The organism is Trinickia sp. (assembly GCF_035492435.1).
In the GTDB taxonomy this organism is placed as follows: Bacteria; Pseudomonadota; Gammaproteobacteria; order Burkholderiales; family Burkholderiaceae; genus Trinickia.
This window is the reverse complement of record NZ_DATJJF010000009.1, coordinates 1-41,127: the sequence shown is the minus strand read 5'-3', so window position 1 is coordinate 41,127 and position 41,127 is coordinate 1. Positions and strand designations below refer to the sequence as shown.

General features: G+C 61.4%; 39 protein-coding genes, 1 tRNA gene and 1 pseudogene. 11 read left to right on the top strand and 30 right to left on the bottom strand.

All coding sequences use genetic code 11. The annotated features are described in order from the left end of the window. Positions 1-586: 586 nt before the first annotated feature. The 4 genes from VL598_RS00505 to VL598_RS00490 all read left to right on the top strand — a co-directional run bounded on the left by VL598_RS00505 (position 587) and on the right by VL598_RS00490 (position 4,412). On the top strand, positions 587-1,792 hold the full coding sequence (locus VL598_RS00505; protein WP_325324738.1) for a DUF2863 family protein: 1,206 nt from the start codon (positions 587-589) through the stop codon (positions 1,790-1,792). A 203-nt stretch (positions 1,793-1,995) separates the two neighbouring features. Beyond that, positions 1,996-2,856 (top strand): response regulator transcription factor, encoded by an 861-nt coding sequence (locus VL598_RS00500; protein ID WP_325324737.1) that lies wholly within the window; start codon positions 1,996-1,998, stop codon positions 2,854-2,856. 82 nt (positions 2,857-2,938) lie between these two features. Beyond that, positions 2,939-3,622 (top strand): energy-coupling factor ABC transporter permease, encoded by a 684-nt coding sequence (locus VL598_RS00495; protein ID WP_325324741.1) that lies wholly within the window; start codon positions 2,939-2,941, stop codon positions 3,620-3,622. Positions 3,623-3,830: 208 nt separating this feature from the next. Then, a complete protein-coding gene (locus tag VL598_RS00490; protein ID WP_325324736.1) occupies positions 3,831-4,412 on the top strand; it encodes a BspC domain-containing protein in 582 nt (193 codons plus the stop codon). Positions 4,413-4,596: 184 nt separating this feature from the next. Here the strand turns inward: VL598_RS00490 and VL598_RS00485 are convergent, their stop codons facing one another. Both VL598_RS00485 and yaaA read right to left on the bottom strand, forming a co-directional pair. After that, positions 4,597-5,784 carry a M14 family metallopeptidase gene (locus tag VL598_RS00485; protein WP_325324735.1) on the bottom strand — a complete coding sequence of 396 codons (1,188 nt, stop codon included), beginning with the start codon at positions 5,782-5,784 and terminating at the stop codon, positions 4,597-4,599. A 186-nt stretch (positions 5,785-5,970) separates the two neighbouring features. Beyond that, positions 5,971-6,753: a peroxide stress protein YaaA gene (yaaA, locus tag VL598_RS00480; protein WP_325324734.1), complete on the bottom strand. Its 783-nt coding sequence runs from the start codon at positions 6,751-6,753 to the stop codon at positions 5,971-5,973. 57 nt (positions 6,754-6,810) lie between these two features. Between yaaA and VL598_RS00475 the strand changes: the two genes are divergently transcribed. The 6 genes from VL598_RS00475 to VL598_RS00450 all read left to right on the top strand — a co-directional run bounded on the left by VL598_RS00475 (position 6,811) and on the right by VL598_RS00450 (position 12,682). Beyond that, positions 6,811-7,311 carry a putative toxin-antitoxin system toxin component, PIN family gene (locus tag VL598_RS00475; protein ID WP_325324733.1) on the top strand — a complete coding sequence of 167 codons (501 nt, stop codon included), beginning with the start codon at positions 6,811-6,813 and terminating at the stop codon, positions 7,309-7,311. A 26-nt stretch (positions 7,312-7,337) separates the two neighbouring features. Then, positions 7,338-8,528 carry a pyridoxal phosphate-dependent aminotransferase gene (locus VL598_RS00470; RefSeq protein WP_325324732.1) on the top strand — a complete coding sequence of 397 codons (1,191 nt, stop codon included), beginning with the start codon at positions 7,338-7,340 and terminating at the stop codon, positions 8,526-8,528. A gap of 2 nt (positions 8,529-8,530) precedes the next feature. Then, on the top strand, positions 8,531-9,319 hold the full coding sequence (locus VL598_RS00465) for an oxepin-CoA hydrolase, alternative type (protein WP_325324731.1): 789 nt from the start codon (positions 8,531-8,533) through the stop codon (positions 9,317-9,319). A 73-nt stretch (positions 9,320-9,392) separates the two neighbouring features. Beyond that, complete coding sequence (locus VL598_RS00460) at positions 9,393-10,508, top strand: phosphotransferase (protein WP_325324730.1); 1,116 nt, start codon at positions 9,393-9,395, stop codon at positions 10,506-10,508. Positions 10,509-10,598: 90 nt separating this feature from the next. Beyond that, positions 10,599-11,834, top strand: a complete 1,236-nt coding sequence (locus tag VL598_RS00455) for an acyl-CoA dehydrogenase family protein (RefSeq protein ID WP_325324729.1) — start codon at positions 10,599-10,601, stop codon at positions 11,832-11,834. Positions 11,835-11,989: 155 nt separating this feature from the next. Continuing rightward, positions 11,990-12,682 carry a glutathione binding-like protein gene (locus tag VL598_RS00450; RefSeq protein ID WP_325324728.1) on the top strand — a complete coding sequence of 231 codons (693 nt, stop codon included), beginning with the start codon at positions 11,990-11,992 and terminating at the stop codon, positions 12,680-12,682. A gap of 110 nt (positions 12,683-12,792) precedes the next feature. Here the strand turns inward: VL598_RS00450 and VL598_RS00445 are convergent, their stop codons facing one another. The 24 genes from VL598_RS00445 to rpsO form a co-directional block, all read right to left on the bottom strand. Then, positions 12,793-13,356: a MaoC family dehydratase gene (locus VL598_RS00445; protein WP_325324740.1), complete on the bottom strand. Its 564-nt coding sequence runs from the start codon at positions 13,354-13,356 to the stop codon at positions 12,793-12,795. 193 nt (positions 13,357-13,549) lie between these two features. Beyond that, entirely contained in the window at positions 13,550-14,035 is a 486-nt protein-coding gene (locus VL598_RS00440) for a DUF1178 family protein (protein WP_325324727.1), read from the bottom strand. Positions 14,036-14,179: 144 nt separating this feature from the next. Then, positions 14,180-14,770, bottom strand: coding sequence for an NUDIX hydrolase (locus VL598_RS00435; protein ID WP_325324726.1), 591 nt, complete (start codon positions 14,768-14,770; stop codon positions 14,180-14,182). A 39-nt stretch (positions 14,771-14,809) separates the two neighbouring features. After that, the gene (locus VL598_RS00430) at positions 14,810-15,106 is read right to left on the bottom strand and encodes a DUF2818 family protein (protein WP_325324725.1); all 297 of its coding nucleotides are present in this window, start codon (positions 15,104-15,106) and stop codon (positions 14,810-14,812) included. After that, complete coding sequence (gene nuoN, locus VL598_RS00425) at positions 15,106-16,584, bottom strand: NADH-quinone oxidoreductase subunit NuoN (protein WP_325324724.1); 1,479 nt, start codon at positions 16,582-16,584, stop codon at positions 15,106-15,108. Before nuoN ends, VL598_RS00430 begins: the two co-directional genes overlap by 1 nt. A 24-nt stretch (positions 16,585-16,608) precedes the next feature. Further along, a complete protein-coding gene (locus tag VL598_RS00420; RefSeq protein ID WP_325324723.1) occupies positions 16,609-18,102 on the bottom strand; it encodes an NADH-quinone oxidoreductase subunit M in 1,494 nt (497 codons plus the stop codon). 18 nt (positions 18,103-18,120) lie between these two features. Then, the gene (gene nuoL / locus VL598_RS00415; protein ID WP_325324722.1) at positions 18,121-20,151 is read right to left on the bottom strand and encodes an NADH-quinone oxidoreductase subunit L; all 2,031 of its coding nucleotides are present in this window, start codon (positions 20,149-20,151) and stop codon (positions 18,121-18,123) included. 18 nt (positions 20,152-20,169) lie between these two features. Further along, entirely contained in the window at positions 20,170-20,475 is a 306-nt protein-coding gene (gene nuoK / locus VL598_RS00410; protein ID WP_325324721.1) for an NADH-quinone oxidoreductase subunit NuoK, read from the bottom strand. A gap of 17 nt (positions 20,476-20,492) precedes the next feature. Next, a complete protein-coding gene (locus VL598_RS00405) occupies positions 20,493-21,185 on the bottom strand; it encodes an NADH-quinone oxidoreductase subunit J (RefSeq protein WP_325324720.1) in 693 nt (230 codons plus the stop codon). A gap of 112 nt (positions 21,186-21,297) precedes the next feature. After that, positions 21,298-21,786, bottom strand: coding sequence for an NADH-quinone oxidoreductase subunit NuoI (gene nuoI / locus VL598_RS00400; protein ID WP_325324719.1), 489 nt, complete (start codon positions 21,784-21,786; stop codon positions 21,298-21,300). Positions 21,787-21,799: 13 nt separating this feature from the next. Next, positions 21,800-22,864, bottom strand: coding sequence for an NADH-quinone oxidoreductase subunit NuoH (gene nuoH / locus VL598_RS00395; protein WP_325324718.1), 1,065 nt, complete (start codon positions 22,862-22,864; stop codon positions 21,800-21,802). Then, on the bottom strand, positions 22,865-25,204 hold the full coding sequence (nuoG, locus tag VL598_RS00390) for an NADH-quinone oxidoreductase subunit NuoG (protein WP_325324717.1): 2,340 nt from the start codon (positions 25,202-25,204) through the stop codon (positions 22,865-22,867). Positions 25,205-25,338: 134 nt separating this feature from the next. Continuing rightward, positions 25,339-26,667 (bottom strand): NADH-quinone oxidoreductase subunit NuoF, encoded by a 1,329-nt coding sequence (nuoF, locus tag VL598_RS00385; protein ID WP_325324716.1) that lies wholly within the window; start codon positions 26,665-26,667, stop codon positions 25,339-25,341. Beyond that, complete coding sequence (gene nuoE / locus VL598_RS00380; RefSeq protein WP_325324715.1) at positions 26,664-27,149, bottom strand: NADH-quinone oxidoreductase subunit NuoE; 486 nt, start codon at positions 27,147-27,149, stop codon at positions 26,664-26,666. Before nuoE ends, nuoF begins: the two co-directional genes overlap by 4 nt. A 138-nt stretch (positions 27,150-27,287) precedes the next feature. Further along, the gene (locus VL598_RS00375; RefSeq protein ID WP_325324714.1) at positions 27,288-28,541 is read right to left on the bottom strand and encodes an NADH-quinone oxidoreductase subunit D; all 1,254 of its coding nucleotides are present in this window, start codon (positions 28,539-28,541) and stop codon (positions 27,288-27,290) included. Positions 28,542-28,550: 9 nt separating this feature from the next. Next, positions 28,551-29,153, bottom strand: a complete 603-nt coding sequence (locus VL598_RS00370; protein WP_325324713.1) for an NADH-quinone oxidoreductase subunit C — start codon at positions 29,151-29,153, stop codon at positions 28,551-28,553. A gap of 22 nt (positions 29,154-29,175) precedes the next feature. Then, the gene (locus VL598_RS00365) at positions 29,176-29,655 is read right to left on the bottom strand and encodes a NuoB/complex I 20 kDa subunit family protein (protein WP_027819582.1); all 480 of its coding nucleotides are present in this window, start codon (positions 29,653-29,655) and stop codon (positions 29,176-29,178) included. A 60-nt stretch (positions 29,656-29,715) separates the two neighbouring features. Then, on the bottom strand, positions 29,716-30,075 hold the full coding sequence (locus VL598_RS00360) for an NADH-quinone oxidoreductase subunit A (protein ID WP_325324712.1): 360 nt from the start codon (positions 30,073-30,075) through the stop codon (positions 29,716-29,718). A gap of 202 nt (positions 30,076-30,277) precedes the next feature. Next, positions 30,278-30,362: transfer RNA gene (locus VL598_RS00355), tRNA-Leu, on the bottom strand. A 116-nt stretch (positions 30,363-30,478) separates the two neighbouring features. Then, the gene (gene secG / locus VL598_RS00350; protein ID WP_325324711.1) at positions 30,479-30,868 is read right to left on the bottom strand and encodes a preprotein translocase subunit SecG; all 390 of its coding nucleotides are present in this window, start codon (positions 30,866-30,868) and stop codon (positions 30,479-30,481) included. A gap of 76 nt (positions 30,869-30,944) precedes the next feature. Then, positions 30,945-31,721 (bottom strand): triose-phosphate isomerase, encoded by a 777-nt coding sequence (gene tpiA / locus VL598_RS00345; protein ID WP_325324710.1) that lies wholly within the window; start codon positions 31,719-31,721, stop codon positions 30,945-30,947. Positions 31,722-32,069: 348 nt separating this feature from the next. After that, the gene (locus tag VL598_RS00340) at positions 32,070-33,086 is read right to left on the bottom strand and encodes an NAD(P)H-quinone oxidoreductase (protein ID WP_325324709.1); all 1,017 of its coding nucleotides are present in this window, start codon (positions 33,084-33,086) and stop codon (positions 32,070-32,072) included. Positions 33,087-33,192: 106 nt separating this feature from the next. Further along, positions 33,193-35,343 carry a polyribonucleotide nucleotidyltransferase gene (gene pnp, locus VL598_RS00335; protein WP_325324708.1) on the bottom strand — a complete coding sequence of 717 codons (2,151 nt, stop codon included), beginning with the start codon at positions 35,341-35,343 and terminating at the stop codon, positions 33,193-33,195. 384 nt (positions 35,344-35,727) lie between these two features. After that, on the bottom strand, positions 35,728-35,997 hold the full coding sequence (gene rpsO / locus VL598_RS00330) for a 30S ribosomal protein S15 (protein WP_325324707.1): 270 nt from the start codon (positions 35,995-35,997) through the stop codon (positions 35,728-35,730). 386 nt (positions 35,998-36,383) lie between these two features. On the opposite strand from rpsO, the gene VL598_RS00325 reads away from it, so the two are divergent. Continuing rightward, on the top strand, positions 36,384-36,890 hold the full coding sequence (locus VL598_RS00325; protein ID WP_414718634.1) for a hypothetical protein: 507 nt from the start codon (positions 36,384-36,386) through the stop codon (positions 36,888-36,890). A 188-nt stretch (positions 36,891-37,078) separates the two neighbouring features. Here VL598_RS00325 and VL598_RS00320 read toward each other — a convergent pair whose 3' ends face one another. From VL598_RS00320 to VL598_RS00305, 4 genes and pseudogenes are all read right to left on the bottom strand, one after another. After that, entirely contained in the window at positions 37,079-38,620 is a 1,542-nt protein-coding gene (locus tag VL598_RS00320; RefSeq protein WP_325324706.1) for a 2-isopropylmalate synthase, read from the bottom strand. Between the two features lie 451 nt (positions 38,621-39,071). After that, a complete protein-coding gene (gene pssA, locus VL598_RS00315; RefSeq protein WP_325324705.1) occupies positions 39,072-39,965 on the bottom strand; it encodes a CDP-diacylglycerol--serine O-phosphatidyltransferase in 894 nt (297 codons plus the stop codon). A gap of 21 nt (positions 39,966-39,986) precedes the next feature. Next, a complete protein-coding gene (locus VL598_RS00310) occupies positions 39,987-40,625 on the bottom strand; it encodes a phosphatidylserine decarboxylase (RefSeq protein ID WP_325324704.1) in 639 nt (212 codons plus the stop codon). 238 nt (positions 40,626-40,863) lie between these two features. Then, positions 40,864-41,127: pseudogene (locus VL598_RS00305) on the bottom strand (ketol-acid reductoisomerase); the annotation flags it as partial.

Genomic DNA, 41,127 nt, shown 5'->3' with positions numbered 1-41,127 from the left:
TGTAAATTTTTAAAGATCGCGTCGCTCAACTGTCGCACACCGAACCGACTACCGTTCGGCGCTGCGCCGTCTTGCGTTGCTGCGTCAGCAGCAGAGAAACGAGATTATGCAGACTGTTTCGTCAGGCGTCAAGCGTTTTTTTCATCACCGCTTGCCTCGCCGTCGACTGTCACATGCTCGCTACTGCTTAATTTCGCATGCCGCCTACGGCCCGCCACCTACTTCCTGCGTCCCGCTTCTCCCCGCGCCGCCGTTGCCGGGAAGCGCGAAGGAGCGTGATTCTAGGCGCCTTCGTTCCACGCTGCAAGCGGAAATTGAAGAAAAAATTCGCCCACCGAACCAGTCACAAGCGCCAGTCACTGCCCGCGTCAGCCAAAACCCATCGGTAACACCGCACAACCGAGCGGGACCATGTAATGCCTGTCGAGTGATTACGGACGGGACTCCCTCGTTCGACGACATCCGCATAATGCCGTACGGGACAGCGCCTCTCCCCTGGCCCTTGCAATCAGGCGCTCACGGGGCGGCTTTAGGCCCCAGAAAAGACTAAAATGCAAGGTTCACGAATTCACTCTTCCTACTCCCTATGCGCTCGCGAATCGCCAAACGTCTTCCCCCCGATGCCGATAAGCTCGTCGGCTTGTCGCTCGCGCTTTTCGCCTCGGGCAGCCGCATCGAAGACCGCTTCTGGGAAGCGAAGCTCGACGCGTTGCTTGCAAAGGTCGTCCGCAACGGCAACCAAACGACGCTCGACGCCGCACTCGATCACTTGCAGCAGAACCACCCCGATGCCTACGGTGCGCTCGCCGATATGGCCGAGACGCATAGTGAATCGTTCGTCATCGAGCACGATGGTGTGGCCTATGAAGCGCTGCTGATCGCGGCTCCCGTGCTGGCGTGGACGCGTTACGTCATCCCCTCGGGTCCGCTCAAAACGGATTCGGTCGACGCCCTTCGCGCCCATCTGCAGGCACACGTGCTGGCTGGCGGCACCCGTGTCGCGCTTGCACCATTCCTCTACAGCATCGATCAATTGCCGCGCCACCATGTAGAAACCTATCGCGTGGCCCAGCAGTTGATCCAAGCGGCCATCAACGGCACGCCGGCCAAGGTGAATTTGGGTGACTTGCCCGAGACGTCGCCTATTCTTGCCGATCCGCGCTTTCTGCTCGCCGTCGTCGCCGCGCCGGTCGGCGCATCGCTCTTTCGCTGGCAGGAAGAAGAAAACGGGGCGCGTATCGAACGTGGACAATGCTTGGAACAATGGGCGTCGCAAGGCGGTGCGAACCTCGCTGTGGTGCTGCCGGGGTGTGAATTCGAATGCCTGTTGCCCGATGCCTATTACTCGGCTTGCCGCGACGCCGACGAACGTGTGCGCCCGCATACCGTACGCACGGCCATCCGCTACCTATACGACACCATCGGCGCAACGCCACAAGACTTACGAGCCGTCGTGGCGGGCTTCGGCGAGCGCCGTATCGACGAGTACCGGATCGGTTTTACGCGCCGCGGCAGCAACGATGTCATTTATGGCGTCGTGTGGCCGCTGTACGGCCGTGAAAACGGCGAACTGTCGATCGACGAGGAAGGCGGCGAGACCGCAGGACCGGTCGAGGAGATCAGCGCGCTGCTGAAGGAAGCCGGCGTGACCGACATTCGTCGACATGCCGGCCGCTTCGAGCCGGAGTACTGCGATGATTGCGGCGTACCGCTCTACGCCGACCCGCTGGGCGAAATCGTTCATGCCGAGATGCCCGAAGACGCCGAGCCCGCTCAACCACACTTCCACTAACGACGGCCCTCGCCGCTCTCTACCCTCTTCCTCATTACCTCGCGCCGCCCTCCCGGGGGCGGTACGCCGCGTCCTATGCCATCCGGCTAGCCGTCCAACTGTAAGCAATTTGTCATCATTGCACCGACGGCGCGCAAGGCGGCCGGCCGCCAATCGGTGCGCCGCTGCGACGCCGCGTATTGGACGGACTATGGAGGCAAGACATGCGGTTTGCAGTTCTCGGTTCGGAAGCAGAACGGCGCGACGGTCTCAAAGCACTGTTGCGACAAATCAATCGTCACGCGCGTTTTTGTGAAGCAAGGGATTGGGTGCAAGCATGCCGCGCACTGCGGCGAATGCCCGTCGAGTTGCTGGTCGTCGATTGGCATGATGAGATGCGCGTCTCCGATGTGCGCGCACTCGTTGCCGAGCAGCGTGCGTTGCGCCTCGCGGTGTTCGTCGACGACGCATCGCCATGCCGCGTTCGCCAATTGATGGACGAGGGCGTACACGGCGTAATCCCGCGCAGCACCAACCCGAAGCTCATTTCGCGTCTACTCGAACTTGTGCTGGCGGGCGGCTATTACGCCCCGCACGGCGCGCTGCTGCGCGACGGCGCCGCGGCGTCCCGCGTTACACCACCGCCCGCGCCGGTCCTTTGCGAGCTGCCGCCACCTTCGGCGCGCCGTTCACGTTTCGCGCCGACTCTCTCGCCGCGGCAAGAGCAGATCATGCGCTGCGTTCATATGGGCAGTACCAACAAAATGATTGCGCGCACCCTCGGCATTAGCGAAGGCACGGTCAAAATTCATCTTGCAAGCATCTTCCAGCAACTTGGCGCGCCGAACCGGGCCGCTGCCGTCGCCATCTACAACGGATGGCTCACGCAGCACCTCGAGGTACTGCGCACCGAGGACGAACGCTCACCGAAGCCGGTCATCGGTGAAGCTGGGCCGGTCCCGTTGCGCCGGGGCGGATCCTACACCTACCCTTTGCCGGGCGAAGAAGAACCGAACGACCTACCGATGGCAGCAGAGCCTGACGCTCCATTCCATCAGACGATACCGGATACCGGGTCGCGGTAAGCCGCTGGGCAGTGTTCGCCGCACCGGCAAGTGAGTCGCGCGAGGCTCCACGTTTCTCGTCCCAACGAGTAATATGGGCGGCATGGGCTTCCTCTATACGCCGCTTTCGCTATGGGTCGCCGCCGGCACCTGGGTCGTCGCGGCGGGGCTTCTCGCGCTCGCCCTGGCGTGCAAGCCATTTCGGCGCTTGCAGGACGCTACGCTCCAGCACGTCTGGCTCGCGCTCATCGTCGCGATTGCGGTGCTGTGGGCAAGCAACGCATGGCTCGAGGATGGCCCCGTCATGCATCTGCTCGGCGCGACGCTTTTTGTGACGCTCTTCGATTGGGCACTCGCGCTGATTGCCATGGCTGTCGTCTCCGGCATCGCAGCGGTCATCTTCGATGCCGCTTGGCAAGGCATTGCGCTGACGTTCCTCGTCTACGGCGCAATGCCCGTGGGGGTCTCGGCGCTGGTGCAGCGGGCGTCACACGCCTGGCTGCCGCGCAACTGGCTCGTTTTCATCGGCGTACAGGGCGTGCTTTCGCCGATCGTCGCCGTCGTGCTGGCGTGCGTCAGCGCGGCGGCCCTCCAAATGGGACTCGCGGGGGTCGCGCTCAGGTCGCCCGAGGTCGTCCCGGATAGCTACGCATGGTGCGTGCTCCTGCTTGCTGTCGGCGAGGCTTGGTTCACGGGCATGTCGACGGCGCTCATTGCTGTCTATAAGCCAGCGTGGGTGACAACCAACGACGTTCGCGGCTATCGCCTCGGCGGACCGCGTACGTGACGCGGGTCATACTGAAGCCAGCCTGGACGGCTGTTGACCGCACCACGCACGCGTTACCCTCCCTGTCCGCCCAACGCGGCCATTGCGCAATCCCGAAAACGCACCGCAGACGGCAGTAATATTCACGCAATCATTGAACTCCGCCCGAGAGTGGGGCATCTTACGTCCCTGATGTCTCAAGTCCCCTTGTCGCAAACTTCTCAACTGGATGGATAGCTCCAACACCTCAAGCCGCCTGCGGCCGCTCGTCCGCTGGCTGTCAGCGGCGCTCGCTGGCCTGCCGCTCGCCTTCGCCGCCCCCGCTCACGCGGATCTCGTTGATCAACGCAACGAAATGATCGCGAAGTTCATCAACGACATGCATGCAGATCCGCTCGTCGCGGATTGCGCGGCGCACGCAAGTTTCGTCGCGAGCACCTCAAACGCCATTGACCACGTCGAGTTTTCGCCGGAATCGTTCGACGGCTCCCATGCGGCGATCACCGCGTGGAATGAGCCCTTCGACAACAATAAGCAGCGGATCAAGGTCGACAACGTCGTCACCGTCGCAGGAGAGGGCATTTCGCGTGACAACAACCACGCCCCTTACGATCTCAACTTTCGCTGCGGCTACGTCGGCCAACAGATGCTCGCGTTCAGTTGGAACGACCCCGTACCGGCCGCCAAGCCTCGCATGGCACAGTCGACCAAGAAAACCAAAGCCAAGGGCAAACATGGTGCCAAGCACACCACGAAGAAAACGACGAAGCGTGCTCAGCCTGGCAAACGGCACAACACGGCCGCGTCATAAGTGACACGCTAAACGAAGAGACGGCAAAGTGCGGCGGCGTCAGCCGCCGCCTTGGCAACGTTCGTCGCGTCGCTCTCGCGGCGTCGCGCCCTTGCCGGGCTTCGTGACGTCGCCGCTGTGTGCGTACTCAACCACCGAATCGGATCAACGTCACCGCCAGCAAGCCATCAAGCGCGACGACCGCTCATCCACCGAATGTCTCGAGATGGTGGAGCACCGCGCCAAGCATTGCAGCGCCGAGGGCTGCGCTGCGTTCGCCGTTCCAGCCCACCCGCTCGTCCGGCAAGTTCGCGTTGTCCTTGAACGGCATCTCAAGGGTTAGCGACAAACAGCCAAACGTGTGGCCGATGTACTTCGAGGCGAGCTTGAGCGCATCCTCTTGGTATTTGCTCGACGCGTAGCCATGCTCGCTCTGGAAGTCCGGGCTCGCTCGCTTGAACGCGTCGACGAAGGCGTCCTGCTCGGCTGCCTGATGCGCGGTAAAGCCCGGCAGCATCTCACAGCCGGCGACGAACACGTACGGCAGCGCTTCGTCGCCGTGAATATCAAAAAACAAGTCACATCCGATCGAGTGGATCGCATCGCGAACGGCATAGACCTCGGGGCTGCGCTGCGGGTCCGGCTCCAGCCATTCGCGATTGAGGTTCGCGCCCGCCGCGTTGGTGCGCAAGTTCCCGTGCACGCTACCATCGGGATTCATGTTCGGGACGATGTAGAAAACGGCATGCTCGTAGAGCTTGCGCGAAACGGGGTCGCCCGCCCAATCTCCCCACCCGGCCAGGCGCTTGACCAGCCCTTCGACAAACCACTCGGCCATCGTCTCGCCAGGATGCTGACGGGCGATGATCCATACACGCTTTTTCGGGAGTGGGTCGACCGCTTTGGCCCCTCCGGCTGCATGATCCGAATCATCAGTGCCCAGTGCGAGCAGCGAGACGGGGCGCCCCTCGACCGTTCGCCCGAGCTCGACCAATGTCGCATGCGGCATCTGCTGAACAGCGCCGACAAAGGCGGCGTGGCGCTCCTCACTGTAGGGCTCGAAGTACGCGTAATAGACCTGATCGAACTCCGGCGTATGATCGATCGTCAAAACGCGGCCATCGTACGAGGTAGGTACACGGAACCAGTGCACTCGGTCGTAGCTGGCTACCGCGCGGTAGCCCTGCCAGCCTTGCGCATAGGTGCAGTCGGCCGCATTCTCGAAGGCCATCACGCAGCGCTCGTCGCGCGCGCCCGACAACCGGAAGTAGAACCATTGGGCGAAATCCGCGTGGCTGTCGCGACGAATGCGCAGGCGAATGTCGCCCGCCACATCGCACGACACCACTTCGATAGCGCCGCCGTCGAAATTGCTGGTGATAGAAAGCGTCATGATCTTGCTTGGCCTTGGTGGGGCTCGCGACGAACGAGGGGCTCGGCGCCAGCCTGTTTAAGATGCCATCGATTTGAAAAGTCCAACTCGTCTGCCGCCTTCGGTTCGAAAGCGATCAGTCACGTCTGCGTCCAGAGCAATGTGGCCTACGCCCTCGACGTGGCCGTTGTCGCCCCCGCCATCGGCTCAGTCGCCCATTCGGCGGCGAAAAACGTACGTTGCATCGTTCGAGGCTGCCTCGTCAAACGCATAGCCTTCGACGGCGAATTCTTTCAGCTGCTCGGGGCGCTCGAGCCGATGCTCGACCATAAAGCGGGCCATCAAGCCACGCGCACGCTTGGCGTGAAAACTGATGATCTTGTAGCGGCCGCCCTTCCAGTCCTCGAACACCGGTGTGATGACGGGCGCTTCCAGCCGTTGCCGCTTCACCGACTTGAAATACTCCTCGGACGCGCAATTGACCAGCACCCGCGAACCGTCAGTTTTTTCGCGCAGCTGTGCGTTCAGCGCGTGGGTAATGCGCTCGCCCCAGAATGCGTAGAGATCTTTGCCGCGTGCATTCGACAGGCGCGTCCCCATTTCCAGCCGGTAAGGCTGCAGTAAGTCGAGCGGCCGCAAGACGCCATACAGCCCCGACAACACCCGGACGTGTTGTTGCGCGAAGGTTAGGTCGGGGGCTGAGAGCGACTTCGCGTCAAATCCTTCGTAGACGTCGCCGTTGAACGCAAGCACCGCCTGTTTTGCGTTGTGCGGGCTGAAATCGCGCGACCAGTCGGCGTAGCGCTGGAAATTGAGCCGCGCCAGCGCATCTGAGATACCCATCAACGTTCCTATCTCCTGCGGCGACAGGCGCCGCAGATCTTCGATGAGCGTAGCAGCCTCATCGACAAACTCGGGAATCGTGTGATGCTCGACGTGCGGCGCAGTCTCGTAGTCGAGCGACTTCGCCGGAGACAAAACAATTATCATGGAGGCTTGCCGGCACGCCGTGCCGGCTGGTGAACGCGAAAAGACCGATTGTAGCGAATGCCTAGTCTCCCTGGCCCCGATACGGCGCCTGATGCGCCACGCGTCGTGCTCGATTCGAACGTATGGATCGACATCCTTGTCTTTAACGACATGGCGACACGCCCGATACACGACGCCTTGCGCCGCCGTGCGCTCCATGCCGTCATCGACGCACGGTGCCTCGCCGAACTCTCATACGTGCTCGACTATCCGCAATTCATGCGGCGTGCTGTCGACAAGGCCGCCGCACTTACCCACGTTGCTCAGCTTTCGACCATGACCGAGCACGCCGCGCCGCTCGTCGAAACGGCCTTGCTGCCGCGTTGTAAGGATCGCGACGACCAGAAGTTTCTCGAGCTAGCGCACGCCGCTCAGGTCGACTGGCTCGTCTCGAAAGATCGTGCGCTCTTGAAGCTCGCGAAGCGCACTGCCCGCGACTTCGGCTTCCGCATTGCACAGCCGGCACCGTTTGCGGCCGCTTGTCAGTTGCATGAGTCGTTGCGCGAATCAACCGCATGAATCCGCCGCCTTTTTGACGCCCTCCTATGAACGCACCCGACGAGCCAGCGAAACACACCCCGGACACGGCCTCTGCACCGTTGGCATCCCGTCTGCCCAATGTCGGCACGACCATTTTCACGGTAATGAGCGCGCTCGCCACCGAGCATGGCGCGGTCAACCTGGGCCAAGGGTTCCCGGACTTCGATTGCGATGCGCGCATCGTCGATGCCGTTACCGAGGCGATGCGCAACGGTCATAACCAGTACCCGCCGATGGCCGGTGCGGCGCCTTTGCGGCAGGCCATTGCGCGCAAAATCGAGGCGATGCACGGCCACCGCTACGACGCCGAAAGCGAAATTACCGTCACCGCCGGAGCGACGCAGGCGTTGCTCACTGCGATCCTCGCTACGGTGCATCCCGGCGACGAGGTCGTCGTGATCGAGCCGACCTACGATAGTTATCTGCCCTCGATCGAGCTTGCTGGCGGCAAGCCCGTTTTCGTCACGCTCGAGGCGCCCGACTACCGGATTCCGTTCGACAAGCTCGCCGCCGCGATCACGCCTCGCACGCGGCTTCTCATGATCAATACTCCGCACAATCCGACGGGCACCGTCTGGCACGCCGAAGACATGCGCCGTCTCGAGGAGATCGTGCGAAACACGAATGTGCTCATCGTCTCGGACGAAGTGTACGAGCACATGGTGTATGAAGGCGCACCGCACGAAAGCGTCGCGCGGTACCCGGAGCTCGCTGCGCGCAGCTTCGTCGTCTCGAGCTTCGGCAAGACGTTTCATGTAACGGGCTGGAAGATCGGCTATGTGGCGGCACCGGCCCCCCTCACCGCAGAATTCCGCAAGGTGCATCAGTTCAATGTGTTTACCGTGAACACACCGATGCAGATGGGGCTTGCCACGTTCCTGCGTGATCCGGCGCCCTACCTGGAGTTGCCCGCTTTTTATCAGCGCAAGCGCGATTTCTTTCGCGCGGGCTTGGCCGGCACCCGGTTCAGGCTGCTGCCCTGCGAAGGTACCTATTTTCAATGCGTCGACTACTCCGCAATCAGCGATTTGCCCGAAGTGGAGTTTTCGCAGTGGCTCGCGCGCGAAGTCGGCGTTGCGGCCATACCGGTCTCGGCGTTCTATCACGAGCCCCATGAATCGGGGGTCGTGCGCTTTTGCTTCGCGAAGCGCGAAGCAACCCTTGCGGCGGCGCTGGAGCGGCTCAGCCGCCTCTGAACATGAGTGCCGAACTGCTCGCGGATCGGCCCACAGAGAGCGAATCGACGCTCGTTCTCACCTTGTCCAATCCGGGCGCGCGCAACGCACTGCATCCGGACATGTACACAGCCGGCATCGTTGCGCTCGACAACGCTGAGCGCGACACGTCGATCCGGGCCGTCGTACTGACGGGTGCTGACGAATTCTTCTGCGCGGGGGGCAACCTCAATCGGCTTCTCGAGAACCGTGCGAAGGATCCATCGGTGCAAGCACACAGCATCGAACTGCTCGGTCAATGGATCCTCGCGCTGCGCACATCGACCAAGCCCGTCATTGCCGCAGTAGAAGGCGCGGCGGCCGGCGCCGGCTTCTCCCTCGCGCTCGCGTGCGACCTGATCGTCGCCGCCGAGGATGCGAAATTCGTCATGTCTTACGCCCGCGTCGGCCTCACGCCTGACGGTGGCGGCTCTTGGTTCCTTGCGCAATCGCTGCCGCGGCAGCTCGTCACCGAACTGTTGCTCGAGGCGAAGCCCATTTCGGCGGCCCGCCTTCATGCGCTTGGCGTCGTCAACCGGCTCGTTAAGCCCGGCCACGTGCGCGATGCGGCGATTGCATGGGCCGACGAGCTAGGCCGCGGCTCGCCGAACGCCATTGCGCGTATCAAGTCGCTCGTATCCGCAACCGGCGAGCAACCGCTTGCCGCCCATCTCGATAGCGAGCGCGATCATTTCGTCGCCTCGTTGCAGCATCGCGACGGGCTTGAAGGCATCACAGCGTTTTTGGAGAAGCGTCAGCCGCGCTATCGATAGCGAAAACCCTCAATGCGCGTACCGACGCAGGTTTTGCATCATGTGTGATCGGCCAGATCCGACCGGAGGAGACATGAAAACTGGCTCGCCCGCAGGACCCGCAAATCAGCAGGACGACGATACGGCGTCCATCGGCACAGGCACCGTCCCCGCCCCCCAGCGCTTCGATATCGAAGCGCTCTCGGCTTGGCTCGGTAAGCACATCGACGGTTTCGCCGGCCCTCTTGCTGTCGAGCAGTTCAAAGGCGGCCAGTCGAACCCGACTTTCAAGCTCGTCACGCCAGCGCGACACTACGTCATGCGTACAAAGCCGGGGCCCGCGGCACAGCTTCTACCCTCTGCGCATGCGATCGAGCGCGAGTACCGCGTGATGCGCGCACTTGCCGGCACGGACGTACCCGTGCCCGTCACGCTCGCGCTTTGCGAGGACGAAGCGGTGGTGGGCCGCGCGTTCTATGTCATGGAGCATGTTGACGGACGCGTGCTTTGGGACCCGGCGCTCCCCGGGATGAGCCGCGACGAGCGCGCAGCGATCTACGATGAGATGAACCGCGTAGTCGCAGCGCTACATGTGCTCGACGTGAAACGAGTCGGCCTGTCCGATTACGGCAAACCCGGCGACTATATCGCGCGACAGATCGCCCGCTGGAGCAAGCAGTACGAAGCATCGGAAACCGAGCCGATCGACGCGATGCGTCGGCTCATCGAATGGTTGCCCCGGCATAAGCCTGAGCCGGCACGCGACGAAGACGCGCGCGCGGCAATCGTCCACGGTGACTACCGGCTCGACAACCTGATTTTCCATCGAAGCGAGCCGCGTGTGCTGGCCGTGCTGGACTGGGAGCTCTCCACACTCGGCGATCCGATCGTCGACTTCGCCTACCATGCGATGGCATGGCATGTCGAACCGCAGCAGTTCCGCGGCATCGCAGGGCTCGATTGGACCGCACTCGGCATCCCCGACGAGGTGAGCTACGTCGCCCGCTACTGCGAGCGAACCAAACGGTCCATTTCAGGCGACTGGAACTTTTATCTCGCCTTCAACATGTTCCGGATTGCCGCGATTTTGCAGGGCATCATGAAGCGTGCGGCGGTGGGTACGGCTGCGAGCGCACAAGCCCTCGATGCGGGCCGGCAAGCGCGTCCTATGGCTGAGCTCGCCTGGGCGTATGCGCAGAAGGTTCGTTGATCAGTTCAGATTGCACGGCAAACCTCGTCCTTCTGGTGCCTATTGCCTTCCGGCCATGAAGGATGTCAACCGACAGACAAGAGGCATACGATGAACTTCGACTACTCCCCCAAGGTGGAGGCGCTGCGAGCGCGGCTCTTCGCATTCTTCGACGAACATATCTATCCGAACGAGCGCGCATACCACGAAGAAATCGCCCGCAATCGCGGCAACGGCAACGCCTGGGTGCCGACGCAGTTGATCGAGGCGTTGAAGGCACGCGCGCGCGCTGCCGGCCTTTGGAATCTCTTTTTGCCCGATTCGACGCGCGGGGCCGGTTTGACGAATCTCGAATACGCGCCGCTCGCGGAAATCATGGGGCGTGTACCGTGGGCACCCGAAGTCTTCAATTGCAACGCGCCCGACACGGGGAACATAGAAACGATCGAGCGGTACGGCACCGAGGCCCACAAGCGCGCTTGGCTCGAGCCGTTGCTGGCGGGAGAAATCCGCTCGGCCTTTCTGATGACGGAGCCGGATGTCGCCTCTTCCGACGCGACGAACATCCGCACGCGCATCGAGCGCGACGGTGAAGAGTGTGTGATCAACGGTCGCAAATGGTGGTCTTCGGGCGCCGGCGACCCGCGCTGCAAGGTCTTGATCGTCATGGGCAAGACTGATCCCGATGCGCCCAAACACGCACAGCAATCCATGATCCTCGTGCCGGCGGACACACCCGGCATCACCGTGCATCGGCCGCTTACGGTGTTCGGCTATGACGATGCACCGCACGGCCATATGGAGATCACGCTAGAAAACGTGCGCGTGCCGGCTGCCAACATCCTGCTCGGCTTCGGTCGCGGCTTCGAGATTGCGCAAGGCCGGCTCGGCCCCGGACGCATCCATCATTGCATGCGTCTTGTTGGGCTCGCCGAGCGCGCGCTCGAGCTGATGTGCCGGCGCACGAGCGAGCGCGTGGCCTTCGGCAAACCCATCGCTGCGCAAACCGTAACCCAGGAGCGTATTGCCGAATCGCGTTGCGCGATCGAGCAAGCGCGGCTCTTGACACTCAAAGCGGCCTACATGATGGACACCGTTGGCAACAAGGCGGCACGGGGCGAAATCGCTATGATCAAGGTGGTTGCACCAAATATGGCATGCCAGGTCATCGACTGGGCGATTCAGGCACACGGCGGCGGCGGCGTCAGCGACGACTTTCCGCTGGCATACGCGTACACCTTGGCGCGCACGATGCGCTTTGCGGACGGCCCCGACGAGGTCCACCGAAACGCCATCGCCAAGCTCGAGCTAGAGCGATACGCCTCACGCGTGTCGACGCATGGCTAAACCGAGTTATCTGCGCTTGACCGCCGTTACAGTGCGGTGATGACAGCGCCCGCGGCGTATCGCGGCACGGTCTGCGCAGCCCTGAGCTTCACGTTAAATATGCCCTGCAAGCACTGCCTGCAGCGGCACCACCTTCGTCAAGGAGAAAAGCAGTCATGATCGACGCATACAGCTGGGCAACGCCAAACGGCCACAAAATCCACATCATGCTCGAGGAAACCGGCCTCGAATATCGGATCCATCCGATCGATATCGGCGGCGGCGATCAGTTTAAACCCGATTTTCTCGCCGTCAGTCCAAATAACAAGATCCCGGCGATTGTCGATTCCGATGGCCCCGGCGGCAAGCCGATGTCGTTGTTTGAATCGGGGGCAATTCTGATCTATTTGGCGGAGAAGACAGGCAAGTTCTTACCGGCCGAGCCGGCTGCGCGCTATGCAACGCTGCAATGGCTCATGTTTCAGATGGGCGGCGTCGGGCCGATGCTCGGGCAGACACATCACTTTCGCATCTACGCGCCCGAGAAAATCGAGTATGCGATCAACCGCTATACGAACGAGGCAAAACGTCTGTACGGCGTGATGGATAAGCAACTCGAGAAGGCCCAACACTTGGCCGGCGACGATTACACGATCGCCGACATTGCGACGTTCCCTTGGACCCGCTCGTGGCAAAACCAAGGCATTGAGTTGGCCGCGTATCCCAACGTCAAGCGTTGGCACGAGGCGATCGCGGCTCGACCTGCCGTCGTGCGGGGTGTCGAAGTGCTCGCCTCGGTTCACAAGCCGATCACGGACGCTAAAGCCAGGGAGGTGCTTTTCGGGGCCACACAGTACGCTAAACATTAAGCTGCACGCCCCGTTACCGCGCGCCGTTGGCCGGCCCGAACATCGGGTCTCACCGCCGCCAAGCACGCAAAGCCGCACGTTTCTGCGGTTTTGAACGGGTGCCCTGCGGGTTACGCCCCGATGCCGGGGGGAATGGCTGGTGCGGTCGTGGTCGTCTGTGCAGCGCCCCGCAGGCCGAACAGGACCTTCGAGCGCACTGTCACCACCGTATCTCCGGTCTGGTTGATGCCTTCCCAGAGAAACGACACGATGCCGCGATCCGGGCGGCTGGTTGACGCGCGCTTGTCGACAATCGTATTGAAGAGATGAATCGTATCGCCGGGGCGCACGGGCTTGATCCAACGAATGTCGTCAATCCCGGGCGAACCGATCGACGTCGACTCCACGAGCAGGCCGCGCACGCAGATACCCATCATGACCGAGCAGGTGTGCCAACCACTCGCAATTAACCCGCCGAAGGGCGACGAGGCGGCGGCAGATTCATCGATGTGAAACGGCTGCGGATCGAAGCGCTCGGCGAACTCGACGATCTCTTCAGCGGTAAAGGTGTGTTCGCCAATGTCTTCCCGAGCGCCGACTACGAAGTCCTCGAAGCTCATCCCCATCGCAAGCCTCCTGTTCCGGTCAAGCCCCGGTTTAAGTCGTGCTTCGCACGATGCGCTCCCGGCATGGATCCCGGGGCTTCACGCGCATCCGGGTGAAGGCTACCGGTCATCGATGACGATCAAACGTTGTACGCCATCTGACCATCCGGCGACGAACGGCTGCGCAAAAAACCCCACCAGACCGACACTGCTTGCAGCCGCCGCAACCGTATCACTGCGGCGGCGTGGCGAGGACGTCACGCCTGCCCTTGAGGCCCAACGCTTACTGCAGCGATTCCTTGGAAGGCAAAGCACCGGGCAGTGCCATGACGTCGATCCCCTCTTCGACGAGCGAGCGTGCATCCTCGGGCGTCGCGACACCGCGAATATTGCGCGCCGGCGCCTCATCGTAATGGATGCGGCGAGCCTCCTCGGCAAAGCGATCGCCGACGTTTTCCGTTTTGTCGATGAGCTCACGCAGTGCGCGCATCGCCTGCGCCTCCAATTCACGTAGGCGCGGGGCGGCGGCCTCGGCACCGCCTTCAACCGTGCCCTCGCCGGCACGCCTACGCTGCGCCTCGCGTTCGGCGGAGCTCGTAGCGCCCGATAGGTTCAGACGCGGTGCGGACGGCACACGGCTCACCTCAGTCGCGGCACAAATCGGACATCCAACCAACTTGCGCGACAACTGCGATTCGAAGTCATCTACGGAGGCGAACCAGCCTTCGAATCGATGACCGTGTCGGCATTGCAAATCGAGGACTTTCATACTTAATCAGGCAGGAACTGCGGCTAAGTGTAGCGCGAAATCGTTTTCGGCCAACGGTAACGGGAAGCCGGCGATTCTAGCGCGCTTGCGGCCGTCGCGCGAGGCGCCCCGCGTAATCCCGCGTTAGACCCTGCAAGCCCTGGCCTACTCAGCTTCGACCGGCGTCCACTCGCCAGACAATACCTTTTCTAGCCACATCGTTCCGATGATGGTCTTCACATCCGTGATCGCACCCGTGCGAATCCACTCGATGACTTGCGACACTTCGGTGACAAACGTTTCCAGAAATTCGCCGTCGTCGAGATTGCGCTCGCCGGGTGTGAGCCCGCGCGCGAGATAGAGGTCGATGAACTCAGTGGAATACGAGATGATCGGATGAATGCGCGTGAGAAATTGATACTCGCGCGCGGTATAGCCCGTTTCCTCCTGCAGCTCGCGCTTTGCGCAAGCGAGTCCGCCTTCGTTCGCATCGAGCTTGCCGGCCGGATACTCGATCATGACGCGGCCAATCGGATAGCGGTACTGGCGTTCGAGCAGCACCCTGCCGTCGTCAAAGAGCGGAATGACCATGACCGCTCCCGGGTGCTGGACGTACTCGCGCGTCGCGTGCTTGCCGTCCGGCAGCCGCACGATATCGCGCTTGACGTGCAGAAACGAACCCTCGTGCAGGGTCTCACCTGAAAGCCGCGTCTCTGTCAGCGACGCATCGTGATCATAGTCGGGCAAGTCTGCCATACGCAGTCTCCGGTTGATTGTCTCGGTGCCGCTTGTCAGTCAGCGGCGTTTGACGAGATATTGAAACGTGAAGCCGGGAAACGCGAAAACGACGAAGAGACAAAACGTAATCGCGTAAAACTGCCAGCCTTGCTCAAAACGGTTGCCGGCACGCGCCTCCAGCATGAAGCCGAGGAGGCCGACACCGGCATACAGCAGGATCAGCTCACCGATACGAATCCAAGCGTTTTTCCTCGCTGCGCCAAACGGCACGACGGCGAAAAGACGCTGATTCAGGAACGGCACATTGGCGCCGAATACGGCCACCAGAACAACAAACCACCCAGCTGCCGACATCACAGCATCCCGGGCAGAGAGTGGCTGATGGCGTTCAGGCAGAGCGTCATCAACGGGCCAGGCATGACGCCCAGCACGAGCACGGCAATGCCGTTGGCAGCCAGCAGCCAGCGGTTGGCGAGTGGACTTTCGATGGGGGTGTTATCGAGCGGAGAATCGAAATACATCAGTTTGACGATACGCAGATAGTAAAACGCACCGAAGAGCGAGGTAATGACGGCCAGCACGACAAGCCAAGTCAACCCTGCATTCAGCGATGCTTCGAGCACGGCCAGTTTCGCATAGAAACCGACGGTCGGTGGAATGCCGGCTAGCGAGAACATCATCGCCATCATCACAAACGCGAATACCGGACTGCGCTTGTTCAAGCCTTTGAAGTCATCGAGCGATTCCGCTTCGAAGTCGCGCCGTGCGAGCAGCATGACGACACCGAACGAGCCGACTGTCGTCAACAAGTAGACAACGCTGTAGAACATCGCCGAACCGTAGGCATTGGCCATGCTGTCCGCCTTGCCGTCGATGACGCCCGCCAGCATGCCAAGCAGCACGAAGCCCATGTTCGAAATGGCCGAATAGGCAAGCAGCCGCTTGACGTTGCGCTGCGCGATGCCGGTGATGTTGCCGACAATGAGCGAGAGCGCGGCGAGAATGACGAGCATTTGCTGCCAGTCAACGGCGAGCGGCAAAAGGCCCATGACGAGAAAACGCAATCCCCACGCGAATGCGGCCACCTTCGGGCCACCGCCCACGAGCAGGGTCATGGCCGTCGGTGCGCCGTGATAGACGTCGGGGACCCACATGTGAAACGGCACGGCTCCCATCTTGAACGCGATGCCGGCCACGATGAAGATGACACCGAAGAGCAACACGGCATCGTTGATGCGCCCCGAGGCGACGGCTTTGAGCACTTCGGTGAGATCGAGCGAGCCGGTTGCGCCATAGATCATCGAAATGCCGTAGAGCAGGAAGCCCGAAGCGAGCGCACCGAGCACGTAGTACTTCATCGCCGCTTCGTTCGATTGCGACGCGTCGCGGCGCATTGCAATCGCCACATAAAGCGAGAGCGACATCAGCTCGAGCCCGAGGTACAGCGTGAGGAAGTTGCTACCCGAGATCATGACGAGCTGGCCAAGCAACGCAAACATGCCGAGCAACACGTAGTCGCCCCGGAAAAGGCCACGATCCTCCAGATACTTGCGCGAGTAGATCATCGTGACGGCGTACCCGAGCGACACGGCCGCCTTCATTGCACTCGCCAGGCCATCGACGACGTACATGTGCGAGAAGAAATAATGCGGAAGCGGATCGAAGGTGAGCGTCGCGAACCAGATGCCCGCGACAATCGACGACAGCACGCCGATCAGGTACGTGGTACGGCGTCCGGCGTCGCCGACAAACGTTTCGTTGAGCCACGCGACGACGGTGGCCACCATCAGAAGCGCATCGGGCAACAGGACAGTCATAGAGGCGTTTTGCATGGTCTTTTCATTTCTCCGCCCGCACTACTGCGGCAGCGGTGGCAGCTTCGACTGAGCGACGTGGGAAAGCAGGTCTTGCACGGATACGTGCATGACATCGGTAAAAGGCTTCGGATAGAGGCCCATGAACAGCGTCAATGCCGCTAGCACCCCGAGCACAAGAAACTCGCGGCCGTTGACGTCCGCAAGCGATTTGACGTGATCGTTGGCGATTGCGCCGAAGTAGACGCGCTTATACATCCAGAGTGTGTAGGCTGCGCCGAGAATCAGCGTGACTGCCGCGCCGGATGCGACCCAGAAATTGTGCTGGACCGCCGCGAGGATCACCATAAACTCGCCGACGAAGCCCGACGTACCCGGCAGGCCGCAATTGGCCATAGCGAAGAGCATGGCCAGCGCCGCGAATTTCGGCATGACGTTGACGACGCCACCGTAATCGGAGATTTGACGCGAGTGCATCCGATCGTAAAGCACGCCGATGCAAAGGAACATCGCGCCGGACACAAAGCCGTGCGAAATCATTTGCACGATCGCCCCTTCGGTGGCGAGCTGATTGAAGATGAAGAAGCCGAGCGTAACGAACCCCATGTGGGCGATCGACGAGTAGGCGACGAGCTTCTTCATATCGGCCTGTGCCATCGCAACGAAGCCGATGTAAATGACGGCGATCAGCGATAGCGCGATGACATACGGCGCGAGCGCATGACTTGCGTCGGGCGCGATCGGCAGCGAGAAGCGCAGGAAACCGTATGCCCCAAGTTTCAGCATGATGGCGGCAAGCACGACCGAGCCGCCTGTCGGCGCTTCCACGTGGGCATCAGGCAGCCACGTATGAACCGGCCACATCGGCACCTTCACCGCAAACGCAAGAAAGAACGCAACAAAAAGCAGCACTTGCGGCGTCATGGCGAGCGGCGCCTTTTGCCAAGTCGCGAGATCGAACGTCCCCGTTTTGTCGTAGAGGTAAATCAGCGCAACCAGCATGAGGAGCGACCCGGCGAGCGTATAGAGAAAGAACTTGAACGCCGCATAGATTCGATTCGGACCGCCCCAGATGCCGATGATGAGATACATCGGAATCAGCGTGGCCTCGAAGAAGACGAAGAACAGCAAGGCATCGGCCGCCGAAAACACCCCGACCATGATCCCCGACAAAATCAGGAATGCGGCCATGTATTGCGACACGTACTCGGTGATCACTTGCCAGCCGGCAATGACGACGATCACCGTCACGAGCGCCGTCAGTACGACGAACCACATCGAAATGCCGTCGACACCCAGGTGATAGCTGATACGGTAACGCTCAATCCAGGTGGCCTGCTCGACGAACTGAAGCGCGGAACTCGACGGGTCAAAGCCGCTTACAAGCGGCAGTGTCACGATGAGGCCGAGCACTGAGCCGATCAATGCCAGCCAGCGCGCTGGCGCCGGGTTCTTGTCGGAACCGACGGCGAGCACCCCTAGGCCAAAGACGATCGGCAACCAAATCGCAACGCTAAGTACCGGAAAAGAATCCATTCAGCATCTCCCCCATTTTTATTTGCCGCCCAAAGTGACAAACAGCGTAAGGAGCCCCAGCATGCCAATGATCATGGCAAAGGCATAGTGGTAGATATAACCGGACTGCAGAAACCGGACGACGCCAGCGAACCAGCCGATAAAGCGCGCACTGCCGTTGACGATGCCGTCGATGACCACGACGTCGCCTTCCTTCCAGAGCCCGCGGCCAATGGCTAGCGCTCCCCGGGCGAAGACGATGTCGTTGATCTTGTCCATGTAGTACTTGTTGTCGAGCAACGTGTAGATCGGCCCGAACGCGCGGCGGATCACCGCCGGCAGCTCCGGGCGCTTGAGATAGAGGAACCACGCTGTCGCAAAGCCGGCGAGCGCAAGCCATACCGGCAAGGTCGTCAGCGAATGAACGGCCATCGGAACCCAGCCATGGAACTCCTCGGCCATTTCACGCAGCGCAGGATGCTGCGCGGACATGTAGATGACCTGATCGAACGCGACGCCGTGCTGATAGAAGTTGCCGAAAAGCATCGGGCCGATCGCGATGGCACCGCTGATGACCGACGGAATGGCGAGCAGCACGAGCGGCACCCAGACAACCCACGGGGATTCGTGCGGCTCATGCGATTCGTGAGCGTGCTCCGTGTGCCCCGCCGCCTCGACGCCATGCCCGTTATAGTCCTTTGGATGGCGGAAACGCTCCTCACCGTGAAAGACCATGAAGTACATGCGGAACGAGTAAAGCGCAGTCACGAACACGCTGGCCACGACGGCGAAGTAAGCGAAGCCCGCACCCGGCAGATGCGAGAGGCCGACCGCCTCGATGATCGAATCTTTCGAGTAGAAGCCCGAGAAAAACGGCGTGCCGACCAGCGCCAGCGTGCCGACCAGCGACGTGATCCACGTGATCGGCATGTACTTGCGAAGACCGCCCATGTTGCGCATGTCTTGGTCGTGATGCATGCCGATGATGACGGAACCCGCGCCGAGGAACAGCAACGCCTTGAAGAATGCGTGCGTCATCAGGTGGAAGACGGCGGCCGAATAAGCCGACGCGCCAAGGGCGACCGTCATGTAACCGAGTTGCGACAGTGTCGAGTAAGCGACGACGCGCTTGATGTCGCTTTGGACAATACCGAGCAGGCCCATGAACAGCGCCGTGATGGCGCCGATGACCATGATGAACGAAAGCGCCGTGTCGGAAAGCTCGAAAAGCGGCGACATGCGCGTGACCATGAAGATGCCGGCCGTCACCATCGTCGCCGCGTGGATCAGCGCCGAGATCGGTGTCGGGCCTTCCATCGAATCCGGCAGCCAGACGTGCAGCGGGAACTGCGCCGACTTGCCCATGGCGCCAATGAAGAGGCAAATGCAGGCGACCGTCAAAAGGCCCCAATCCGTGCCCGGGAAGGTCAGCGCAGCGAGTTCGTTGCGCCTCGCGAAGACTTCGCCATAGTTCATGCTGCCAGCGTAGGCAAGCAGCAGGCCGATACCAAGCAGGAAGCCGAAGTCGCCTACGCGGTTCACGAGGAACGCCTTCAGGTTCGCATAGATCGCACTTTCACGCGTGAAGTAGAAGCCGATCAGCAAATACGACACGAGGCCCACCGCTTCCCAGCCGAAGAAGAGCTGCAGGAAGTTGTTGCTCATCACGAGCATCAACATCGAGAACGTGAAAAGCGAGATGTAGGAGAAGAAGCGCTCGTAGCCCTCTTCGTCGGCCATGTAGCCAATCGTATAGATGTGAACCATCAGCGACACGAAGGTCACGACACACATCATCATGGCCGTCAGCGTATCGACGAGGAAGCCGACCTCGAACTTGAGCGAGCCGACCCGCATCCACTCGTACACCGTGCCGTTGAAGCTTGCGCCGTTCATCACGTCGGCAAAGACGATCGCCGAAAGGATGAACGAGATGAAGACGCCAAGGATCGTAACCCGGTGGCTCCCCTTGCGCCCCACTACCTTGCCGCCCAGCCCCGCAATTAGCGAGCCGGCGAGCGGCGCGAGCGCGACGCCCAGCAGGAGGTTTTCATTGAGTGTCGTGGTCATTGCCGCAGTGCCCCCAAGTTAGCCTTTGAGCTGGTCGAGATCCTCGACGTTGATCGTGTCGAGGGTACGGAAGAGCGTCACGAGGATCGCAAGGCCGATCGCCGCTTCGGCCGACGCCACGGTCAGCACGAAGAACACGAAGATCTGCCCGTGCACATCGCCCCAATAATGAGAAAACGCGACGAAGTTCGTGTTCACCGCGAGCAGCATCAGCTCGATCGCCATCAGGATGATGATGACGTTGCGCCGGTTCAGAAAAATGCCGACGACACCGATCGCAAAGACGATCGCGCCGAGCACGAGGTAATGAGCCAAGGTCAACATGATTTTCTCCCCGATGCTCAGCTGTGGTTGCCGACCGTGCCGGCACCGACGTTCGCGCCAGCCTCGCCCGGCGCCTCTGGGCCCTTGCCCGTCGCGAGCGCCGTTTCCGCCGGCATCTTCACGAGACGCACGCGGTCTTGCGCGCGCACCTTCACTTGGTCACTGACGCGCTGACGCTTGGTGTCTTTGCCTTTGCGCGCCGTGAGCGCGATTGCCGCGATAATCGCGACGAGCAGTATCAGGCCCGCTACTTCGAAGGCGAACACATACTCGGTATAAAGCGTCTTCCCGATCAACAATGTGTTCGACAACGCGGCCGCACCCGCGCCGCCGGCCGCAGCCTCGCGCACCGGTGTAGTCGTCGCGCCGTAGCCATGCCAGAGAATCAGCGCAGTCTCGATCACGATGATCGCACCGACGACGGTCGCCATCGGCACAAAGCGCCTGAAGTCCTGGCGCAGCGCGTCGAGGTTGATGTCGAGCATCATCACGACAAAGAGGAACAGCACCATCACCGCGCCGACGTAGAGCAGCACGAGCAGGATCGCCAGGAACTCGGCCTCGAGCAGCATCCAGATTGCCGCCGCGTTAAAGAACGCGAGCACGAGAAAGAGCGCGGACCCGACTGGGTTGCGCGTCGTGATCACCTTCAGCCCCGACACGGTCAAGAGCAGCGCGAAGATGTAGAACAGTACGGTCGTGAATTCCATGATCACCGTTTCATCGTTGGCCCAACGTCAGCCCAGGTCTGCCCTGTGTGCGTCCCGCCATGCCGCAGCGCTCGCACAACTCGAGCTCGATTGACTCAATTTGACTCACTTCTTACCGATACGGCGCATCAGCCGCTTTCGCCGCCGCGATCTGCGCCTCGTAATGGTCTCCCACCGCAAGCAGCATATCCTTCGTGAAATACAGATCACCGCGCTTTTCGCCGTGATACTCGAGGATGTGCGTCTCGACAATCGAATCGACGGGGCAACTTTCCTCGCAGAAACCACAGAAGATGCACTTGGTCAAATCGATGTCGTAGCGGGTCGTGCGGCGTGTGTTGTCAGCACGCGGCTGCGATTCGATCGTGATCGCGAGTGCCGGGCAAATCGCTTCGCACAGCTTGCAGGCAATACAGCGCTCTTCGCCGTTCTCATAGCGGCGCAGCGCATGCAGTCCCCGGAACCGCGGCGACAGCGGCGTCTTTTCCTCAGGAAACTGAACCGTGAACTTGCGCTTGAACGCATAGCGGCCCGTCAGCGCAAGCCCCTTGAGGAGCTCGGTGAGGAAAAACGTCTTGAAGAAGTTTTGGATTGCGGTCATTTAGGTCCGCCCATTATTTCCAGATGTTCAACGGCGACATGATCCAGAACCCGACCACGATGACCCAGAGAATGGATACCGGCAGGAACACCTTCCAGCCGAGACGCATGATCTGGTCATAGCGATAACGCGGGAACGTCGCTCGCACCCAGATGAACACCGACAGGAGCAGGAACACCTTGAGGACGAGCCAGAAGATGCCAGGGATGAACGAGAGGAAACCGAACGGCGCGCTCCACCCGCCGAGAAAGAACGTAACTGCCAGTGCCGAGATCACGATCATGTTGATGTACTCGGCAAGGAAGAAGAGCGCGAAGCCCATACCCGAGTAATCGATCATGTGGCCGGCGACGATCTCCGACTCTCCTTCCACGACGTCGAATGGGTGGCGATTCGTTTCGGCGATGCCCGAAACGAAATACACGACAAAAACGGGCAGAAGCGGCAACCAGTTCCACGAGAGGAAGTTGAGGCCGAAGCTGGCGAAGATACCCCGCTCCTGCGAGCCAACGATGTCGGACAGGTTGAGGCTGCCGGAGGTCATCAACACCACGACAAGCGCAAAGCCCATCGACACTTCGTACGAGACCATCTGGGCGGCTGCACGCATCGAGCCGAGAAAGGCGTACTTCGAGTTCGAGGCCCAACCCGCAAGAATGACGCCATACACGCCGATCGAAGAGATCGCCATCACGTAGAGCAGCCCGGCATTGATGTTGCCTAGCACCACGTCGGCCTGGAACGGGATCACGGCCCATATGGCAAACGCGGGCACGACCGTCATGATCGGCGCGATCAGATAAAACCAGCGGTTGGCGGCGCTCGGCTGAATGACTTCCTTCAGCAGCAGCTTCAGCACGTCGGCAATCGGCTGCAGCAGCCCTGCCGGGCCGACGCGATTCGGGCCGAGCCGCACATGCATCCAGCCGATCAGCTTACGCTCCCAGAGAATCAGGTAGGCCACGCAAAGGAGAATGACAACGGACACCACGAGGATGCGCACAAGCGTCCAGACGGTGGGCCATGCCGCGCCGAGCACTTCGGTGCCGCCCGCATTGATCGTATCGTACAAGGTCATTTAGGCCCTCTCCACCACCAGTTCGCCGAACATGCCGCCGAGCGCCGCGCTGGCAGGCGTTGCTGCGGGCATACGGACAACCGTTGCGGCCAAGTCGGCGTCGCGCACCGCGCTTGCCACGACCGCATGCTCACCCTGGCGCACCCGGACGGCATCGCCCTCTTTCAACCCCAGCTTGTCGAAGACTGCCGCGGGCAGGCCGACCGTATGCGCTGCGCGCGCCGCTACCGTCAGCTGGAGCGAGTGTGCACGGCGTACGAGCGGATCGGCGTGATAGATCGGCACGTCGGCAATGCGCTCGAAGGCGCCGGCATCCGCCGGTTTCATCGACTGACCCGGCCATGTCGGCGCAACGTCGATGCGGCTGGAAAGCTTTTCCGAAACCACTCCGTCGCCGATCGCCGCACGGCGGGCGTCGTCTACCGTGTCATAGTCGAAACCGGGCAGGCCGAGTACGTTGCCGAGCACGCGCAGCACCTTCCAGCCAGGGCGCGTTTCCCGGTGCGGGCGCACGATGCCGTTGAACGTTTGCAGCGTTCCCTGGGCATTCACGAACGCGCCGGCTGTTTCGGTGAACGGTGCGATCGGCAGCAGCACGTCGGCATACTCGGTGCCGCACTTGAACGGCGTCAGCATCACAACGGCTTCGGCCTGCTGGAGGGCCGCAATCGCCGCTGCCGGATTGGCCGTGTCGAACTCGGGTTCGACGTTGAGGAGCAGGTAGCCCTTGCGCGGGGCCTCGAAGACATCGCGCGCGTTGAGTCCGCCCGCGTCGGGGAGTGCACCGACGAGATGAGCGCCGACGGTATTCGCCGCCTCGGTCAGAAAACCGAGCGTCGCGCCGGTGTGATCGGCCACCCATTGCGCGAGCGCGTGAATGCGCGAAAAGTCGGGATGCTGTACAGCGCTGTTGCCGAGCAACACGACGCGACGCTCGCCGCTCATCAGTGCTGCCGCAACGTCTTGTGCAGCGGCCGATACGTCCACGTCCCCGAAGCCTTCCGGGAGCGCGGCACCCGACGCGCGCGAGACGGCCGCCGCAATACCGGCCAGCGCGGCGAGCCACTGCGACGGCGCGGCGACGATCGCCTTCGCGCTCGGGATCAAGGAACAATCGCCCGTCGCGTGCAGCAGATGAATCGCCGCACCGGTCTTGGCCGCCTGGCGCAGGCGGGCGGCCATGAGCGGCTGGTCGCGGCGCAGGAATGAACCGATGATGAGCGCGGCGTCGAGCGTCGACAGATCGGCGAGCGGCATGCCGAGCCACGGCGCACCCGCAGGTGCCGCCGAGAAGTCGGACTGGCGCAGACGGAAATCGACGTTCGGCGTGCCGAGCGACTTCGCGAGCTGCTTGAGCAGAAACAGTTCTTCAACCGTGCTGTGCGGGCTGCCGAGCATCGCGAGCGCGTTCGCGCCGTGCTCGGCCGAGATGCCCTTGATCGCTTTCGCGACATAGTCGAGCGCCGTTTGCCAGTCGGTTTCAATCCACTCGCCGTCCTGCTTGATCATGGGCTGAGTGAGACGCTCTTCGCTATTGAGGCCTTCGTACGAAAAACGGTCCTTGTCCGAAATCCAGCACTCGTTGATCGCTTCGTTTTCGAGCGGCAGCACGCGCATCACGCGATTGTTCTTCACCTGAACGACGAGGTTGGCGCCGACCGAATCGTGCGGGCTCAACGATTTGCGTCGTGACAGTTCCCACGTGCGGGCGCTGAAGCGGAACGGCTTGCTCGTCAGCGCCCCGACCGGGCATAGATCGATCATGTTGCCGGAGAGCTCGGAATCAACCGTCTTGCCGACGAAGGTCGTGATTTCCGAATGCTCGCCGCGCCCCAGCATGCCGAACTCCATGACGCCGGCGACTTCCTGGCCGAAGCGCACGCAGCGGGTGCAGTGAATACAGCGGGTCATCTCTTCCATCGAGATGAGCGGGCCGACGTTCTTGTGAAAAACAACGCGCTTTTCCTCGCTGTAGCGCGAGGCCGACTTGCCGTAGCCGACAGCGAGATCCTGCAACTGGCATTCACCGCCCTGGTCGCAAATCGGGCAATCGAGCGGGTGGTTGACGAGCAGGAATTCCATCACCGCCTGCTGAGCCTTCACCGCTTTGTCCGATGTCGTGCGCACCACCATGCCGGCGGACACCGGCGTCGCACACGCCGGCACGGCCTTCGGCATCTTTTCGACATCGACGAGGCACATCCGGCAGTTGGCCGCGATCGAAAGCTTCTTGTGGTAGCAGAAGTGAGGCACGTAGGTGTCGGCCTTATGCGCAGCCTGGATCACCATGCTGCCCTCGGGCACCTCGACCTTCTTTCCGTCTATTTCAAGTTCAACCATGATGGTGAATGGTCCTTAACCGATTTACCGCTCGATCATCCGCTCGCGTCCTGCCTGCCGCTCGTGCGGCGAGCGTTCGATGAGGCGATGCAATGCTTGGCCGTTGCCGACACCGCGCGTGGCCCAAGGCTCCGTTACGCGAGCGCCGCCTCAGCCGGAGTGTTCGCGCCTGCATGCCCGCCAACGAGGCAACGCTTGTGCTCGACGTGGTATTCGAATTCGTTCCAGTAGTGCTTGAGCATGCCGCGCACCGGCATGGCCGCCGCATCGCCGAGCGCGCATATCGTGCGACCCATGATGTTTTCGGCGACCGAATTCAGAAGGTCGAGATCCTCCTTGCGACCCTGGCCGTGCTCGATCCGGTTGACGACGCGCCACAGCCACCCCGTGCCTTCGCGGCACGGCGTGCATTGGCCACACGATTCCTCGTAATAGAAGTACGACAGGCGCAGGAGCGAGCGCACCATGCAGCGAGTCTCGTCCATGACAATGACAGCGCCCGAACCGAGCATCGAGCCGACCTTCGCGATCGAGTCGTAATCCATGTCGGTCTGCATCATGATATCGCCTGGCACGACCGGCGCCGAAGAACCGCCAGGAATGACGGCCTTCAACTTTTTGCCGCCGCGCACGCCGCCCGCGAGCTCCATCACCGTGGCGAACGGCGTGCCGAGCGGCACCTCGTAGTTGCCGGGGCGCTCGACGTCGCCGGACACGGAAAAGATCTTTGTGCCGCCGTTGTTCGGTTTGCCAAGCTCCAGGTAGGTCTGGGGGCCGACGGCAAGAATGAACGGCACCGCAGCGAAGGTCTCCGTGTTGTTGATCGTCGTCGGCTTGCCGTAGACGCCGAAGCTCGCCGGAAATGGTGGCTTGAAACGCGGCTGACCTTTCTTGCCCTCGAGCGATTCGAGCAGCGCCGTCTCTTCGCCGCAAATATAAGCACCGTACCCGTGGTGAGCGTGGAGCTGGAACGAGAAACCCGAACCCAGAATATTTTCGCCCAGCAAACCGGCGCGTCGCGCTTCTTCGAGCGCCGCTTCAAAACGCCGGTACACCTCGAAGATCTCGCCGTGGATGTAGTTGTAGCCGACCGTGATGCCCATGGCGTAGGCACCGATCGCCATGCCCTCGATCACGGCATGCGGGTTCCAACGCAAAATATCGCGATCCTTGAATGTACCGGGCTCGCCTTCATCCGAGTTGCAGACCAGATACTTCTGTCCCGGGAATTGCCGGGGCATGAAGCTCCATTTGAGGCCTGTCGGGAAGCCAGCACCGCCGCGACCACGCAAGCCTGACGCCTTGACATCGGCAATAACCTGCTCGGGCGGAACCTTCCCTTCGAGGATGCGGCGCAATTGTTGATAGCCGCCGCGCGCGACGTAGTCCTCGAGATGCCAGTTCTCGCCATTCAGGCCTGCGAGGATCAGCGGTTTGATGTGACGATCGTGCAAAGACGTCATTTCGAAAGCTCCTCGAGCAACTCGTCGATCTTCTCGCGGCTCATGAAGCTGCACATGCGATGGTTATTCACGAGCAGCACCGGTGCATCGCCACACGCGCCAAAGCACTCGCCCTCCTTGAGCGTGAACTTGCCGTCGGGCGTGGTTTCACCGAAGCCGATCCCGAGCCTTTCCTTCAGATACCCGGCCGCGCTCTCGGCACCGCCGTCGGGCCCCAACTGGCACGGCAGATTCGTGCAAAGGGTGATCTTGTGCTTACCGACCGGCTGTGTCTCGTACATCGTGTAAAACGTCGCCACCTCCTGGACCGCGACGGCCGGCATCTCGAGGTAATCCGCGACGTACTGCATGAGCTCGGGCGAAAGCCAGCCGTGCTCCTCTTGAGCAACGGCCAGCGCCGCCATCACGGCGGATTGCTTCTGATCGGCGGGATACTTCGCAATCACGCGATCGATTTCCTTCAGGCCTTCAGCTGAGATCATTTTCAGACACGACTCTCTCAATACTACCGAACGAAAACCTGCCGCCGATCTCGACGGCGGCAGACCCGGCACCTTATCACTCTCGAGGCGACAACCGCCGCTGCCGCCGCGCTGCACGCAAGCGGCGCGGCACACTCCTCAGCGATCGATCTCGCCGAACACGATATCCTGCGTCCCGATGATCGTGACAGCATCGGCGATCATATGGCCGCGCGCCATTTCGTTGAGCGACGCGAGGTGGGCATAGCCAGGCGCTCGAATCTTCAGCCGGTACGGCTTGTTGGCGCCGTCCGAGACCAGATAGATGCCGAATTCGCCCTTCGGATGTTCGATCGCCGCGTACGCCTCTCCCTCCGGCACATGAAAGCCTTCAGTAAAGAGCTTGAAGTGATGGATCAGCTCTTCCATGTTCGACTTCATGGCCACTCGCGAAGGCGGTGCGACCTTGTGATTGTCGGTCATCACAGGCCCCGGATTGTTGCGAAGCCAATCGATGCACTGCTTTGCAATACGCGCCGACTGGCGCATCTCCGCAACACGAACAAGATAGCGGTCGTAGCAATCGCCGTTGACGCCGACGGGGATGTCGAAGTCGAGCTGATCATAGACTTCATACGGCTGCTTCTTGCGCAGATCCCATTCGACACCCGAACCGCGCAGCATCGCCCCCGTCATACCCAGTTGCAGCGCCCTTTCAGGCGATACAACACCGACACCGACGAGACGCTGCTTCCAGATCCGATTGTCCGTCAAAAGCGTTTCGTACTCGTCCACGCAACTCGGGAAGCGCGCAAAAAAGTCGTCAAGAAAATCAAGAAGCGACCCTTGACGCGCCTCGTTCATTTTTTCGAGCGCCTTCGCATTGCGAATCTTGGACGGCTTGTATTGTGGCATCGCATCCGGCAGATCGCGGTACACGCCGCCCGGACGATAGTAAGCCGCATGCATGCGCGCTCCCGATACCGCCTCATACACGTCCATCAAGTCTTCGCGCTCACGGAAAGCGTAAAGAAATACGGCCATCGCGCCGACGTCGAGCCCATGCGAGCCGATCCACATCAGGTGGTTCAACACCCGCGTGATTTCGTCGAAGAGCACGCGGATGTACTTGGCCCGAATGGGAACGTCGATGCCGAGGAGCTTTTCGATGGCGAGAACATAGCCGTGCTCGTTGCACATCATCGACACATAGTCGAGACGATCCATGTACGGCACGGATTGAATGAAAGTCTTGTTCTCGGCAAGCTTTTCCGTGGCGCGGTGCAAAAGCCCGATGTGGGGGTCGGCGCGCTGAATCACTTCACCATCGAGCTCTAGCACGAGGCGCAGCACGCCATGCGCCGCCGGGTGCTGCGGGCCGAAATTGAGCGTGTAGTTCTTGATCTCTGCCATGGCGCCCTCTTAGTGTTTCAGACCGCCGTAGTGACCCTCACGGATCACACGAGGTGTGATTTCGCGTGGCTCGATCGTGACCGGCTGGTAGACGACCCGCTTTTCCGCCGGGTCGTAACGCATTTCCACATAGCCCGAAATTGGAAAATCCTTGCGGAAAGGATGACCGATAAAACCGTAATCGGTGAGAATGCGACGCAAATCGGGGTGGCCGTCAAAAACGATGCCGAAGAGATCGAACGCTTCCCGCTCGTACCAGTTCGCCGAACTCCATATTTCGACAACGGACGGCAGGATTGGTAGGTCGTCGTCAGGCGCGAATACGCGCACGCGCAAACGCCAGTTATTCGAGACCGACAGCAAATGCAGGACCGCGGCAAAACGCGGGCCGTCATACGCACCATCGCCATACGTTTGATAATCGACGCCGCACAAATCGATCAGTTGCTCGAAGCCGAGCGAGCGATCGTCGCGCAAGCGTGTGCATATATCGAGGTAATCGCCCGCCTTGACGACGATCGTCAACTCCCCGACCGATTCCGTGATGCTCGACAGACGGCCGCCGAAGGCCGCCTCGAGGTGCGCTTTCAGGATCTCGAGTTTGCTTGCCATGAGTGGGGACGCTCAGACTGATTTATTGACGCGCGATCGTGCTCGTGCGGCGGATCTTCGCTTGAAGTTGAATCACGCCGTAGACGAGCGCCTCCGCGGTGGGCGGACAGCCAGGCACATACACGTCTACCGGTACGATGCGATCGCATCCACGCACAACCGAATACGAGTAGTGATAGTAACCACCGCCGTTCGCGCATGAACCCATCGAAATGACCCAGCGAGGCTCCGCCATCTGGTCATAGACTTTGCGCAGTGCCGGGGCCATCTTGTTGCAAAGCGTGCCGGCCACGATCATCACATCTGATTGACGCGGACTGGGACGAAAAACGACGCCGAATCGGTCGAGGTCGTAGCGGGCAGCGCCCGCATGCATCATTTCCACTGCACAGCACGCGAGACCGAATGTCATGGGCCAAAGCGACCCTGTGCGTGTCCAGTTGATCAGCTTGTCAGCCGTTGTGGTGACGAACCCTTCCTTCAACACCCCTTCGATACTCATGCTGTGCACTCCAGACGGGACGGCACGCGCGGCCGCCCGCGAGAAACGGCAATTAACCCATCATTCCCACTCGAGCCCGCCCTTTCTCCAGATGTAGGCGAAACCGAGCAGCAGTTCGACGAGGAAGATCATCATCGATAAGAAACCGGGCCAACCAATATCCCGCAAGGCGACGCCCCACGGAAACAGAAATGCGGTCTCGATATCGAAAACAATAAAAAGGATGGCGATGAGATAGTAGCGCACATCGAATTTCATGCGCGCATCTTCGAAGGCCTCGAAGCCGCACTCGTACGGCGAATTCTTTTCGTTATATGGCTTGTTTGGACCGAGGATTTTGCCGATGGAAACGAGCGCAATACCCAAACCCAGACCTACGAGGAGGAACAGGAAAACGGGGAAATAGGCTCCGAGGTTCAAGGCTATCCTCTTTCAGTTGGTTCTGAGTGGCAGGGCGCGACAACTAGCGCATCCCCGAATCAAAAATCACCGAATCAAAATCACGCACGTTGCTCACGGCGTATTGTGCCATTGCACCCCGCATAGCGAGGACGCCACGAGCCGACCTCAGATGCAACAATGCCAGCCGAAGCAATGCAAGCGGCTGGCATTTGGATAACTTTGGTGCCGACGGCGAGACTCGAACTCGCACAGCTTTCGCCACTACCCCCTCAAGATAGCGTGTCTACCAATTTCACCACGTCGGCACTGTCTGCAATCCGGGACACAACTCGTTGCAACCCGCGAATCGCTTCAAGACATAAATTCTAACCCTTTCCCGCCCCATTGAGCAACTACTAAATGCATCAAAAAGCGAAAAAGTTTATTTCGGAACGCTTTGGGCCGGTGCCGCAGACGACGCAGCCGAAGTGGCAGCGACCGAAGCAGCTGAAGGTGTAGCCGCGGGTGTAGCCGCAGGAGCAACGACGGGAGCGGCCGGCATCCCACCCAACACGCCCGCCGACGGCTTGGACTTATACGAGCCGAGATAGGTCAGCGCCAGTGTCGACACGAAGAACAACGCAGCGAGGATCGCGGTTGTGCGCGACAGGAAGTTTGCCGAACCCGTAGCGCCGAAGAGACTTCCCGATGCGCCGCTACCGAACGCCGCGCCCATATCAGCACCTTTACCGTGCTGAAGCAACACGAGACCTATGACACCGATCGCCGACAGCAGCTGCACGACGATGATCAACGTTTTCAAATACAGCATCACACTCACCCAATTGAGGTTTCGGCGAAAGGCATCAGTGCCTCGCACCCGCAGCCTGTTTGACCAACACGCACATTCAGCGAGCGGAGCTCACCGCTTGTGCCGCTGCGCAGATCGCAAGAAAATCGAGACTCTTCAACGAAGCACCGCCGATCAGCCCGCCATCGATGTCGGCCTGCCCGAACAGCGCCTCGGCATTCTCCGGCTTGACACTGCCGCCGTACAGCAACGGCACGTCTGCAATAGCAGCGCTCTTGGCAACAAGACGCGCACGCAGGAACGCGTGCACTTCCTGCGCCTCTGCAGCCGTAGCGCTCTTGCCCGTTCCAATCGCCCAAACCGGCTCATAGGCCACGATGATACGCGCCAACTCGTGCTCAGCGAGTCTTGCCAGCACGGCATCGAGCTGCGCGCCGACGATGTCCTGCGTCGCGCCGCTCTCGCGCTCTTCAAGCGTCTCGCCGACACAGACGATCGGCGTGAGCCCCGCTTGCAGCGCACGCTGCGCCTTCACCGCGACGAGCTCCGAGCTTTCAGCGTGATAAGCACGCCGCTCCGAGTGACCGACGATGGCAAGCGTTGCACCGAAGTCGACGGCCATCTCCGCCGAGACCTCACCCGTGTAAGCTCCTTGCGGGTGAGCCGAAATATCCTGCACGCCCCATGCGACCATCGCGCCTTTCAACAGCGACTCAGCCTGCGCGAGATAAGGGGTCGGCACACAGACACCGATGTGCACGTCGGAGTACGCTTCACCACCGCTCGCGAGCGCTTGCAACAGCGCTTCGTTCTCGGCGAGCCGGCCGTTCATCTTCCAGTTTCCGACCACCCACTTCGCTCGTCGTTTCGACATGTTTTCCGCCGTATGTGCGCTTTTGGACTTCGTGCCTTGGCCTTCTGTCACCGCAGTCACCGCTACAAGAGCGGCAAGCTTACTGCCACTGCCGTTGCCTTTAGCCTTACGCGCTTCTTGCTCTTTCCCTACCCCTTTCTCTCGTCGTAACGAAAAATAAAAGGTAAGCGCACGCAAAAAACGGGCAATTCTACTGTGCGCGGACCACACGGGTCAAACTCACAGGCGCCACATCGGCGATCAAGCCCACATATCAGCCGTTCGATACGGTGTTTCGGCCGCGTCTTACTACATTGAACAGCCAGGCCACGCACGCCTGACCGGCCTTCGACACGCGGCCCGCAGCCCTTAAGCGGCCTGCGACCAGTCGAGCACGATCTTCCCGATGTGCTCACCACTTTCCATCAGCGCGTGCGCGTCCTTGGCCCGATGTGCCGGCAGCACACGGTAGATCACAGGCTTGATGCGACCCGATTCGATGAGGGGCCAGACATGTTGCTTCAACTGCGCGGCCACCTTCGCCTTGAATTCAACCGAGCGGCTGCGCAGCGTCGAGCCGGTTATGGTGAGCCGGCGACGCAGCACTTCGCCCAGGTTCACCTCTGATTTCGCCCCACCCAGCAACGCGATGATGACCAATCGCCCGCCGTCGGCAAGCGCCGACAGTTCGCGGGGCACATATCCGCCCGCGACCATGTCGAGAATCACATCGACACCACGGTCATTCGTGAGCGACTTCACCACCTCGACAAAGTCCTCAGACTTGTAATTGATCGCGCGCTCAGCGCCGAGTTCTTCACAGGCCTGACACTTTTCGGCGGTACCCGCCGTGGCGAATACCCGAAAGCCCATCGCCTGCGCCAGCTGGATTGCCGTCACGCCGATGCCGCTCGAGCCACCCTGCACGAGCAGCGTCTCGTTCGCGCCGCCCTCGCCTTGGCCAAGCTGAGCCCGCTCGAAGACGTTGCTCCAGACAGTGAAAAACGTCTCAGGCAAGGAAGCCGCTTCGATATCGGAGAGGCCCGCCGGCACCGGCAGGCACTGCGCGAGCGGCACAGCTGCGTACTCGGCATAGCCGCCACCGGACAGGAGCGCGCAAACGCGATCGCCCATCTTGAGGCCGAACGGGTTGTGCTTGTCGTCAAGCGTGCCGCCTACGATCTCGCCGGCGAGTTCGAGCCCCGGCAGATCCGAAGCCCCGGGCGGGGGCGCATATGCGCCCTTGCGCTGAAACACGTCCGGGCGGTTGACGCCCGAGGCAGCGACCTTGATCAGCACCTCACCGGCTTTCGGCTCGGGCATCGGCCGCTCGACCAACGTCAGCACTTCTGGGCCACCGAACTCCGTAATTTCGATTGCTTTCATCTGCGTCACCTTCCTGGTTTGCGCGTTTCGCGAACGCCACCATTGTCATAAAAAAACGGCCGGCTCGCTCGCGAGCGCACCGGCCGTCTTCATTATTGCCCCGACCTTACTGCTGCGGTGCGGACTCCGGCTCAACCGCGCCCGAAGCTGCATCGTTCAAGAGCGCCTTGGCCGACAAACGAACGCGACCCTTCTCATCCGTCTGAATGACCTTCACTTTCACCTGCTGGCCTTCGCTCAGGTAGTCCTTGATGTCCTTGATGCGCTCATTGGCAATCTCGGAGATGTGCAAGAGACCGTCCTTGCCCGGCAGAATGTTCACGATTGCGCCGAACTCGAGCAGCTTGAGGATCGTGCCTTCGTAGACCTGCCCCACTTCGACTTCAACCGTGATCGCCTCAATGCGGCGCTTCGCTTCCGCCATGCCTTCGCTGCTCGTGCTCGCGATCGTGACGACGCCGTCATCGGAAATATCGATCGTCGTGCCCGTTTCCTCGGTCAACGCGCGGATCACGGAACCGCCCTTGCCGATCACGTCACGAATCTTCTCCGGATTGATCTTGATCGTGATCATGCGCGGAGCGAACTCGGAGAGCTGCGTGTTTGCGCCGGCCACGGCGGTCGTCATCTTCCCGAGGATATGAATGCGGCCTTCCTTCGCCTGCGCGAGGGCAACCTGCATGATTTCCTTCGTGATGCCCTGGATCTTGATGTCCATCTGCAGCGCCGTGACACCGTCAGCCGTGCCCGCCACCTTGAAGTCCATATCGCCGAGATGGTCTTCGTCGCCGAGGATGTCGGTCAGCACAGCGAACTTGTTGCCCTCGAGGATCAGGCCCATCGCGATGCCGGCCACATGCGCCTTCATCGGCACGCCTGCGTCCATCAGCGCCAGACAACCGCCACACACCGATGCCATGGACGACGAACCGTTCGACTCGGTAATCTCCGAAACAACGCGGATCGAGTAACCGAACTCGTCAGCGCTCGGCAGGCAGGCCGCGAGTGCACGCTTTGCAAGCCGGCCGTGACCGATCTCGCGGCGCTTCGGCGACCCGACGCGGCCCGTCTCGCCCGTCGCGAACGGCGGCATGTTGTAGTGAAGCATGAAGCGCTCGCGGTATTCGCCTTCGAGCGCGTCGATGATCTGCTCATCGCCCTTCGTGCCGAGGGTCGCAACGACCAATGCCTGCGTCTCGCCACGCGTGAAGAGCGCCGAACCGTGCGTGCGGGGCAGCACGCCCGTGCGAATCTCGATCGGGCGCACGGTGCGCGTATCGCGACCGTCGATGCGCGGCTCGCCGCTCAGGATCTGGCTGCGGACGATCTTCGCTTCGAGATCGAACAGGATGTTGCCGATGCTCGCCTTGTCGACCGGCATCTTCCCGGCCGCGAGCGCTTCCTCGTCGAGCTTCGCGCCTGCCGCGGAGTAAATTTCCTTCAGCTTGGTCGAGCGCTCCTGCTTGTTGCGAATCTGATAGGCAGCAACAAGGTTCGCCTGCGCGAGCTCAGTCACCCGTGCGATCAGCGCCTCATCCTTCGCCGCCGGCTGCCAATCCCATTCGGCCTTGCCGCCTTCGCGCACGAGCTCATGGATGGCATCGATCGCTACCTGCATCTGCTCGTGACCGAAAACGACGGCACCGAGCATCACGTCTTCGGGCAACTGATCAGCCTCAGACTCCACCATCAGCACCGCGCGCTCCGTGCCGGCCACGACGAGCTCGAGCCGCGAATCCTTCATCTGCGCACGCGTCGGGTTCAACACGTACTCGTTGTTGATGTAGGCGACACGCGCAGCGCCCACGGGCCCGTTGAACGGAATGCCCGACACGGCAAGCGCTGCCGATGCACCGATCAACGCCGGGATGTCCGCCGGGACTTCCGGGTTGATCGACAGCACGTGCACGACGACCTGCACTTCGTTGTAGAACCCTTCCGGGAAGAGGGGACGCAACGGCCGGTCGATGAGACGCGAAATCAGCGTTTCATGCTCGGAAGGACGTCCTTCGCGACGGAAGAAGCCACCCGGAATCTTGCCGGCCGAGTAGGTCTTCTCGAGGTAATCGACGGTCAGCGGGAAGAAGTCCTGGCCGGGCTTTGCCGTCTTTGCGCCGACGACCGTGGCAAGCACGACGGTGTCTTCTACGTCGACGATGACAGCGCCGGTGGCCTGGCGGGCAATCTCACCGGTTTCGAGGCGCACATTGTGCTGCCCCCATTTGAATTCTTTGACGACTTTATTGAACATTGACATGGTCACTCCTTCCTTTCTCGCACTCTTTGGTCTTCGTGTGTTCACTATGCCGCCGCCCGCGCTGTAACACGTGCGCGGCAACGGCGCCGAAGGCCACCGCGCCAACGGGAAGAGAAGTGTTATGCCATTCCAGCGCGACGCTCACCGGCAACTTGCGAGTCACCGTTCACACCGCGTACGTCACGCTGGAATGACACAAAGCTCTGCCCGCCCGAGGCGGCCCTGCCGCTATGCCGGCGTAACGCTTTTGCGTCCAGCTTTTGCGTCCGCTTGGCAACTCATCGCCGGTCATGCAAGCACGCGCGTTGCGCGTGCCGTTCAAAAACAAAATGCCTGCATCAGTACACTGACACAGGCATCGTAGCGAAAAGCGACAACCGCCGATTACTTGCGCAGGCCCAGCTTTTCGATCAGCGCGCGGTAACGGTCGGCATCCTTGCCCTTCAAGTAGTCGAGCAGCTTGCGACGGCGGCTCACCATGCGCAGCAGGCCGCGGCGGCTATGATGATCCTTCACGTGCGACTTGAAGTGGGATGTCAGTTCGTTGATGCGCGAGGTCAGCAAGGCGACCTGAACTTCGGGCGAACCCGTATCGTTCTCGGCACGCGCAAACTGCGCAACGATGTCGGACTTCTTGATATCGGCTACAGACATTTGATTTCCTTGTAAAACAAACAGGCGGTCACGGAAGAAGGGCCGTGCCGTGGGCTGACAAGGCGCGTATTGTAGCACAAGCCGGTTCGGCCCCGACGCACCCTCCGAGAGGACGTTTCAGGACGGCCCGCTCAGCCGTCCGCTTCGGCCGACGCTCTATCGCACCCGCGGCGCAGGGTTCAACGGTGGCTTCCCGCGCAGCGGCTGGCGCGATGGATTAATGGGCAGCGGGCGGGCGAATCACATGCGTTTGCGGGCTCTTTTGCGCCCCCTGTGTCAAACTACCCAAGCGCTCGTTCGATCACACCAGCAGATGGGGCCGCCCGGCGCGAACCCGTGGCACGGCAACTCGCCCCAGCGCATTCGAAAAACAACGGAGGACTTTCATGTCGATGGGCAAGCGATACCCGCTCGCGCTCGCAGCGCTCGCCGCGCTGCTCGTGGCCGGCTGCGCGCAGCCGTGGCAGAACTTTCAGACCGGCGAGCCGGAATCCGCCGTCATCGCGCGCCTGGGACCGCCGCGCGAAGTTTACGATTTGCCTAACGGCGACAAGCGCCTCATGTGGCCGACGCAGCCAATGGGTGAAGTGACGACAGCGGCCGACATCGATCCTTCAGGCAAAGTCGTGACCGTGCGTCAGGTGCTACAAGTCAACGAGCTCTACAAGGCTCAGATCGGCACATGGACGAAGCGCGACGTGCTCCTCAACTTCGGCCGCCCCGTCGAGACGGCCTACTTTCCCCTCATGAAGCGGCAGGTTTGGACCTATCGGTATCAGGAAGACAACGTCTGGTACATGCTCTACAACTTTTACTTCGACGATCAAGGCATACTTCGGCTCACGCAAAAAACCCCCGATCCGATGCATGATCCAGGTCTGGGTCTCCGCTGATACCCGTCAGGACATATCGCCCACCGCAATCAGATGAGCGCGATGCGCAGCTGTCCGCCCGAGCCGCAGGCGGATAGAACCCTGCACCGGGCCGCGCTCGGCCCGGTAGGCTTCCGGCCTTGGGGCTCGCACGCCAGAAGCTGCGTGCGCACCCCGGCATGCCGGCCGCTATCGACCGGCACACCGCGTCACGAGCGCTGTGGATTGACCTTGACGCCCGCGTACAGCTTGTTGAGTGCCGAAAGGTAGGCTTTCGCCGATGCGGCCACAATATCGGGATCGGTGCCTACACCGTTGACGATGCGTCCGCTCTTGGCGAGACGCACGGTGACCTCCCCTTGCGCTTGCGTGCCGGTCGTAATCGCGTTGACGGAATAAAGCACGAGCTCCGCACCGCTGCCCACCTGCGCCTCGATGGCGTGGAGCGTCGCATCGACGGGGCCGTTGCCTTCGGCCTCGCCCGTCACCTCTTTGCCTTCCGATGCAAAGACGACGCGCGCATGCGGGCGCTCACCCGTTTCCGAACGTTGCGACAGGGACACAAACTTGAACTGCTCGCGCTCCTGCGCCTCGGCCGATTCCTCCGTGACGATCGCGATGATGTCTTCGTCGAAGATCTCGGCCTTGCGGTCGGCCAGCTCCTTGAAGCGCGCGAAGGCGGCATTGAGTTCGCTCTCGCTTTCAAGCGACACGTTGAGCTCTTGAAGGCGCTGCTTGAACGCGTTGCGACCCGAGAGCTTGCCCAGCACGATCTTGTTCGCGGTCCAGCCAACATCTTCAGCACGCATGATCTCGTACGTGTCGCGCGCCTTGAGTACGCCATCCTGGTGAATGCCCGATGCGTGCGCGAAAGCGTTGGCGCCCACCACAGCCTTGTTCGGCTGCACGACAAAACCCGTCGTTTGCGAAACAAGCTTCGAGGCCGGCACGATTTGCGACGTGTCGATGCCGACGTCGAGACCGAAATAGTCCCTGCGCGTCCTGACGGCCATGACGATCTCCTCGAGCGCCGTGTTGCCAGCGCGCTCACCGAGGCCGTTGATCGTGCACTCGATTTGGCGCGCGCCGCCAATCTTCACGCCGGCAAGCGAGTTCGCGACGGCCATACCGAGATCGTTGTGGCAGTGCACCGAAAAGATGGCCTTATCCGAGTTCGGAATGCGCTCCCGCAACGTCTTGACGAGATCGCCGTAAAGCTCAGGCACCCCGTAGCCGACGGTGTCGGCGATATTGATCGTGGTTGCGCCTTCGTCGATGACCGCCTCCAGCACGCGACAGAGGAAGTCCATGTCCGAGCGGCTGCCGTCCTCGGGCGAAAACTCGACGTCATCCGTGAACTTACGCGCGTAGCGCACCGCGAGCCGAGCCTGCTCGTAGACCTGATCGGGCGTCATGCGCAGCTTCTTTTCCATGTGAAGCGGAGACGTTGCGATGAACGTATGGATCCGGAACCGCTCAGCGGGTTTCAAAGCGTCGGCGGCGCGCTGGATGTCCTTGTCGTTCGCACGCGAGAGCGAGCAGACGGTGCTGTCTTTGATGATCGATGCAATCGCGTTGATCGCCTCGAAATCGCCGTTCGAACTCGCCGCGAAGCCGGCCTCGATCACATCGACCTTCATTCGTTCGAGTTGCCGCGCAATGCGGATTTTTTCTTCTTTCGTCATCGAGGCGCCGGGCGACTGCTCGCCGTCGCGCAACGTCGTGTCGAAAATGATCAGCTTGTCTGCCATGTCGAGGCTCTCCTTGGACGGTATGCGGGTCTGAAAATCACAGAAACACAAGGGAATTCAGGTGTTCGCGCCACCGCTGGCGCCGAACAACGAACAAGGGCAGACGGAGGCGGGAACGATCAGCGCGGTAGGCGCGCGAACGCTAGTGCTAGGCCGCTTAGCGGCGCACCGGCGAGGAGGGATAGGAGGGGAAATGCGAACGTCAACATGAAGGGGACTATAGCGGCATTCGCGAAATGGTGCAATCGAGCACACCAATGGGCCCCATAGCGACGCGCTCGAAAGCCGGGGCCGGAGCAGCTGAACGGCCCGTTCGGAGCATTTGGGTCGCGGCACGGCGACCGCAGCCGCCCGTGCCGCACGTGACGCGACTTGGTTGCGTCAAAAGGACGGGAATTGGGGCGGCGGCACCGCTGCCGCGCGTGCCGCCCCGCGGAATCGGCGCGCCGCGTCAGTGATCGTGGGGCAGCGAGCGTGCCGGGTTCTCGCGCCGGCGCAGCGCCAGATAGCCCCAGTAGGCATAGCCTGACAGGCCGTAGAGCACGAAAAGGCCGAACAGCATGAGCGGCGGATCGGACGATACGAGCACGAACGCCACGACAACGAGCAAGATCGCCGCGAACGGGACCCGATGCCTTACGTCGAGCGCCTTCCCGCTGTAAAACGGCGCGTTCGACACCATGGTGACGCCTGCGTAGACGGTCAGCGCAAACGCAACCCAAGGCAGCCACACAAGCTTCACTGGCACGCGATTGTCGCTGGCAAGCCAGACGAAGCCCGCGATCAGCGCGGCGGCGGCCGGACTGGGAATCCCCTGGAAGTAACGCTTATCCACCACGCCGATGTTCGTGTTGAAGCGAGCGAGCCTGAGCGCGGCGCCCGAGCAGTAGACGAACGCGGCAAGCCAGCCCCAGCGGCCCAGGTCTTTCAGCACCCACTCGTACATGACGAGCGCCGGCGCGACGCCAAACGAGACCATGTCCGAGAGGCTGTCGAACTGCTCGCCGAACGCGCTTTGCGTGTGGGTCATGCGCGCAACGCGACCATCCATGCCGTCAAGCACCATGGCGACGAAGACGGCAATCGCCGCAATCTCGAAGCGCAGGTTCATGGCCTGCACGACGGCGAAAAAGCCGCAAAAGAGCGCGGCGGTCGTGAACGCGTTGGGCAGCAGATAGATGCCACGCGTGCGCAGAAACTGCTGGCGTGCAGCGCGCCGGCTCTCGGCCGGCGCGCTGCCCGACGAGGCCGTCGCGGGGACATCCGCCAGTATCTTGTTGCGCCGGAACGGCCGCGGCACCGGCGACTTGCCTGTGCGCGAACGGCGCGGTTTCAGTGCAGCCATCGAACTCCTCCTGGCAGTGCCTTAGAGCTCGGCGAGAATCGTCGACGAGGCGTGCACCTTCTCCCCGATCGAGACCTTGGCGCGGCTGCCGAGCGGCAGGTAGACGTCGACGCGCGACCCGAAACGAATGAAACCGTAGCGCTGGCCGCGCGCGAGCGATTCCCCGCTCTTCGTGTAGCAGAGAATGCGGCGGGCGATGAGTCCCGCGATTTGAACCGACGTTACCGTCTGCCCGTTCGCCGTTTCAATCACCACCGCATTGCGTTCGTTCTCGAGTGATGCTTTATCGATCGCCGCGTTCAAATAGGCGCCCGGAAAGTACTCGACTTGCTTCACGGCGCCGTCCACGGGCGAGCGCTGCGAGTGCACGTTAAAGACATTCATGAATACGCTGATTTTGAGTGCCTCGCGCCCGACGTAAGGATCATGCGTAGTTTCAACCGCGACGATACGCCCATCGGCGGGACACAGCACAGCGTTCGGATCAGTTGGGATAGGGCGTGGTGGGTCGCGGAAAAACTGGACGACAAAGATGAGCAGCAACCAGAAAATCCAAGCCAGGCCGAACCCCGCGAACGCATGGATCAACACGGCGACAATGGCGGCAATCGCAATGAACGGCCAGCCTTCGCGCGCGATGATCGGATGAGGGTAATTCATAAAGCGTTAAGGTTTTATTGTAAAACCGTAGGATAGCAAAAGCCGTCCGCCGCGCGAGGCGACAGACGGCTTGGCATAAACGACCGCTCGATTGCGCCACCCTCTCGGGCGTCAAAAAACAGCGATCGACACATCGCCGCGCAGCTCGAACGGCCGGCGACGCAAACGCAGCAGCATCGACTGCACCGGCCCGCCCTTTCGGACTTTGCGTCGCGCGCGCCGGCGGCAGTGGCTTGCGTTAGTTCTTCGACTGATCGACGAGCTTGTTCTTGGCGATCCAGGGCATCATGGCGCGCAGCTTCGCACCGACGGTCTCGATCTGGTGCTCGGCCGTGAGGCGGCGACGCGATTGCAGCGTCGGCGCGCCAGCGCGGTTCTCGAGAATGAAGCTCTTCGCGTACTCGCCCGTTTGAATGTCCTTCAGGACGTCCTTCATCACCTTCTTCGTCTCTTCCGTGACGATGCGCGGGCCGGTCACGTACTCACCATACTCGGCGTTGTT

Bases quoted from the DNA above. Each gene is read 5' to 3' on its own strand.
- VL598_RS00505 (WP_325324738.1), top strand. From the start codon at position 587: ATGCGCTCGCGAATCGCCAAACGTCTTCCCCCCGATGCCGATAAGCTC.
- VL598_RS00500 (WP_325324737.1), top strand. From the start codon at position 1,996: ATGCGGTTTGCAGTTCTCGGTTCGGAAGCAGAACGGCGCGACGGTCTC.
- VL598_RS00495 (WP_325324741.1), top strand. From the start codon at position 2,939: ATGGGCTTCCTCTATACGCCGCTTTCGCTATGGGTCGCCGCCGGCACC.
- VL598_RS00490 (WP_325324736.1), top strand. From the start codon at position 3,831: ATGGATAGCTCCAACACCTCAAGCCGCCTGCGGCCGCTCGTCCGCTGG.
- VL598_RS00485 (WP_325324735.1), bottom strand. From the start codon at position 5,784: ATGACGCTTTCTATCACCAGCAATTTCGACGGCGGCGCTATCGAAGTG.
- yaaA (WP_325324734.1), bottom strand. From the start codon at position 6,753: ATGATAATTGTTTTGTCTCCGGCGAAGTCGCTCGACTACGAGACTGCG.
- VL598_RS00475 (WP_325324733.1), top strand. From the start codon at position 6,811: ATGCCTAGTCTCCCTGGCCCCGATACGGCGCCTGATGCGCCACGCGTC.
- VL598_RS00470 (WP_325324732.1), top strand. From the start codon at position 7,338: ATGAACGCACCCGACGAGCCAGCGAAACACACCCCGGACACGGCCTCT.
- VL598_RS00465 (WP_325324731.1), top strand. From the start codon at position 8,531: ATGAGTGCCGAACTGCTCGCGGATCGGCCCACAGAGAGCGAATCGACG.
- VL598_RS00460 (WP_325324730.1), top strand. From the start codon at position 9,393: ATGAAAACTGGCTCGCCCGCAGGACCCGCAAATCAGCAGGACGACGAT.
- VL598_RS00455 (WP_325324729.1), top strand. From the start codon at position 10,599: ATGAACTTCGACTACTCCCCCAAGGTGGAGGCGCTGCGAGCGCGGCTC.
- VL598_RS00450 (WP_325324728.1), top strand. From the start codon at position 11,990: ATGATCGACGCATACAGCTGGGCAACGCCAAACGGCCACAAAATCCAC.
- VL598_RS00440 (WP_325324727.1), bottom strand. From the start codon at position 14,035: ATGAAAGTCCTCGATTTGCAATGCCGACACGGTCATCGATTCGAAGGC.
- VL598_RS00435 (WP_325324726.1), bottom strand. From the start codon at position 14,770: ATGGCAGACTTGCCCGACTATGATCACGATGCGTCGCTGACAGAGACG.
- VL598_RS00430 (WP_325324725.1), bottom strand. From the start codon at position 15,106: ATGTCGGCAGCTGGGTGGTTTGTTGTTCTGGTGGCCGTATTCGGCGCC.
- nuoN (WP_325324724.1), bottom strand. From the start codon at position 16,584: ATGCAAAACGCCTCTATGACTGTCCTGTTGCCCGATGCGCTTCTGATG.
- VL598_RS00420 (WP_325324723.1), bottom strand. From the start codon at position 18,102: ATGGATTCTTTTCCGGTACTTAGCGTTGCGATTTGGTTGCCGATCGTC.
- nuoL (WP_325324722.1), bottom strand. From the start codon at position 20,151: ATGACCACGACACTCAATGAAAACCTCCTGCTGGGCGTCGCGCTCGCG.
- nuoK (WP_325324721.1), bottom strand. From the start codon at position 20,475: ATGTTGACCTTGGCTCATTACCTCGTGCTCGGCGCGATCGTCTTTGCG.
- VL598_RS00405 (WP_325324720.1), bottom strand. From the start codon at position 21,185: ATGGAATTCACGACCGTACTGTTCTACATCTTCGCGCTGCTCTTGACC.
- nuoI (WP_325324719.1), bottom strand. From the start codon at position 21,786: ATGACCGCAATCCAAAACTTCTTCAAGACGTTTTTCCTCACCGAGCTC.
- nuoH (WP_325324718.1), bottom strand. From the start codon at position 22,864: ATGACCTTGTACGATACGATCAATGCGGGCGGCACCGAAGTGCTCGGC.
- nuoG (WP_325324717.1), bottom strand. From the start codon at position 25,204: ATGGTTGAACTTGAAATAGACGGAAAGAAGGTCGAGGTGCCCGAGGGC.
- nuoF (WP_325324716.1), bottom strand. From the start codon at position 26,667: ATGACGTCTTTGCACGATCGTCACATCAAACCGCTGATCCTCGCAGGC.
- nuoE (WP_325324715.1), bottom strand. From the start codon at position 27,149: ATGATCTCAGCTGAAGGCCTGAAGGAAATCGATCGCGTGATTGCGAAG.
- VL598_RS00375 (WP_325324714.1), bottom strand. From the start codon at position 28,541: ATGGCAGAGATCAAGAACTACACGCTCAATTTCGGCCCGCAGCACCCG.
- VL598_RS00370 (WP_325324713.1), bottom strand. From the start codon at position 29,153: ATGGCAAGCAAACTCGAGATCCTGAAAGCGCACCTCGAGGCGGCCTTC.
- VL598_RS00365 (WP_027819582.1), bottom strand. From the start codon at position 29,655: ATGAGTATCGAAGGGGTGTTGAAGGAAGGGTTCGTCACCACAACGGCT.
- secG (WP_325324711.1), bottom strand. From the start codon at position 30,868: ATGCTGTATTTGAAAACGTTGATCATCGTCGTGCAGCTGCTGTCGGCG.
- tpiA (WP_325324710.1), bottom strand. From the start codon at position 31,721: ATGTCGAAACGACGAGCGAAGTGGGTGGTCGGAAACTGGAAGATGAAC.
- VL598_RS00340 (WP_325324709.1), bottom strand. From the start codon at position 33,086: ATGAAAGCAATCGAAATTACGGAGTTCGGTGGCCCAGAAGTGCTGACG.
- pnp (WP_325324708.1), bottom strand. From the start codon at position 35,343: ATGTCAATGTTCAATAAAGTCGTCAAAGAATTCAAATGGGGGCAGCAC.
- rpsO (WP_325324707.1), bottom strand. From the start codon at position 35,997: ATGTCTGTAGCCGATATCAAGAAGTCCGACATCGTTGCGCAGTTTGCG.
- VL598_RS00325 (WP_414718634.1), top strand. From the start codon at position 36,384: ATGTCGATGGGCAAGCGATACCCGCTCGCGCTCGCAGCGCTCGCCGCG.
- VL598_RS00320 (WP_325324706.1), bottom strand. From the start codon at position 38,620: ATGGCAGACAAGCTGATCATTTTCGACACGACGTTGCGCGACGGCGAG.
- pssA (WP_325324705.1), bottom strand. From the start codon at position 39,965: ATGGCTGCACTGAAACCGCGCCGTTCGCGCACAGGCAAGTCGCCGGTG.
- VL598_RS00310 (WP_325324704.1), bottom strand. From the start codon at position 40,625: ATGAATTACCCTCATCCGATCATCGCGCGCGAAGGCTGGCCGTTCATT.